This is a genomic window from Stenotrophomonas sp. ZAC14D2_NAIMI4_6 (assembly GCF_003086875.1).
GTDB lineage: Bacteria > Pseudomonadota > Gammaproteobacteria > Xanthomonadales > Xanthomonadaceae > Stenotrophomonas.
In genome coordinates, this window is sequence record NZ_CP025996.1 from 1,187,860 (window position 1) to 1,242,992 (window position 55,133).

The 55,133-nt window shown below is 67.6% G+C and carries 55 protein-coding genes and 1 pseudogene (1 of these 56 running past the window's edge); 21 read left to right on the top strand and 35 right to left on the bottom strand.

Translation table 11 applies throughout. The features are described 5' to 3' along the window. The first annotated feature begins 116 nt into the window (after positions 1-116). The 4 genes from C1933_RS05420 to C1933_RS05435 all read left to right on the top strand — a co-directional run bounded on the left by C1933_RS05420 (position 117) and on the right by C1933_RS05435 (position 3,629). A complete protein-coding gene (locus tag C1933_RS05420) occupies positions 117-584 on the top strand; it encodes a DUF2975 domain-containing protein (protein ID WP_108754748.1) in 468 nt (155 codons plus the stop codon). Between the two features lie 13 nt (positions 585-597). Continuing rightward, a complete protein-coding gene (locus C1933_RS05425; protein WP_108748883.1) occupies positions 598-822 on the top strand; it encodes a helix-turn-helix transcriptional regulator in 225 nt (74 codons plus the stop codon). Between the two features lie 43 nt (positions 823-865). Next, on the top strand, positions 866-2,401 hold the full coding sequence (locus C1933_RS05430) for a TerC family protein (protein WP_108752440.1): 1,536 nt from the start codon (positions 866-868) through the stop codon (positions 2,399-2,401). 64 nt (positions 2,402-2,465) lie between these two features. Next, entirely contained in the window at positions 2,466-3,629 is a 1,164-nt protein-coding gene (locus tag C1933_RS05435) for a metallophosphoesterase (protein ID WP_108754749.1), read from the top strand. 236 nt (positions 3,630-3,865) lie between these two features. Here C1933_RS05435 and C1933_RS05440 read toward each other — a convergent pair whose 3' ends face one another. From C1933_RS05440 to C1933_RS05460, 5 genes are all read right to left on the bottom strand, one after another. Continuing rightward, on the bottom strand, positions 3,866-4,501 hold the full coding sequence (locus C1933_RS05440) for a ferric reductase-like transmembrane domain-containing protein (RefSeq protein ID WP_108752441.1): 636 nt from the start codon (positions 4,499-4,501) through the stop codon (positions 3,866-3,868). A gap of 51 nt (positions 4,502-4,552) precedes the next feature. After that, a complete protein-coding gene (locus C1933_RS05445) occupies positions 4,553-5,287 on the bottom strand; it encodes a putative DNA-binding domain-containing protein (RefSeq protein ID WP_108752442.1) in 735 nt (244 codons plus the stop codon). Continuing rightward, the gene (locus tag C1933_RS05450) at positions 5,280-6,125 is read right to left on the bottom strand and encodes a DUF692 domain-containing protein (RefSeq protein ID WP_108752443.1); all 846 of its coding nucleotides are present in this window, start codon (positions 6,123-6,125) and stop codon (positions 5,280-5,282) included. The genes C1933_RS05445 and C1933_RS05450 overlap by 8 nt, the downstream gene beginning before the upstream one ends. A gap of 55 nt (positions 6,126-6,180) precedes the next feature. Then, entirely contained in the window at positions 6,181-6,657 is a 477-nt protein-coding gene (locus C1933_RS05455) for an EF-hand domain-containing protein (protein ID WP_108752444.1), read from the bottom strand. Positions 6,658-6,751: 94 nt separating this feature from the next. After that, a complete protein-coding gene (locus C1933_RS05460; protein ID WP_108748890.1) occupies positions 6,752-7,396 on the bottom strand; it encodes a DoxX family protein in 645 nt (214 codons plus the stop codon). Positions 7,397-7,738: 342 nt separating this feature from the next. Between C1933_RS05460 and C1933_RS05465 the strand changes: the two genes are divergently transcribed. The 5 genes and pseudogenes from C1933_RS05465 (at position 7,739) to C1933_RS05485 (ending at position 12,545) form a co-directional block, all read left to right on the top strand. Continuing rightward, positions 7,739-8,533: an alpha/beta hydrolase gene (locus C1933_RS05465; protein WP_108752445.1), complete on the top strand. Its 795-nt coding sequence runs from the start codon at positions 7,739-7,741 to the stop codon at positions 8,531-8,533. A 3-nt stretch (positions 8,534-8,536) separates the two neighbouring features. After that, a complete protein-coding gene (locus tag C1933_RS05470) occupies positions 8,537-9,082 on the top strand; it encodes a redoxin family protein (protein WP_108752446.1) in 546 nt (181 codons plus the stop codon). A 55-nt stretch (positions 9,083-9,137) separates the two neighbouring features. Next, positions 9,138-9,878 (top strand): annotated as a pseudogene (locus tag C1933_RS05475) (response regulator transcription factor). Then, the gene (locus tag C1933_RS05480) at positions 9,875-11,188 is read left to right on the top strand and encodes a HAMP domain-containing sensor histidine kinase (RefSeq protein ID WP_108752447.1); all 1,314 of its coding nucleotides are present in this window, start codon (positions 9,875-9,877) and stop codon (positions 11,186-11,188) included. Before C1933_RS05475 ends, C1933_RS05480 begins: the two are co-directional and overlap by 4 nt. Positions 11,189-11,285: 97 nt before the next feature. Further along, a complete protein-coding gene (locus tag C1933_RS05485) occupies positions 11,286-12,545 on the top strand; it encodes an MFS transporter (protein WP_108752448.1) in 1,260 nt (419 codons plus the stop codon). 4 nt (positions 12,546-12,549) lie between these two features. Here the strand turns inward: C1933_RS05485 and C1933_RS05490 are convergent, their stop codons facing one another. Continuing rightward, positions 12,550-13,497, bottom strand: a complete 948-nt coding sequence (locus tag C1933_RS05490; RefSeq protein ID WP_108752449.1) for a nucleoside hydrolase — start codon at positions 13,495-13,497, stop codon at positions 12,550-12,552. Between the two features lie 153 nt (positions 13,498-13,650). Here C1933_RS05490 and C1933_RS05495 point away from each other — a divergent pair, with 153 nt between their 5' ends. Beyond that, positions 13,651-14,106 (top strand): hypothetical protein, encoded by a 456-nt coding sequence (locus tag C1933_RS05495; RefSeq protein WP_108752450.1) that lies wholly within the window; start codon positions 13,651-13,653, stop codon positions 14,104-14,106. Positions 14,107-14,137: 31 nt separating this feature from the next. Then, positions 14,138-14,464: a hypothetical protein gene (locus tag C1933_RS05500; protein WP_108752451.1), complete on the top strand. Its 327-nt coding sequence runs from the start codon at positions 14,138-14,140 to the stop codon at positions 14,462-14,464. 130 nt (positions 14,465-14,594) lie between these two features. On the opposite strand, the gene C1933_RS05505 is transcribed toward C1933_RS05500, so the two are convergent. The 14 genes from C1933_RS05505 to C1933_RS05570 all read right to left on the bottom strand — a co-directional run bounded on the left by C1933_RS05505 (position 14,595) and on the right by C1933_RS05570 (position 29,767). Continuing rightward, the gene (locus C1933_RS05505; RefSeq protein ID WP_108752452.1) at positions 14,595-15,314 is read right to left on the bottom strand and encodes a GntR family transcriptional regulator; all 720 of its coding nucleotides are present in this window, start codon (positions 15,312-15,314) and stop codon (positions 14,595-14,597) included. A gap of 255 nt (positions 15,315-15,569) precedes the next feature. After that, positions 15,570-16,937, bottom strand: a complete 1,368-nt coding sequence (locus C1933_RS05510; protein ID WP_108752453.1) for an SLC13 family permease — start codon at positions 16,935-16,937, stop codon at positions 15,570-15,572. Positions 16,938-17,042: 105 nt separating this feature from the next. Further along, on the bottom strand, positions 17,043-17,963 hold the full coding sequence (gene mdcH / locus C1933_RS05515) for a malonate decarboxylase subunit epsilon (RefSeq protein ID WP_108752454.1): 921 nt from the start codon (positions 17,961-17,963) through the stop codon (positions 17,043-17,045). Then, a complete protein-coding gene (gene mdcB / locus C1933_RS05520) occupies positions 17,960-18,817 on the bottom strand; it encodes a triphosphoribosyl-dephospho-CoA synthase MdcB (protein ID WP_199911418.1) in 858 nt (285 codons plus the stop codon). Before mdcB ends, mdcH begins: the two co-directional genes overlap by 4 nt. Beyond that, a complete protein-coding gene (mdcG, locus tag C1933_RS05525) occupies positions 18,814-19,455 on the bottom strand; it encodes a malonate decarboxylase holo-[acyl-carrier-protein] synthase (protein ID WP_108752455.1) in 642 nt (213 codons plus the stop codon). Before mdcG ends, mdcB begins: the two co-directional genes overlap by 4 nt. Further along, entirely contained in the window at positions 19,448-20,158 is a 711-nt protein-coding gene (gene mdcE / locus C1933_RS05530) for a biotin-independent malonate decarboxylase subunit gamma (protein WP_108752456.1), read from the bottom strand. Before mdcE ends, mdcG begins: the two co-directional genes overlap by 8 nt. Continuing rightward, entirely contained in the window at positions 20,155-21,063 is a 909-nt protein-coding gene (locus C1933_RS05535) for a biotin-independent malonate decarboxylase subunit beta (RefSeq protein ID WP_108752457.1), read from the bottom strand. Before C1933_RS05535 ends, mdcE begins: the two co-directional genes overlap by 4 nt. Beyond that, positions 21,060-21,380: a malonate decarboxylase acyl carrier protein gene (gene mdcC, locus C1933_RS05540; RefSeq protein WP_108752458.1), complete on the bottom strand. Its 321-nt coding sequence runs from the start codon at positions 21,378-21,380 to the stop codon at positions 21,060-21,062. Before mdcC ends, C1933_RS05535 begins: the two co-directional genes overlap by 4 nt. Positions 21,381-21,390: 10 nt before the next feature. Further along, on the bottom strand, positions 21,391-23,034 hold the full coding sequence (gene mdcA / locus C1933_RS05545; RefSeq protein WP_108752459.1) for a malonate decarboxylase subunit alpha: 1,644 nt from the start codon (positions 23,032-23,034) through the stop codon (positions 21,391-21,393). A 174-nt stretch (positions 23,035-23,208) separates the two neighbouring features. Then, complete coding sequence (locus tag C1933_RS05550; RefSeq protein ID WP_108752460.1) at positions 23,209-25,398, bottom strand: TonB-dependent siderophore receptor; 2,190 nt, start codon at positions 25,396-25,398, stop codon at positions 23,209-23,211. A 328-nt stretch (positions 25,399-25,726) separates the two neighbouring features. After that, a complete protein-coding gene (mqo, locus tag C1933_RS05555) occupies positions 25,727-27,424 on the bottom strand; it encodes a malate dehydrogenase (quinone) (RefSeq protein WP_108752461.1) in 1,698 nt (565 codons plus the stop codon). Between the two features lie 172 nt (positions 27,425-27,596). Continuing rightward, complete coding sequence (locus C1933_RS05560) at positions 27,597-28,043, bottom strand: GNAT family N-acetyltransferase (RefSeq protein WP_108752462.1); 447 nt, start codon at positions 28,041-28,043, stop codon at positions 27,597-27,599. 85 nt (positions 28,044-28,128) lie between these two features. Next, positions 28,129-28,713, bottom strand: a complete 585-nt coding sequence (locus tag C1933_RS05565) for a hypothetical protein (RefSeq protein WP_108752463.1) — start codon at positions 28,711-28,713, stop codon at positions 28,129-28,131. 148 nt (positions 28,714-28,861) lie between these two features. After that, positions 28,862-29,767: a LysR family transcriptional regulator ArgP gene (locus C1933_RS05570; RefSeq protein ID WP_108752464.1), complete on the bottom strand. Its 906-nt coding sequence runs from the start codon at positions 29,765-29,767 to the stop codon at positions 28,862-28,864. Positions 29,768-29,905: 138 nt separating this feature from the next. On the opposite strand from C1933_RS05570, the gene C1933_RS05575 reads away from it, so the two are divergent. Then, positions 29,906-30,541, top strand: coding sequence for a LysE family transporter (locus C1933_RS05575; RefSeq protein WP_108748912.1), 636 nt, complete (start codon positions 29,906-29,908; stop codon positions 30,539-30,541). A gap of 172 nt (positions 30,542-30,713) precedes the next feature. Continuing rightward, entirely contained in the window at positions 30,714-32,699 is a 1,986-nt protein-coding gene (locus C1933_RS05580; RefSeq protein ID WP_108752465.1) for a prolyl oligopeptidase family serine peptidase, read from the top strand. 24 nt (positions 32,700-32,723) lie between these two features. Here C1933_RS05580 and C1933_RS05585 read toward each other — a convergent pair whose 3' ends face one another. Next, complete coding sequence (locus C1933_RS05585; protein ID WP_108752466.1) at positions 32,724-34,478, bottom strand: oligopeptide:H+ symporter; 1,755 nt, start codon at positions 34,476-34,478, stop codon at positions 32,724-32,726. A 7-nt stretch (positions 34,479-34,485) separates the two neighbouring features. Further along, the gene (locus C1933_RS05590) at positions 34,486-35,658 is read right to left on the bottom strand and encodes a heparan-alpha-glucosaminide N-acetyltransferase domain-containing protein (RefSeq protein WP_108752467.1); all 1,173 of its coding nucleotides are present in this window, start codon (positions 35,656-35,658) and stop codon (positions 34,486-34,488) included. Between the two features lie 201 nt (positions 35,659-35,859). Here C1933_RS05590 and C1933_RS05595 point away from each other — a divergent pair, with 201 nt between their 5' ends. The 3 genes from C1933_RS05595 to C1933_RS05605 all read left to right on the top strand — a co-directional run bounded on the left by C1933_RS05595 (position 35,860) and on the right by C1933_RS05605 (position 41,511). Then, positions 35,860-37,824, top strand: a complete 1,965-nt coding sequence (locus C1933_RS05595; protein WP_108752468.1) for an oligopeptide transporter, OPT family — start codon at positions 35,860-35,862, stop codon at positions 37,822-37,824. 243 nt (positions 37,825-38,067) lie between these two features. Further along, positions 38,068-40,146: a S9 family peptidase gene (locus tag C1933_RS05600; protein WP_108752469.1), complete on the top strand. Its 2,079-nt coding sequence runs from the start codon at positions 38,068-38,070 to the stop codon at positions 40,144-40,146. A 126-nt stretch (positions 40,147-40,272) separates the two neighbouring features. Beyond that, complete coding sequence (locus tag C1933_RS05605) at positions 40,273-41,511, top strand: DUF819 family protein (protein ID WP_108752470.1); 1,239 nt, start codon at positions 40,273-40,275, stop codon at positions 41,509-41,511. A 210-nt stretch (positions 41,512-41,721) separates the two neighbouring features. Here the strand turns inward: C1933_RS05605 and C1933_RS05610 are convergent, their stop codons facing one another. Genes C1933_RS05610 through C1933_RS05630 form a run of 5 tightly spaced genes read right to left on the bottom strand, consistent with a single transcriptional unit; the run spans position 41,722 to position 44,744 of the window. Further along, positions 41,722-42,201 carry a hypothetical protein gene (locus C1933_RS05610; protein ID WP_108752471.1) on the bottom strand — a complete coding sequence of 160 codons (480 nt, stop codon included), beginning with the start codon at positions 42,199-42,201 and terminating at the stop codon, positions 41,722-41,724. 47 nt (positions 42,202-42,248) lie between these two features. Further along, positions 42,249-42,509 (bottom strand): cell division topological specificity factor MinE, encoded by a 261-nt coding sequence (gene minE, locus C1933_RS05615; protein ID WP_005408532.1) that lies wholly within the window; start codon positions 42,507-42,509, stop codon positions 42,249-42,251. Positions 42,510-42,511: 2 nt separating this feature from the next. Continuing rightward, the gene (minD, locus tag C1933_RS05620; RefSeq protein ID WP_108748921.1) at positions 42,512-43,321 is read right to left on the bottom strand and encodes a septum site-determining protein MinD; all 810 of its coding nucleotides are present in this window, start codon (positions 43,319-43,321) and stop codon (positions 42,512-42,514) included. 35 nt (positions 43,322-43,356) lie between these two features. Continuing rightward, on the bottom strand, positions 43,357-44,145 hold the full coding sequence (gene minC, locus C1933_RS05625; protein WP_108754751.1) for a septum site-determining protein MinC: 789 nt from the start codon (positions 44,143-44,145) through the stop codon (positions 43,357-43,359). A gap of 2 nt (positions 44,146-44,147) precedes the next feature. Continuing rightward, entirely contained in the window at positions 44,148-44,744 is a 597-nt protein-coding gene (locus C1933_RS05630; RefSeq protein WP_108748923.1) for a GNAT family N-acetyltransferase, read from the bottom strand. Positions 44,745-44,894: 150 nt separating this feature from the next. On the opposite strand from C1933_RS05630, the gene C1933_RS05635 reads away from it, so the two are divergent. From C1933_RS05635 to C1933_RS05650, 4 genes are all read left to right on the top strand, one after another. Then, positions 44,895-46,100: a sensor histidine kinase gene (locus C1933_RS05635; RefSeq protein ID WP_108752472.1), complete on the top strand. Its 1,206-nt coding sequence runs from the start codon at positions 44,895-44,897 to the stop codon at positions 46,098-46,100. After that, entirely contained in the window at positions 46,100-46,741 is a 642-nt protein-coding gene (locus C1933_RS05640) for a response regulator transcription factor (RefSeq protein ID WP_108748925.1), read from the top strand. Before C1933_RS05635 ends, C1933_RS05640 begins: the two co-directional genes overlap by 1 nt. Before the next feature lie 233 nt (positions 46,742-46,974). Further along, on the top strand, positions 46,975-48,048 hold the full coding sequence (locus tag C1933_RS05645; RefSeq protein WP_108752473.1) for an SRPBCC family protein: 1,074 nt from the start codon (positions 46,975-46,977) through the stop codon (positions 48,046-48,048). A 105-nt stretch (positions 48,049-48,153) separates the two neighbouring features. After that, positions 48,154-48,525 (top strand): DUF423 domain-containing protein, encoded by a 372-nt coding sequence (locus C1933_RS05650; RefSeq protein WP_108752474.1) that lies wholly within the window; start codon positions 48,154-48,156, stop codon positions 48,523-48,525. Positions 48,526-48,718: 193 nt separating this feature from the next. Here the strand turns inward: C1933_RS05650 and C1933_RS05655 are convergent, their stop codons facing one another. Genes C1933_RS05655 through C1933_RS05670 form a run of 5 tightly spaced genes read right to left on the bottom strand, consistent with a single transcriptional unit; the run spans position 48,719 to position 51,443 of the window. Then, positions 48,719-49,528, bottom strand: a complete 810-nt coding sequence (locus C1933_RS05655) for a M15 family metallopeptidase (protein ID WP_199911419.1) — start codon at positions 49,526-49,528, stop codon at positions 48,719-48,721. Positions 49,529-49,537: 9 nt separating this feature from the next. After that, positions 49,538-50,131, bottom strand: a complete 594-nt coding sequence (locus C1933_RS20215; RefSeq protein ID WP_199911420.1) for a PH domain-containing protein — start codon at positions 50,129-50,131, stop codon at positions 49,538-49,540. Between the two features lie 29 nt (positions 50,132-50,160). After that, a complete protein-coding gene (locus C1933_RS05660; protein ID WP_108748928.1) occupies positions 50,161-50,340 on the bottom strand; it encodes a DUF4177 domain-containing protein in 180 nt (59 codons plus the stop codon). Further along, positions 50,337-50,516: an Arc family DNA binding domain-containing protein gene (locus C1933_RS05665; RefSeq protein WP_100439285.1), complete on the bottom strand. Its 180-nt coding sequence runs from the start codon at positions 50,514-50,516 to the stop codon at positions 50,337-50,339. The genes C1933_RS05660 and C1933_RS05665 overlap by 4 nt, the downstream gene beginning before the upstream one ends. Before the next feature lie 45 nt (positions 50,517-50,561). After that, positions 50,562-51,443: an SPFH domain-containing protein gene (locus C1933_RS05670; RefSeq protein WP_108748929.1), complete on the bottom strand. Its 882-nt coding sequence runs from the start codon at positions 51,441-51,443 to the stop codon at positions 50,562-50,564. Between the two features lie 129 nt (positions 51,444-51,572). On the opposite strand from C1933_RS05670, the gene purT reads away from it, so the two are divergent. Then, positions 51,573-52,760: a formate-dependent phosphoribosylglycinamide formyltransferase gene (gene purT / locus C1933_RS05675; protein WP_108752475.1), complete on the top strand. Its 1,188-nt coding sequence runs from the start codon at positions 51,573-51,575 to the stop codon at positions 52,758-52,760. 45 nt (positions 52,761-52,805) lie between these two features. On the opposite strand, the gene C1933_RS05680 is transcribed toward purT, so the two are convergent. From C1933_RS05680 to C1933_RS05690, 3 genes are all read right to left on the bottom strand, one after another. Continuing rightward, positions 52,806-53,045, bottom strand: a complete 240-nt coding sequence (locus tag C1933_RS05680; RefSeq protein ID WP_108752476.1) for a hypothetical protein — start codon at positions 53,043-53,045, stop codon at positions 52,806-52,808. Between the two features lie 138 nt (positions 53,046-53,183). Further along, entirely contained in the window at positions 53,184-54,398 is a 1,215-nt protein-coding gene (locus C1933_RS05685) for an endonuclease/exonuclease/phosphatase family protein (RefSeq protein WP_108752477.1), read from the bottom strand. Between the two features lie 38 nt (positions 54,399-54,436). Next, a protein-coding gene (locus tag C1933_RS05690) for an arginyltransferase (protein ID WP_108752478.1) crosses the window boundary here: on the bottom strand, positions 54,437-55,133 show its 3' portion. 59 nt of this gene lie beyond the right edge of the window; only the last 697 of its 756 coding nucleotides appear in the window; its start codon lies beyond the right edge, outside the window; its stop codon occupies positions 54,437-54,439.

The following is a 55,133-nucleotide window of genomic DNA, read 5'->3' on the forward strand; positions in this document are numbered from 1 at the left end:
CCCGGGCAGGTGATCTGCCCCACGCCGGAGGCTGCTTGACCGCTCGTTCTGCCCGCGCCCGACCTGCGCGCGGTGTGTTCACCCTGGCCCAGACCGCCGTGCAGGCGGTGCGGGCAATGTGCTGGCTGGGTATCCTGGCCGCGCTGCTGGCGGTGCCGCTGGTCGCCTACGACCGCCGCTGGCTGATGGATACCGTGCACGACGCCACGGCGGCCGCCCTGCATGGCAACGACCTGTTCCTGCATTTCTGCCTGGGCCTGGCCACCATCGTGGCGCTGCTGGTGCTGTGCCTGGTGTTCCTGCGGCACCTGGCGCGGCTGCTGCGTTCTGCCGCGCGTGAGCGCCCGTTCAACCACGCCAACGCGCTGCGCCTGCACCGCATGGCCTGGCTGATGCTGGCCATGGAAACCCTGTCGATCATCATCGGTGCCTACGCCAGCTGGATGGGGCCGGATTTCGCTTGGATGGAAGTGGGCGGTGGCATGTCCATCACCGGCCTGCTGGCGGTGCTGATGCTGTTCGTGCTGGCGCGCGTGTTCGCCGTGGGCGCGGCCATGCGCGATGACCTGGACAGCGTGATCTGATGGGCGCGCACTGATGGCCATCATCATCACCCTGGACCGCATGCTGCAGGCGCGCGGCATGACCCTGTCCGAGCTGGCCGGGCGCATCGACATCACCCTGGCCAACCTGTCCATCCTGAAGACCGGCAAGGCCCGCGCCATCCGCTTTTCCACCCTGGATGCGATCTGCCGCGAGCTGCAGTGCACGCCGGGTGACCTGCTGGGGCACGACCCCAGCCAGGCCCAGCAGGACGACTGAGCGCTGATGTTTCTTCCCTTACTACTGAACAAACGGAACTGAAATGGAATGGTTGGCTGACCCCTCGATCTGGATGGGCCTTGCAACCCTGATCGTGCTGGAAATCGTGCTGGGCATCGACAACCTGGTGTTCATCGCGATCCTGGCCGACAAGCTGCCCCCGCACCAGCGCGACCGCGCACGGGTGATCGGCCTGGCCCTGGCCCTGCTGATGCGCCTGGTGCTGCTGGCGGCGCTGTCGTGGATCATGAAGTTGACCGAGCCGCTGCTGGTGCTGTTCGAGCACAGCTTCTCCGGGCGTGACCTGATCCTGCTGGGCGGTGGCCTGTTCCTGCTGTTCAAGGGCACCATGGAACTGCACGAACGGCTGGAAGGCCGCCAGCACCACGACGATGGCAAGAAGGTCTACGCCAGTTTCGCCATGGTGGTGGCGCAGATCGTGGTGCTCGATGCGGTGTTCTCGCTGGATTCGGTGATCACCGCGGTCGGCATGGTCGACAACCTGGGCGTGATGTACGCCGCGGTGACCATCGCCATGGCGCTGATGCTGCTGGCCAGCAAGCCGCTCACCCGCTTCGTCAACAAGCACCCGACCGTGGTGGTGCTGTGCCTGGGCTTCCTGCTGATGATCGGCTTCAGCCTGGTGGCCGAAGGCCTGGGCTACAGGATTCCCAAGGGCTATCTGTACGCGGCCATCGCGTTCTCGATCCTGGTGGAAGCCTTCAACCAGTGGGTGCGCTTCAACCGTGAGCGCAACGAGCGCCGCCAGCCGTTCCGCCAGCGTACCGCCGACGCCGTGCTGCGCATGCTGGGTGCGCGCCCGGCCAATGGCCACGACGATGGCCACGGCGAGGAAGAACATGCCGACGAGGAGCGCCTGCAGCCGGCCGAGCACGAGATGATCCGCAGCGTGCTGGGCCTGGCCGATCGCCCGGTGTCCAGCGTGATGACCGTGCGCGCCGATGTGCAGTGGATCGACCTGGCCCGTGGCCACGAGGATGTGGTGGCGCGCCTGGTGGCATCGCCGCATACCCGACTGCTGGTGGGCGAGGGCGACCTGGACAGCCTGCGGGGCGTGGTGCAGAGCCGCGACCTGCTGGCCGACCTGCTGCAGGGCCGGCCCTTGCAGCTGGAGGCCAACCTGCGCGCGCCGCAGTACGTGCTGTCCAGCGCCAGTGCATTGCAGGCGCTGGAGCTGATCCGCCAGCACCCGGTGCCGCTGGCGGTGGCGGTGGACGAGTACGGCAGCGTGGAAGGCCTGGTGACCGCCAATGACCTGCTGGCGGCCATTGCCGGCGACTTGGCCGATACCCAAGACGAGCGCTACGGCGTGGTGGCACAGGGCGAGCACGAATGGGAGGCCGATGGCGCGCTGACCCTGGATGACCTGCAGCGGATGACTGGCGTGGCCCTGCCGCGCAGCGCCGACTACATGACCATTTCCGGCCTGGTGCTGGACCAGCTGGGGCGCCTGCCCGACGTGGGCGACAGCGTGGACGTGGCCGGTTTCCGCATCAGCGTGCTGGCCATGGAAACCCGCCGCATCGCCCGCCTGCGCGTGCAGCGTCTGGCGTCGTAACGCGCGGAGATTTCTCCTACCTTTTGCAACCTTGGTCGGTCACCATGGCCGCCCCACGTTCTGGATTCACGTTGTGCTGAGTACTGTTGGTTTGTTGATGGGCCTGTACGTGGCCTGGCGCCTGTTCTGGCCGCTGCGGCTGCCGCTCTGGGCCAAGGCGCTGTTGTCGCTGCTGCTGGTGGCGCTGGCGGTGCAGCTGCGCATTGTTGCCACCTTCTGGGGCACGATGGCCTCGCCGGAAATTCCCAAGCTGGCCATCGCCGTGCTGGCCACCGGTTCCACCGCCGTGCTGCTGCTGGCGCTGGCCCTGCTGGTGATGGATGCGGGCCTGCTGCTGTCGCGCCTGCTGCGCTGGCCGCGCGTGGTGACAGCGCTGCGCGCCCGCATGCTGCGGCCGCTGGCGGCCGGCCTGGCCCTGCTGCTCAGTGGTTACGGTGTCAGCCAGGGCATGGCGGTACCCAAGGTGCGGCAGATCGAAGTGAACATCGCCGGGCTGCCGGAGGCGTTCGACGGCTACCGCGTACTGCAGCTCACCGACATCCACGCCAGCCGCCTGCTGACCGGCGACTGGGTGCGCCGGGTCGTGGCCGAAAGCAATGCGCTGAAGCCGGACCTGATCGTGATCACCGGCGACCTGATCGATGGAACCGTGGCCGCGCGTCGCCATGATTTCCAGCCGCTGGGTGAACTGCAGGCCCCCGACGGGGTGATCGCCATCACCGGCAACCACGAGTACTACGCGCAGTACCGCGAATGGATGCAGGCGTTCCGCGCGCTGCACATGCAGGTGCTGGAAAACAGCCATACCCAGGTGCGTCGTGGCGATGCGGCGATCACCATCGCCGGTGTCACCGATCCGGTCGCGGCCCGCTACGGCCTGCCGCTTCCCGATCTGGACTCCGCCCTGGCCGGTGCCGACCCGGCCGCGCCAGTGATCCTGCTGGACCACCGCCCGCGCAACGCGCGCGAAGCGGCAGAGCGCGGCGTGCAATTGCAGTTGTCCGGGCACACCCATGGCGGCCAGATCATCGGCATGGACCAGCTGGTGAAGCGCGCCAACGGTGGCTACGTGTCGGGTCGCTACGCGGTCAATGACATGACCCTGTACGTCAGCAACGGCGCCGGCCTGTGGGCGGGCTTTCCCGCGCGCATCGGCGTACCCTCGGAAATCACCCTGATCACCCTGCGCAAGGGGGCGGACCCCCTGGCCAAAGGCCAAGGGCTCTGACCCACCGCCAGACAGCCCGGGGTCGGATCCCTTGGCAACGCCAAGGGCTCTGACCCCAAGGACCCGCACACCACGGCACCCATGGCCCACCCCCGCGCCCCGCTGGAACGACTGATCCGCGCCAACGCCGATGAGATCAACCGGCTGCAGCGATCGCCTATCGCGCCGCGCGGTTGAGTACGGGCATTGGGGTCAGATCCCTTTGCCACCGGCAAAGGGCTCTGACCCCCGGTCCGTCACGCCGCCCGCAACGGGCGCGTACGCGCACTGCGCTTCAGTGACTGCCCACGCTTGGCGATGGCACGCACCACGAAGGCAGTGAACAGCAGTGCCGACGGCACGGCGTACCAGAAGTTGGCCGGTACGCGCTTGAAGTACGAGTAGGTGAACACTGCGGCGATGATCCACATGCCGGTGGTGTGCAGGCGTCGCCATGCAGTGGGCCCCATGCGCCGGGCGATGCCGCGGTGCGAGGTGATCGCCAGTGCCAGGATCGCCACGTAGCCCACCGTGCCGGGCAGGTTGGCCAGGGCCGAGCGCGCCGGCCAGAACGCCGGGTTCAGAATGCCGAACGTGGTGATCGCCACGGCATGCAGCAGGTGCGAGAACGCGAACGACAGGCCGATGATGCGGCGCTCGCGCAGCAGGAAGTGGGTGGTTGGCCCGGGCAGCAGACTGGCGAACGATGACGCGGTGAACGCGGCCAGGAACAGCACGAACGAGGTGCGTGCGGTCACCCGGATGGCCGCGCGACTGCCCTCCACCACGTCGGGTTGCACAGCGAATGCGGCCATTGCGAAGGCGATCAGCACCACGGCGATGGCCACGAACAGGCGCCAGCCGTGCAGGAAGGAAGGGGTTGCAGCAGCCATGGTCAGACCTCGATGAAGGAAGAAGGGAAGGGCGGCCGGTGGCCGCAGGGTTCAGGCGCTGCGCGCTGCGACCAGCACGCCGGTCGCGCACAGGTGGGCGAGCAGCGGTGCGGTGGCGGCCTGCAGTTCGCCGGGGTCGACACCGTGCGCATCGGCCAGCGTCTGCAATGCCTCTTCCACGCGTGCGCCGACAGTGCCCAATGCGGTCAGCAGGGCGTAGGCCAGCGGTGCCAGCACCTGCGTGTGCAGGCTGAAATCGGCGTGGCGATGCAGCAACAGCAAGGTGGGCGCCGCCTCGGGCGGCGTGGTCAGCGCCTCGTCCTGGTGCACCGGCCACTGGTAGCCCAGCACACGCACGTGTGTGGACAGTGCCAGCACATGCGTGCCCGTTGCGGCCTGTTCGAGCGCCTGCCCGGGATCGCGTGCCTCGATATGCAGCGCCTGCTGCGTGCTTTCGTAGTGCGCCAGTTCTGCGGCCCAGCCAGGCAGTGCCAGCGTGTCCTGCATTGCCAGCCAGGCGGCGAACTCGCCGGCAATCTGCGGGAACAACGGGGTATGGCAGGCATGGCGGGCGTAGTAATGCTCGACCATGCCGCGCCAGCGTGGCCCGCCCAGGTGCTGCTGCAGGCGCGGCAGGCTGCCGGCCAGCAGGCTGTCCAGGCTGTCGATGCACAGGCGGCGATAGACCGCCAGTCGCCGCGCGTCGATGCCCGCCGGTGCCGGCATCGACGGGTCACGCACATGCCCGGCCCAACGCTGCTGCAGGGTGGCCAGTGTCTCAGCCATGGGCCACCTCGGGCTGCAGCACATCGACCTGGGCCTGGCGGATCTGTTCCACCTCAGCCAGCAGCTCGGCCAGCGGCGGAAAATTGAAATCGCGTTCCAGCAGGGTGGGTCGCACGCCAACACGCGCATACGCCTCGCGCAGCAGCGCCCACACCACGCCTTTCACCGGCGCGCCATGGGTGTCGATCTTGAAGCCGTCGTCTTCGTCGAAGTGCCCCGCTACATGCAACGACGCCACGCGGTGGGCCGGTACACGGGCCAGGAAATCGAAGGCGTCGTAGCCGTTGTTGCAGGCGTTGACGAAGACGTTGTTCACGTCCAGCAGCAGGTCACAGTCCGCTTCGTCCAGTACGGCATTGATGAAGTCGATCTCGCTCATGGCCGCGCCCGGCACGGCGTAGTAGGAAATGTTTTCCACCGCGATGCGCCGCCCCAGCATGTCCTGCACCTGGGCGATGCGGCCGGCGACGTGGTGTACCGCTTCGGCAGTGAACGGCAGCGGCAGCAGGTCGTAGACATGGCCGCCGGCGGCGCAGTAGCTCAGGTGTTCGCTGTACAGCTGCACCTGGTGCAGATCGAGGAAGGCGCGGGTCTGCGCCAGCAGGGTCTGGTCCAACGGGTCCGGCCCACCCAGCGACAACGACAGGCCGTGGCAGGTCAGGCGATGGCGTTCGCTCAGCTGGCGCAGCGCGGCACCGTGGGCGCCGCCCACGCCAATCCAGTTATCCGGCGAGACTTCCAGGAAATCGATGGCATCGGCCGGCATGGCCAGCAGTTCATCGATCAGGCCGCGGCGCAGGCCAAGACCGGCGCTGGCAGGGGGCAGGGGCGTGTGCATGCGCTTACTCCAGGGCAAGGGCGCCGCCGTTGCGGCGGCGCCGGGTGGGGGGCAATCAGTCGTTGACGCGCGAGAACAGACCCTTCGGCATCGGCTTGCCGTGGGCGGTGTAGACGCTGCGCAGGTAGTCGTGTGCTTCCTGTTCGCTGATGTAGCCATCGTGGTTGGTGTCGATGCGATCGAACTCGGCGGCGCGCTCGCCGGCCACGGCGTTGAACTCGGCCCGCGAGACGCGGCCGTCGTGGTCACGGTCGGTGCGGGCAAACGAGGCATCGCCACACTTGCCTTCACCGCACTGGCCTTCGGCCACCTTGGCCTTGCCGGCGGGTTTGCTGGTGCTGGCCTTGTTGGCGCCGCACTTGCCTTCACCGCACTTGCCTTCGGCGGCGGCGCTCATGGATACCGCGCTGATTGCCAACGGTTGGATCGCAGCGGCCTGGCCGGCCAGCAGCAGGCCACCGGCCAGGGCGATGCCAATGGCGCCGATGCGCGGCAGGCGGGAAGCAGAGGTGTCTTTGGTCGAGACGGACATGGTGGTGACTCCTTGGGATTGCACGCAGGGCGTGCGGGATGGACGCCGCATGGCGCGACGGAAAGCGAAAGGGATGCGCAGTGAGTGCGCTGGATCAGGCGCTGCGGCGACGGCGCAGCGCGTAGGCCAGCAGCAGGGCCCCGCCGAGCGCGGCGCCGCCGAAACCGATGCCGGGCAGCAGCGCGGCGACGGGCAGCAGCAGAGCGATCAGGCTGACGCCCCAGCCCAGGCCGTCGTCGCCAACGGTGGCGCGCTGTCGGCCGGCCAGCAGCTGATCCAGGCTGAGTGCGCCGCCACCGTTGAGGATCAGCGGCAGCAACATGGCCAGGAACAGCAGCGGCAGTTTGAAGTTGCCGTAGCCCTGGTCGGTGATCGCATAGCCCTGCCAGAGTTCGCCCAGGCCGTTCCACTGGTCGGGCCAATGCACGGCGGCAATGGCGACGATGGTCAGCACCCAGAAGATGTAGGCCACCGAACGCGTGGCCAGGCCCAGCAGCAACAGCACCGCACCGACCAGCTCAAGCCAGGTGGCCAACTGCCAGTTCAGCGATGCAGGCAGGGTGGAGAACGGGAACGGGAAGCGCCCGTCCAGATCGGCGAACCAGTTCTGCCCACCCAGCTTCTCGCGGCCGGATTCGAAGAATTCCCAGGCCAGCAGTGCACGCAGGGCCAGCGGCGAGAGCCAGCGGCCAACGGCATCCAGGCGGGGGGTATAGCGCGAAGCGGCGGTGCTGATCATGGAAGTGTCCTGCGGGCCAGTGGTCGATGGAGACCATTTCGAGCCACGCAGGTATCGGCAACGTGTGCCGTTGCCCGGGGTTTTGTCAGCCACTGTGGCCGCGGCAGGGGTTTCGTACAGTCCGATACAAAGACGCCGGGTCGAGCGTTCGCCGGGCAGGGCCCGGCGCTACCGGGTGGTAAACGTTCCCCGCACGTACGCGCGAGGATGCCCGGCGGCCGAATGTATCCCACTGTAGGAACCGGCCACCGCCCTACAGTCCGGTACAACTCGGCCCGGCAGCGAAACAGCGCCGATACACCCGCAGGCGGAAATGGCCACTCCCAACCCTGGAGTGCTCCCATGATCCGCACCACCCTGCTTGCCGCCGCCCTGGCCATCGCTGGCGCCGCCACCCCCGCCTTCGCCGCGCAGGCCGAAGCCGGCGCGCCCCCCACCGTCATCCTGGTGCACGGCGCCTTCGCCGATGGCTCCAGCTGGAACAAGGTCATCAGCACGCTGCACGATTGGAAGGTACCGGCGGTGGCGGTGCAGAACCCGCTCACGTCGCTGGCCGACGATGTCGCGGCGACCCGTCGTGCGATCGCCGCGGCGCCCGGCAAGGTGGTGCTGGTCGGCCACAGCTGGGGTGGCACGGTCATCACCGAAGCGGGCAACGATCCCAAGGTGCAGGCGCTGGTCTACGTGGCCGCCTTCGCACCCGATGTCGGCCAATCGTCGGCACAGCAGGGCGAGGGGTTCCCGGTGGGCCCGGGCCTGACCCGTCTGCAGGACCGCGATGGCTACCTGAGCCTGCCGGCCGATGCCATCGCCCAGGACTTCGCGCCGGACGTGATGAAAAAGACCGCAGCGCTGCTGTACAGCACCCAGGTGCCACTGAAGGCCAGCGCCCTTGGCGAAGCCGTCACCGCCGCCGCCTGGCGTGGCAAGCCGAGCTGGTACGTGCTCAGTCGCGACGACCGCATGCTGTCGCCGCAGCTGCAGGCCGCCACCGCCAAGCGCATCGGTGCACAGCTGCAGTCGGTCGGCAGCAGCCACGTGTCGCTGCTCTCGCACCCGGCCCAGGTGGCCGACACCATCCTGGAAGCGGCCGGGGTGAAGCTGGCCGAGCTGCCGCTGGCCGAGCAGGGGGGCTGAGCGATGGCCACGCTGCGCACCTACGCCCTGCCGTTGCTGCTGGCCCTGATCGGTGGCGCGGCACTGCTGCTGGTCTGGCCCAGCCCCGCCGCGGACGCGCAACCGGCCGAGCCCGTTGCCGCGGCCGGTTTCGACGGCGGCGGACCGTGGCACAACAGCCCGCCGCTGCGCCTGGAGCAGTTGCGCGGGCAGGTGGTGCTGGTCGAGTTCTGGACCTATGCCTGCAGCAACTGCCTGAACGTGGCGCCTTACGTGCACCAGTGGCACGCACGCTACGCACCGAAGGGCCTGCGCGTGGTGGGCGTGCACACGCCCGAGTTCGCCTATGAGGGACTGCAGGGCAACGTGCGCCACGCGATCCGTCGCCTGGATATCAGCTGGCCGGTGGTGCAGGACAACCAGTACCGGATCTGGAATGCATGGGGCAACCGCTTCTGGCCGGCGCTGTACCTGGTCGACCGGCAGGGCCGGGTGGTCTACCGGCACTACGGCGAAGGCGACTATGCACGTACCGAAAGCGAGATCCAGCGCCTGCTGGCCAGCCCCTGAGCCGCGCTACCATGGCCGCGCCGCGCGGCCTTTCCCTGTCTTCATCGAGAACGCCATGAACCACGTACCGCATATTCTTGTCGTCGACGATGACAGCGACATCCGGCAGATGCTGGCCGACTACCTACAGCGCAACGGCTTGCGCGTCAGCCAGGCCGACGGCGGCCGGGCCATGCGCGCGCTGATGGATACCCACGCGGTGGACCTGGTGGTGCTGGACGTGATGATGCCCGGCGAAGACGGCCTGAGCCTGTGACGCAACCTGCGTGCGGGCAAGCATCGTGCGGTGCCGGTGGTGCTGCTGACCGCGCGCGATGATGAAACCGATCGCATCATTGGCCTGGAAATGGGCGCCGATGATTACGTGACCAAGCCGTTCTCCTCGCGCGAACTGCTGGCACGCATCAATGCGGTGATCCGCCGCACGCAGATGCTGCCGCCGAACCTGCAGGTGAGTGAAGCGGGGCGCCAGTTGGCCTTCGGCGAATGGCGGCTGGATACCACCGCACGCCATCTGCTGGATGCGCAGGACACCGCGTATCCGCTCAGCGGCGCCGAATTCCGCCTGCTGCGCGTGTTCCTGGACCATGCCAACCGCGTGCTCAGCCGCGACCAGCTGCTCAGCCTCACCCAGGGCCGCGATGCCGAACTGTTCGACCGTTCCATCGACCTGCTGGTCAGCCGCGTGCGCCAGCGCCTGGGCGATGATGCGCGCGAGCCGACCTACATCAAGACGGTGCGCAGCGAAGGCTATGTGTTCAGCGTACCGGTGCAGTTGCTGGGGCCGCAGGAATGAAGGCCGTCGCGCGCCGCCTGCCGTGGCCGCGCACGTTGTCCGCGCGCCTGCTGCTGTTGCTGCTGGGTGGGCTGACCCTGGCGCACGCGCTGTCCTTCGGCCTGTTGTTCTTCGAGCGTTACCAGGCCACCCGCAGCATGATGCTGCGCAACCTGGACGAAGACGTGGCGGTGAGCGTGGCCCTGCTGGAGCACCTGCCGGCCCGTGAGCGCGCGGCCTGGGTACCGCGATTGGAGCGGCGCACGTATCGCTACCTGCTGCGCCCGGCGGCAGCGGGACCGGCGCTGGAAACCGAGCGTGCGCGCCAGGTCACCGCGATCATCGATGACAGCCTGGAACATCGCTATCCGCTGCAGGCGCGCCAGGTTGCGCGCCTGCCGGAGCGCTTCGAAGTGGAGCTGAAGCTGCACGACGGCACGCCGTTGACCATCGAAGTAACCCCTTCGGGCCTGCCGCTGGCGCGCTGGCTGCCGGCGGTGCTGCTGCTGCAGCTGGCCCTGTTGCTGGCGTGCGCGTGGTTGGCGGTGCGCCTGGCCATGAAGCCGCTGGCGCGTCTTTCGCAGGCGGTTGAACAACTGCAGCCGGGCAGTGATGCCGCGCCGCTGGCAGAGGATGGGCCGGCCGAAGTCGGCGCCGCGGCCGCGGCGCTCAATGGCCTGCAGGCACGCATCCGTGGCCATGTCAGCGAGCGCCTGCAGATTCTGGCGGCCATCTCGCACGATCTGCAGACGCCGATCACGCGCATGAAGCTGCGCGTGGAAACACTGCCGGAAGATGCCACCCAACAGCGCCTGCTGGATGACCTGGACCACCTGGGGCAACTGGTGCGCGAAGGCGTGGCCTATGCACGCAGCAGCCATGTGGCCAGCGGCGCGCCGGTGGCGATGGATCTGGGCGCGTTCCTGGCCAGTGTGGTGGGCGACTATGAAGACATGGGCAAGCCGGTTACGGGTGGCGCGCCCGCGGGCCTGACCGTGCAGACCTGGCCGCAGCCGCTGCGGCGGGTGGTCGGCAACCTGGTCGACAACGCAGTGCGCTATGCCGGCAGCGCCGAGATCGAGGCGGGGCGCGATGCGGCGGGCAAGGTGTGGATCGCCGTGTCCGACCGCGGCCCCGGCATTCCCGAGGCCGAACTGCAGGCGGTACTGGCGCCGTTCCATCGCCTGGAACAATCGCGCAACCGCGATACCGGCGGCACCGGGCTGGGGTTGGCCATCGCCGTGCAGCTGGCGCAGTCGCTGGGCGGTTCGCTGCAGCTGCGCAACCGCGACGGTGGCGGCCTGCAGGCTCTGCTTCAGCTGCCGGGGTGAAGAGCAGGGGTCAGATCCCTTTGCCAACGGCAAAGGGCTCTGACCCCGGTGCACTGCGCCGTCACTGCGCGCGTGACACCCTGCCGCCATGAATGAGATGACGGCGGCGCGGCGGCGTTCGATGTGGGTGGCTGGCCTGTCCACCGTGGTGGAGTGGTACGACTTCACCCTGTACCTGTACTTCGCCACCGTGCTGTCACGGGTGTTTTTCGGTGGCGGTGATCAGGCCATGCTGGTCACCCTGGCCGGCTTCGCGGTCTCCTATCTGATGCGTCCGCTGGGCGCCTTGTGCTTCGGCCACCTGGGCGATCGTCTTGGCCGGCGCTGGATGCTGCTGGCCTCGATGGCATTGATGGCCGCGGCGATGCTGGCCACCGCATTGCTGCCCACGGCCGCCACCGCAGGCGCTGCGGCTGGCGTGCTGTTGCTGCTCCTGCGCTGCGTGATGGCGTTCTCGGTGGGCGGCGAATACACCGGCGTGGTGGCCTATCTGCTGGAAAGCGCACCGGCGCGCCGGCGCGGCCTGGTCACCTCGTTGGCGTCGGCCGCCAGTGAGGTCGGCGCGCTGCTGGCGGTGGCGATTTCCGCGGTGACGGTGGCGCTGCTCACGCCGGCGCAGCTGGATGGCTGGGGCTGGCGCATTCCGTTCTTCGTCGGCGCCGCGCTGGCGCTGTTGATCCTGATTGCACGCTCGGGCATGCACGAGTCCCCCGAATTCGAGCGGCAGCGGCGCGAGGGCAGCATTCCGGCCACGCCGCTGCGGCACGTGCTGCGCCACCATCCTGGCGCAGTGGCGCGTACGTTCGCGATTTCCGCGCTCGGGTCGATCACCTACTACGTGGGCATCACCTATGTGCCGGCGTTCCTGCATGCGCAGGGCCACGATGAGGGCGATGCGCTGTGGTTGTCCACGGTTGCGGCGGTGGCCGTGATTGCGATCACGCCGCTGTGCGGTGCGCTGTCCGATCGTTTCGGGCGGCGTCCGCTGCTGCTGGTACTCACCGCGCTGGCGGCGCTGCTGCCGCTGTCGATGTTCGGCGCGATGGCGCAGGCCTCGCCGTTGGGCATTGCGCTGGCGGCGGTGGTGCTGGCCTGCGTGGCCGGCGGAGTGAGCGCGGTGGCCGCACCGGCCACGGCCGAGCAGTTTCCCGGCGAGGGCCGGGTGAGCGGGCTGGCATTGGGGGTGACCATGGCGACGGCGGTGTTCGGCGGGGCGACACCCTGGTTGGCGCAGTGGTGGGTGGAACGCAGCGGCTGGGCGGCGGCGCCGGGCGCGATGATCGCGTTGGTGGCCGTGGTGGTGCTGCCGGTGCTGTGGACCCTGCCCGAGACAACCCCGGGCAGGGCCAGACGCTAGGCGATCAGACCTTCAGGGTCTGCGCGATATCGTCCAGTACGGCCGCCGCATCCACGCCGATGGCGATCGACTGCAGCACGTGGCCATCCCACACGCTGGGGCCGAAGGCCAGGCCTTCCGGCTTGGGAATGGTCATGCCCCGCGCCACGCCGTCGGTGGCCACGCGCACGCTTGCGCGTTCGAACTGGAACAGCTCCGGGCGGGTCAGCGCGATGCAGGCGCAACAGTCGTGCACCACCATGCCCTTGTGCCCGGCCTGCAGGTAGAAGTCCACGTAGTCCTGCGACAACGCGCGCACCAGTTCGGCGTCGGCACCGCCGATGGCGGCCAGCTGGTCCAGGCCATCGCGGTCCATTTCCACGCGGGTGGTGACATCCAGGCCGATGGCGGTCACCGGCCACTGCGCGGTGAACACGATGTCGGCCGCTTCGGCGTCGCCCCAGATGTTGGCTTCAGCCGCCGGGGTGATGTTGCCGTTCACGTGGAAGGCGCCGCCCATCAGCACCACACCGCGCACCAGGCCGGCGATATCCGGTGCCTGCTGCAGGGCCAGGGCCAGGTTGGTCATGCGGCCCACGGCCACCAGGGTCACTTCACCCGGGTGCGCGCGCACCAGGTCGATGATGAGCTGGTGCGCCGGGCGCGCATCGGCGGCCACGTCCAGCGTGGCGGGCACCGGGTGGTTGCCCAGCCCGTTGTGGCCGTGGATGTGCACCGGCCAGGCTTCCGGGGTGGCCTCGGGCTGCAGCGGGCCGCCCGCGCCACGCGCGACCGGGGCGGCAAAGCCCCAGGCCTGCTTCAGGTACAGCGCGTTGTGGGTGGTCGATTCCACCGAGGCGTTGCCGAAGGTGGTGGTCACGCCCACCAGGTCGATCTGCGGATGCTTGTGCAGGTACAGCAGGGCCAGGGCGTCATCCACGCCCGGGTCGGTATCGAAAATGACTTTCAGCATGTTGTTGTTCTTCTTCTTCCGTGTGGTGCAAGGGGGCCGGCGGACCCACAGGGCCGGGCCGGCGCGCCCTACATTGTCCCATCTTCATGACAGGCAGGGCGAACCGGCGCGGCGGTGCTATCGTCAGCGGGCATCCAGGGACGGAGTACCGCCATGAAATCCCCCGCGATCCTGCTGGCTGGCCTGCTGTGCCTGGGCGCGGCCATGCCGGCACTGGCCACCTCGGTGGCGCCCAAGCCGTTGCAGGACATGGTTGCCGAGGCCGACCAGATTGTCCGGGCCACGGTGGTGGCGGTGGAAATGGTCGATGGCAGGGGGCGGCCACTGACCGATCCAGAGGCCCCTACGGGGCCGGGCGTGAGCAATGAAATCCGCCTGGTGCTGCAGGTGCAGGACGTGCTGCGCTCGCCCGGCAAGGTCCCGGGTACGATCCGGGTGCCGCTGTGGACGATGTGGCATGACAGCCTGGGTCGCGCCCGGGGCGCCTATCTGCACAGCGAAGGCATCTTCCTCCTGAAAAGCGAGCGCCATGCGCCGGTGTATCCGATGGACTTCCAGCGGCCGCTGGAGGAGCGCGCGCGGATCCAGGCACTGATGGGTGCACCATGACCGGACCAGTTCCCCCTTACGGAGACACAGCATGCTGGTGGTAACCCTGATCCTGGTCGCCCTGGTAGTGGGCTTGAACCTCGTCGCCACCTTCGTGGTACTGGGGCGCGAAGAGGTGTCGGCGGGTGGGCGGGCGGTGCAGCTGCTGCTGGTCTGGCTGCTGCCGTTGGTGGGGGCGATCCTGTGTATGGCCGCGGCCACGGCCGACGGGTCCAGCAGCCGGGCCGATGGCAGTGGCGGTGGCAGCTACGATTCCTCGGGCAGCTATTCCAGTGACAGCCACAGCAGCCACAGCCATGGCGGATCGGACTGCAGCAGTGACAGCGGTGGCAGCGATGGTGGCAGCTGCAGCGATTGAGGCGCAGGCATTTTGTAGAGTCGAGCCATGCTCGACTGCTTCTGCCGTTCGTAAAGTCGAGCTTGCTCGACTGCTTCACGCAACAGCAGTCGAGCATGGCTCGACTCTACAGAACAGCGGCCAGCCGCGCTCAGCCGCCGCCTTCGGTCGGCAATGGGGCCGGCACGTTCAGCAGCCCGCCGCTGGCCACATAGGCGGCCAGTGCCTGGCCCTGGCTCAGCAGGTGGCGTTCCATGGTGCGCTCGGCCGCGGCTGCGTCGCGGCGGCGGAAGCAGTCCATCAGCTCGCGGTGTTCGGCCAGCGACTGCGCGGTGCGGCCGGGGGCCAGCAACTGGCGCCCGCGGTGCATCTTCAGGATGCGGTGCAGATCGTGGGTGATGCGGATCAGCCACGGGTTGCCGGCGTAGTGCTGCACGGTTTCGTGGATCAGGTAGTTGTTGCGGTAGTACTCGGCGATGTTGCCGTTGGCCGCCGCCGCTTCCATCGCCGCATGCAGGTCTTCCAGCTGTTGCACGCCGGCATCGTCGATGTGCTTCACCGCCTCATGCGCGCAGCGGCCTTCCAGCATCGCCATCACCGGGAACAGCTGGTTCAGGTCTTCCAGGGTCAGCCGGGTGACGCGCGCGCCGCGGCCGGCATCGATCTGCACCAGGCCTTCGGCGGCCAGCAGTTTCAGCGCCTCGCGCAGCGGCGTGCGGCTGATCCCCAGTTCCTCGCACAGCGCCGGTTCGTCGATCCACTCACCGGGCGGCAGCCGGTAATCGTAGATGCGCTCGCGCACATGCTCGGCAACCTCTTCATACAGAGGTGCGCGCTTCTTCGGTGAACGCGGAGCAGGAGCGATGGCCATGGTGGAAAGTGTACTGCCTCCCTGCTTGGAACCTGTAACGCGATACGACCGACCCGGAAAACCACGGGCAAAACCGACGGGGTAGAGTCGACTGTTAGTCGACTGCTTTCCGCACGGATGCCGGCAAAACCCGCGCTGCGCGCGATAGTCGACCAACGGTCGACTCTACCCAGCCGAATCCGCCCGGCCGAACCCATCCCGTCGAACCCATCCGGCAGCAGGGCGCCGGAATGGTCCGGCGCCCCACGCCCTTACTCACATCCAGCCAGGCACCACGAACACCAGCCAGGCCAGCAGCGGGCCAAACACCACCACCAGGCCGCTGTAGACCAGGAAGCGGCGGAACAGGGTTTCGCGTTCTTCCTTCGCGGCCGAGGCCACCACCAGCGCGCCGTTGGTCGAGAACGGGCTGACATCGACGATGGTGGACGAAACCGCCAGCGCGCAGATCACGCCCGCCGCACCCAGATGGCCCTGCATCAGGAACGGCACGGCCAGCGGAATGGTTGCGCCCAGCACCGCGGCCGACGAAGCGAAGGCCGACACGATGCCGCCCACGTAGCAGACCAGCAGCGCGCCCAGCAGCGGAATGCCGATGCTGGAAACTCCATGGCCGATGAAGTCCACCGCGCCAGCATGTTCCAGCACGCCGATATAGGTCACCACGCCGCAGATCAGCAGCACGGTGGACCAGCTGATGCCATCGACCGCGCCCTTCTGGCTCTGCGGCGACAGCAGCGCCAGCGCCACGGCCACGGTGATCGACACCAGGCCGACGTTGAGGTTGTAGATCAGCGCGGCCACGCCCAGGCCCAGCAGGCCGATCAGGGTGAACAGGCGTTCGCGGGTGAAGCCGACGGCTTCCAGCGCTACCGGATCGTTGGACAGCGTGCCCCCGCCGGCGGCCACCAGTGCGCCATGGCCTTCAATGGCGAACTGCCGCGACGAGGCCTGCGGTCCACCGGCCATCGCCAGTTCCGCCGTACCCACACCGCCGGTGGCGGTGATCGAGCCGCGGCGCAGCAGGGCGATGCCGCCGAACGCCACGAAGCAGATGATGGCCATCATGAAGTTGAAGCCCAGGCTGGTCAGGAACACCGCCATTTCGGTCACTTCCAGGCCGGCCTTCTGCACCACGCCGTTGGTGATGCTGCCGTACACGCTGATGGGCGAGAAGCCGCCGGCCTGCGCGCCATGGATCACCAGCAGGCCCATCATCAACGGGTTGATGTTGTACTGCTTGGCAAAGCGCAGCGCGACCGGGCCGATGATCGCCACCGCGGCCGGGCCCAGCGCACCGAAGGCGGTCAGCACGGCGGTGATGACGAACATCACCCACGGAATGGCCACGATATGGCCGCGCACCGCTTTCACTGCCCAATGCACCAGCAGGTCGATGGTGCCGTTCTTCTGCGCGATGGCGAACAGGTAGGTAATGCCGACCAGGGTCAGGAACAGGTCGCCGGGGAAGCCGGCAAGCACTTCCTTGCCGCCCATGTCGACCCAGAGACCGCCGATGATGAAGGCCAGCGCGAAGGCCACGGCGCCCATGTTGATCGGCATGGCGGTGGCGACGATGAACATGATCACCAGGCCGATGATCGTTGCGATTTGTGGACTCATGCGCCCTCCCAGACACGTGACTCGCGGTACAGCTCGGATGGAGACCCGCCATCCCGGGGTAAGGCGTCGTACTGCATGCTGCGTGCTACGTACTGCTCGAACCCGTTACTGCTGCCGGTCCAGCGCGTTGCGGACCCATGCCGCTGCACCGTCCAGGCCCTGGAACTCTTCCACCGCGCGCACCTGGCAGCAGGGGTAGGACGCGGTCACCATGCGCGCCAGCGCCGTGCCCGGGCCCAGCTGCAGGAATACCCGCGCGCCACGCTCGAAGGCCTGGCGCATCACCTGTGCCCATTCGATGGTCTGTGCCAGCTGTGCCGACAAGGTGTGGATCACCGCCGCGCGATCACGCACCGGGCGCGCATCAATGCCGGCCAGCACCGGTAGCGTTGGCGCGCGCACCGCCGCCGCCTCCAGCGCCGTGGCGAACGGTGCGACAGCGGCTGCAAGCAGCGGCGTGTGCGCGGCCACATGCACCGGCAGCACGCGCACCTCTGCACCCTGCGCGCGCGCGGCAGCAGCCAGTGCGTGCAGTGACGCCTGCGTTCCGCCCACGACGAAGTGATCGGCGCCATTGGCGATGGCGATGTGCACGGTGTGTGCATCGCACAGTGCCTGCAGTGTTTGCCGCTGCAAGCCCAGCACCGCCAGCAGGCCGCTGTCGGCCGGGCTGGCAGCGTCCATCAGCTGCGCGCGGCGGGCCGCCAGGTGAAGGCAGGCGCGGGCATCCAGGCTGTCGGCCACCGCATGCGCCGCCAGCTCGCCGATGCTGTAGCCGGCCACCAGCAGCGGTGTCGGCAGCGCATCGCGCAGGCCCTGCCAGTGCGCCAGCGTGGCCGCACACAGCAGCGGCTGCGCCAGTGCGTTGTCGAAGCGTGCCTCATCGGCGGCGGCCGCAACGGCATCGCGGCCCAGCACCGCCTGCGCGGCATCCAGCACATCACCCGCAGCAGGCAGGTCGCGCACGCGATCAAACATCGCCGCGTGCTGCGCGCCTTGTCCGGGGCAGAGCAGGGCCAGGCTCATGCGCCCTCCTGCTGCAGCAGGAACCAGCTGCAGGCCAGCAGATCGGCACTGCCACCGGGGCTCAGGCGACGCGCCACGAAACCCTCGCCGATGCGGTGCAGGCGTGCCTGCCAACCAGCGGCGAACGCACCGCCGCCATCAACAAAACCGCGTGCCTGCTGCTGCGCCCACGCCAGGCCGTCGGCACCGCCGCGGTGCAGCAGGTTCAGGTCATCCACGCGTGCAACCAGCTGCATCAGGGTCTGGCACAGCGCTGCATCGCGCGGCAGGCCCGCGTGCAGGGCGTGGCGCAGGGTGGGCACGGCCAGCTCGCGCAGCAGCGGGTAACCGGCGGCGGCCTGTTCGCGAACGCCCGGCACGCCATGGCGCAGGCGCGCGCGCTGGCCGGGGCTGCCGGCATCCAGCGGCGCAGCGGCAAGATCGCTGGCCCAGTGCTGTACCGCCAGGCAGACCTGCGCAGCGGGCACGGCGTGTCCGTGCTGGCGGTGGCAGCGTGCCGCAGCGGCCACCAGCAGGCCCAGGCTGAAGATGGCACCGCGATGGGTGTTGATGCCGCCGGTGGCATGCAGCATGGCCGCTTCCGCGCCGATGCCGAGCGTGCGCAAGCGTGCAAACGGCGCATCGTCCGCGCCCGCGCGGGCAATGTCGGTGAAGTAGTGGCGCAGCGCGAACAGGCTGCGCAGGAACGTGCCGGCATCCATGTCGTCGTGGCTGCCGGTGCTGAAGGGGGTCACCAGGCCCGGCTTGGGCGCGCACGCCAGTTCGGCGTGCAGGCTGGCGATGGCCAGGCGGCCCAGGCGCGCGCTGTCGATACGGCGCGCAACAGGTGGCGCCACGTGAGCCAATGCGCTCATGCGGCCACTCCGGTGGCAACGAACAGGCGCTCGCGCGGTTCCAGCGCGGCGCCGTGCAGGCGCTTGACCAGCACCTGGCGGCTGCCACCGGCGTACTCGCGCCAGTTCACTGCGCCGCCGTCGGCCAGGCACAGTTCGCCATCCACCCGGCGGCCCTGCGCACGCTCCCACGCCTGCAGGTGATCGACCAGGGTCTCGGCCTGCGCGCTCACATCCACCTGCCACAGCAGATCGATGTCCGAGCCGGCGTGCACGTAGGGCAGGCCGCTCAGGTGCTGCCAGGCGAAGGCGCCAAACACGCGTGCCGGCGCGATCTCTGCCAGCGCCAGCAGGGCGTCCTTCCACTCGGCGGGCACGCCAGCGGCCAGAAGTTCATCCAGCGCCGGCGGTGCCTGCATGCGCTGCACGTCCTGCAGCGGTACCCGCAGCGCCAGCCGCTGCTTGCCCTCGCTGGGCGGCAGCGGCACGCCCAGCCGCAGCCGCGGGTCGGGATCGTCCACCGCACGCCGCGCCACCATCGCCGGCAGCCCCTGCGCGAACCACGCCGCCAGGCGCGGTTCGCACGCGGCCACGTCGGCCCGCCAATCGGCGTGCGCCGACAGCCAGACCAGCGTGTGGCGGGTGGGCCGGTCAGGCATCGCCGCGGGCCACCGCAATGGATACATCGGCGGCCAGTGCACGGCCGCCACGCTGCGCACCCAGCGCTGCGCGACGGTCGCCGTCGGCAGGGGTACGCAGGGCCTGCAGCAGGTGCTGGGCCAGGTCACCGTCCCACAGCGATTCGACGGCGCCCATCGCCACATAGTTGCCCACGCCCGGTGCGAACACCGGCGAGCTCTGGCTGAGCGCCTGCAGCTTTTCCAGCGGCTGCTTGGTCACCCGTGCCATCGCGCGCAGGTCCATCACCCGCACCTGCGCGTCGGGCAGGGCATGGATGTGATCGGCCATCAGGCCAAAGGACAGGAAGCCGCCACTGACCGATTCGCCATAGACCAGGGTCACCAGGCGCGCGCCGCGCCGGCGTGCCAGGTCCAGCGTCTGCGCCAGATGGGCGAAGTAGCCGTTGATGCCCAGCATTTCATCGCGACGGGCCAGGCGCTGGCCAGCGGTATCGGCCAGCATCACGATCGGCCGCTGCGGGTGGGCGGCGGTACTGGCCAGCACCGTGTCGGCCAGCGCCAGCGCGTGGTCAACGCCCACTTCGATGCGGTCAGTGGTGCCGATCACGGTCACCTCGCCATCGTCGGTGGTGGCGCTGCCGGCAAGCACCGAATCGTGCACGGCAACGGCATGGCCGCGCGGGAACAGGGCATCCAGCAGGGTGTTCAGCGCCGGGGTCATGGCAGTCTCCGCTGGGCGGTGGCGGCAAGGAAGTCGGCGGTGTCCAGCAGCGGCAGACGCTCCGGTTCGGCAATGCCCTGCAGGGCCCAGACCTGCAGGCCGTCGTTGCACTCGCCCCAGGCCTGCACGCGTGCCTTCAATGCGGCGTGGCGTGCCTGCAGCGCGCCCAGCGCCGTTTCGGTGTCGGCGCTGACGGTGTCGGCCTGCAGCGCATCCACGGCGGCCTGCGCGAAGGCCTGCAGGGAATCGGGTACCAGCACCTGGGCTTGGTCGATCAGGTAGCGGTGCTTGCCGCCGGTCACCCGCCACACCAGGGCGCGGTCGCGTGCGTCGAACTCTTCCACGCCGCGTACGGTTTCAATCACTTCCGGTCCGGACAGCGACAACCGGCCTTCTTCGGACATGACCACCGTCGTGCAGCAGCGGGCGACGATGCCCATGCCGCCGAACGCGCCGTTGCCGCTGCCGATCAATGCGATCACCGGTACCCCTGCCGCGCGCGCGTCCAGGGTGGCGCGCATGATTTCGGAAATGGCGATCAGCCCGGCGTTGGCCTCATGCAGGCGCACGCCGCCGGTGTCGAGCAGCAACAGCACGCCGTCCGGGAGCGTCTGCGCCGCGCGCCGCAGCAGTCCGGTCAGCTTGGCGCCGTGCACTTCGCCCACGCCGCCGCCCATGAACTCGCCCTGCTGCGCGGCCAGCAGTACGCGCTTGCCCTGCAGCGTGGCTTCGCCCACCACGATGCCATCGTCGAAGGCGGCCGGCTGGTCGAGCTGGGCCAGGTGCGGGCTCATCACCCGCCGGGTGGGGCCCAGGAATTCGTGGAAGGAACCGGCATCGACCAGGCCGGCAATCCGCCCGCGCGCATCGGCTTCGTAATAGCTGTGGCGTTGCAACGGGATCATGGCGTGCCTCCGCCCAGCAGGGTTTCCACTGCCTGGTCCAGGCGCAGGCTGACCACCGCAGGGGTCGCGCCGGCATCGTTGATCGACACCCGCACGTCACGCAGCGGGTGGCGCTGGGCGAAATCGGCGATCACCGCCTGCCAGATGGTGCCAAAGCCCTGCGCTGCGGTGATCACGCGCACGGTCATCGCGCCGTCCTGTGCTGCCGGCTCCAGCAGGATTTCCAGATTGCCCGAGGCCAGTACGCCCACCAGCACCGCATCGTGCGGGAACTGCACCGGCCGGCTGCCGTCGAATCGATAGTCGAGGGTTTCCATGCTCTGTCCCTTACCAGTTGCGGAAGCGCTTGGGCGGGTCGTACAGGCCGCCGGACCAGCGCACCAGATCCTTCACCGAACGCGCCGCCAACAGGTCGCGGCTGGCATCGCGCACGTTGATGCCCAGGTCATCCGGGCGCTGGATCACGCCGCGGTCGCGCAGGTTTTCCACCATTGCGCGGTCGCGGCCCAGGCCCACCGCGGTGTAGCCGGCCACGCCGCGGATCGCCTGTTCGCGTTCCTCCGGCGTGCGGCACAGCAGCAGGTTGGCAATGCCTTCTTCGGTCAGTACGTGGCTGACATCGTCGCCGTAGATCATCACCGGCGGCAGCGGCATGTCTGCGCGCTCGGCCAGTTCCCAGGCATCCAGGCGTTCAACGAAGGCCGGTGCCATGTGTTCGCGGAAGGTTTCCACCATCTGCACCACCAGCTTGCGCCCGCGCGGCATTTCGCCGGGCCGCGCGGCCTGCTGGCCGGCCTTGATCCAGGCATCGCTGGCATGGCGGCGGCCACGTGCATCCGACCCCATGTTCGGCGCACCGCCGAAGCCGGCAATGCGGTCGCGGGTGGCGGTGGAGCTGTTGCCCTGCAGGTCGACCTGCAGGGTCGAACCGATGAACATGTCACACGCGTACAGGCCGGCGGTCTGCGAGAACGCGCGGTTGGAGCGCATCGAGCCGTCGGCACCGGTGAAGAACACATCGCCACGGGCAGCGATGTACTTCTCCATGCCCAGTTCCGAACCGAAGGAGTGCACCGATTTGACGAAGCCCGATTCAATGGCCGGAATCAGTGCCGGGTGCGGGTTCAGTGCCCAGTGCTGGCAGATCTTTCCCTTCAGGCCCAGTGATTCGGCATAGGTGGGCAGCAGCAGTTCGATCGCGGCGGTATCGAAGCCGATGCCGTGGTTGAGGCGGTTCACCCCGTACTCGGCGTAGATGCCCTTGATGGCCATCATCGCCATCAGCACCTGGATTTCGGAAATCTGCGCCGGATCGCGGGTGAACAGCGGTTCGATGTGGTTCGGCCGCGGTGCCTGCACCACGAAGTTGACCCAGTCAGCGGGAATATCGACGCGGGGGAGGGTGTCGACGATTTCGTTGACCTGGGCGATCACGATGCCGCCGCCGAATGCGGTGGCTTCGACGATCACCGGGGTGTCTTCGGTGTTCGGGCCGGTGTACAGGTTGCCGTGGCGGTCGGCGGCCTGCGCGGCCACCAGGGCCACGCGCGGGGTCAGGTCGATGAAGTAGCGGCCGAAAAGTTCCAGGTAGGTGTGGATGGCACCGATCTGGATGCGCCCTTCGGCCACCAGGTTGGCCAGCCGCACCGACTGCGGGCCGGAGAACGAGAAGTCCAGTTTCGAGGCGATGCCGCGCTCGAACACATCCAGGTGCGAGGGCAGGGACAGCACCGACTGCACCATGTGCAGGTCGTGCACCCGCGCCGGGTCCAGGTCGGCCAGCGCCTGGGCCAGGAAATCGGCCTGCTTCTGGTTGTTGCCCTCCAGGCAGACCTTGTCGCCCGGTTCCAGCAGGGCATGCAGCAGGTCGGCGACATCGGCGGCGGCGACCTGGCGGCCCCGTGCCCAGGGCGCGGCCCGTTCCAGGCGGGCCTGGCGGCTGCGTTGCAACGTGTCCCAGCTCGGGTTCATCGACCGGCTTCCGAATGGCGGTGGAAATAATTACGCCATAATTACGGAGCGCGCCGCAACTCGCAGTGCAGCAAAAAAGAAGGGCCCGCACGCAGGCGGGCCCATTCAGGTGGTGGCGCTGCGATGGGGTCAGATCCCTTTCCTGCGGAAAGGGCTCTGACCCCGCTGCCTGCCTTAGAACTTCCAGCGCAGGCTGGCGGCCACGAAGCGCGGTTCGCCGTAGTTGTTGTAGTCCAGGTTGGCCCAGTAGGTCTTGTCCAGCGCGTTGCGCACGCTCAGCGTGGCCGTCCAGTTGTCGCTGATGCGGTAGTTGGCGTTGAACTGCACCAGTGCGTAGGCCGGCTGGTTCACCGTGACCGTGCCACCCAGCGGGTAGGGAATGTTGTAGCCCTGCACCTTGCTCTGCCACTGCACGCCAGCACCCACGCTCAGGCGTTCCAGTGCGCCGCGCAGGCGCAGCTGGGTGTTGATCTGCAGCAGGTCTTCGGCGGGGTTGGCGTACAGCAGGTCGGTGGCCGCGCGGGTCACCTTCACGTGGGTAAAGCCGGCGTTGACGGTCCAGCCCGGCAGGATCTCGCCGTTCACGTCCATTTCCCAGCCACGCGCCTTGGTGCCGTTCACGCCGATATAGGCCGAGCTGCCATCGCTGAGCGAACCGTCCGGCACGCTCATGTCGCGCACCGCGTAGTTGTCCTGCTTGGCCTCGAACACCGCGGCATTGGCGGTCAGGCGGCCGTCGAACCACTGGGTCTTCAGGCCCGCTTCCAGGTTCGAACCCTGCACCGGCGCCAGCAGGTTCTCGTTCTTGTCCTTGTAGTTCTGCGGATTGAAGATTTCGGTGTAGCTGGCATACGCAGAGACATTCGGGGTGATGTCGAAGACCAGGCCCACGTACGGGGTCACTTCATCGCTCACCTTGTAGGCGCCGCTGGTGCCGGTGTAGTTGCCGGCCGCGTTGAATGCGCGGGTACGGGTTTCCCAGCGGCTCAGGCGTGCGCCGGCGATCAGCGAAAGCGGCTCGGCCAGGTGCAGGCGCGCGGCCAGGTACACGCCGCTCTGGGTGGTCTTGGCCACGCGGCGCGCACCGGTGCGGGTGTAGGTCACTTCGGAAATATCGCCGTTCCAGTCGTACACGTTGGGAATGTAGTAGCAGCGTTCGCTGCCGCAGCGTGCCCAGTCGGTCGGGAAGTTCAGCGTGGTGGTGTTGGTGGTCGCTTCCAGGTCGGCCCACTGCGCGCCGAAGGTCAGGTCGTGCTGCTGGTTGAACAGCTCGAACGTGCCGGTCAGGTAGGCATCAATGTTGCGACGGGTGTCTTCGGCATCGCCGGCGGCGGCGCGCAGGAAGATGCCCGAACCGGTGGCCGGGTTCGGGTTGCCGGTACCGTACAGGCGCACGTTCTGCACGTTGCCGCGGGTGTAGGCGGTGTTGATCTTCAGCAGCCAGTCGTCGCCGAAACGCTGTTCCAGGTTGGCGAACACGGTGCTGGTCTCGCGCTGCCAGTAGCTCCACTTCGGCGACAGGTTGGTCGAGCGCGGCAGGTGGGCGAAGTTGCCCTGGCTGTCGAAGAACGGCACGGTGCCCCAGGTGGAACCCACCGGGTTGTTGTCCTGGGTCTGGTAGCCCAGAGTGACCGTGGTGCTGTCGGTCACATCGCCTTCCAGCACGGCCATGCCGGCCATCTTGTTTTCTTTGTAGCGGTCGTAATAGAAATCACGATCGGTGTAGGCGGCGACCACACGGCTGCGGAACCGGCCGTCGCTGGTCAGCGGCGCGTTCACGTCCGCTTCCATGCGGCGGTAGTCCCAGCTGCCGGCACTGACTGCGAACGAGGCATCGAACTCCTTGCCCGGGCGCTTGCGCAGCAGGTTCACCGTGGCCGACGGCACACCGGCGCCACTGAGCAGGCCGTTGGCACCGCGGATCACTTCCACGCGGTCGTAGAAGGCGGTGTCGTATTCCTGGTTGGTCGAGCCGCTGTAGGTGGGAATGCCATCGACCTGGAAGTCGGTGATGGCGAAACCGCGCGCGTAGTACAGCGGGCGCTGGGTGTCATAGAAGGACACGCTGACGCCGGTCACGTTGCGCATCACGTCGTTGATGCTGAACAGCGATTCGTCCTGCAGGCGCTGCAGGCCGATCACGGTGGACGACTGCGGGGTTTCCTGCAGGGTGATCGGCAGGCGCGTGGTGCTGGCCGGGGCGGCCTTGTCGGCACGCACGCTCACCTTGTCCAGGGTCTTGGCGTCGGACGCATCAGCGCCGGCATCGGCGGCGAACGCCGAGGGCGCCGACAGGATCAGGACGGACAGCAGCGCGGCCGACAGCGGCGCGCGGCGGGGCAGGCGGGAAGCGTAGAGGGACATGGAGGGCTCGGGGCGGGAAGGGAAAGGGTGGGCGGCAACAGTCATCCGGCACCCGAGCGGCGGCATCGGGCGGGGTCAGGTCCATCTGCGGGAGGGCGCAGGTGAGTTGCGCGGGGTGCAAATGTAAATCGTTCTTAACAACATTACAATTCGTGACAATGATCGGGCCTTCGGCGGGGTCAGAGCCCTGCGCCTGCGGCGCCGGGGTCCGACCCCAGGGTCAGATCCCTTTGCCCCCGGCAAAGGGCTCTGACCCCTTCCCGGCCGACAAACGCGAACGGCCACCCGAAGGCGGCCGTCCGTTTCTACTGCATGGGAAATGCCTGGCTTACAGCGCCTGCAGTTCCTCGTTGGCGTTGCGATTTTCCTTCGCCGCCGCCGGGGCCGGCGTGGCCGCCGGCACGGCTGCCGGGGCGGCCGCAGCATCGGCCGGCACTTCCAGGTAGGGAAGGTGCAGGGTCTGGCTGGTCAGCGTGCGGATCTCGTTGGTCAGCGCGGCGCTTTCATTCAACTTGCGGCCGTACGACGGCACGATCTCGCGCAGGCGGGCTTCCCAGCCGGCCTTCATCTGTTCGGGGAAGGCCTTGGCCATCAGGTCCAGCATGATCGGCGGCGAGGTCGACGCGCCCGGCGAAGCACCCAGCAGCGCGGCGATGGTGTGGTCCTTGTCGGTCACGATCTCGGTGCCGAACTGCAGCACCGGGCCCTTCAACGGGTCGCGCTTGATGATCTGCACGCGCTGGCCAGCGGTGATCAGCTTCCAGTCGCCCGGCTTGGCGTTGGGGAAGTACTTCACCAGCTCGGCCTGGCGATCGGCGTCGTTCAGGCGTGCCTGGGCCATCAGGTACTGCACCAGGTCCAGGTTGTCCTTGCCCACTTCCAGCATCGGGCCGACGTTGTTGTGGTTCACCGACGAATACAGGTCCCACCACGAGCCGTGCTTCAGGAACTTGGTGCTGTACAGCGCGAACGGGCCAAACAGCACCACCGGCTTGCCATCCAGCTTGCGCGCATCCAGGTGCGGCACCGACATCGGCGGCGAACCGGTTTCGGCCATGCCGTAGGCCTTCACGCCGTGGCGCGAAGTCACGTCCTGGCCCTGGAAGGCCAGGAACTGGCCGCCCACCGGGAAGCCGGCGTAATCCTTCGATTCGGGAATGCCGGACATCTGCAGCAGCTTCAGCGCGGCGCCACCGGCACCGATGAAGACGAAGCGGGCATGGGTGGTGGTTTCGGTGTTGGCCTTCAGGTCCTTCACCGTCACGTTCCAGCTCTTGTCGGCGTTCTGCCGCAGCGCGCTCACTTCATGGTTCAGGTGCAGCGTGAAGTTCGGGCTGCGCTGCAGGCCGGCGGTCAGCTGGCGGGTGATCACGCCAAAGTTGACGTCGGTGCCCAGCGGCATCCAGGTGGCGGCCACCTTCTGCTTCGGGTCGCGGCCTTCCATCAGCAGCGGGGCCCACTGCTTGATCTGCGCCGGATCTTCCGAGTACTGCATGCCGTAGAACAGCGGGTTCTTCACCAGCGCCTGCTGGCGCTTGTGCAGGTAGGCAATGTTGTCATCGCCCCAGACGAAGCTCATGTGCGGGGTCGGGTTGATGAAGTCGCTGGGCTGGCTCAGCCGCCCTTCCTTCACCTGGTGCGACCAGAACTGGCGCGAGACCTCGAAGCTTTCGGCAATGCCGACCGCGCGCTTGGTCTCGATGCTGCCATCGGGCAGTTCCGGGGTGTAGTTCAGTTCGGCGAAGGCCGAATGGCCGGTGCCGGCGTTGTTCCAGCCGTCCGAGCTTTCGTTGGCCACGCCGTCCAGGCGTTCATAGACCTGGATGTTCCAGTCTGGCTGCAGTTCCTGCAGGTAGGTGGCCAGGGTGATGCTCATGATGCCGCCGCCGACCAGGACGACGTCGACGGGTTTGTCGTTGCTCGCCGCCGGCACCGAGCGCTGGGTCAGCGGCCAGTACAGGAACAGCGCGGCTACCAGCAACAGCAGCACGAGCAGGGCGAGAAGGGCCTTGCCAAATTTCTTCATGGGGGTGACTTATGGCGTGGGGAAGGGGTTCAGGATGCGCGCCGGGTAGGGAAAGGGCGTGAAGAAACAACGCCTTGCAGCATCCAAGGGGCGGATTCTAACCCTTTCGGGTCCGGATTTGGTGCAACGCAGCATCCGGCCGCCCCGGCGCGGTAGCGCCGGGCCACGCCCCTCAGACGAGCTCCAGGATTTCGTCCCCGGCCTCGTCCACCTCGCCGGTGGCTCGCCAGCCCAGGTGGCGGTAGAACCCGTACGAGCGCGAGCGGGGATCGGCCGAACAGGCCAGGAACAGCCGGCCGTGCCCGGCAGCGCGCGCGAGTTCGATTACTTCCTGCAGCAATCGCTGGCCGATGCCGCGGCCTTCGTACTCCGGCAGCAGGGCCAGCACCAGCACTTCGCCGCTGTCACGGTCGGCAAAGCCGTAGCCGACCGTAGTGCCGTTGTCCTCGGCGATGCGGCCGATGAAGTCGCCTTGTGCAATGCCCTCGGCCCAGCTCTCGGCGGTGATGCCCAGCTCGGCCAGTTGCGCCGCACTGAAGGCGTTCTCGCGGGTACGCCCGCGCAGATCGATGCAGGCGGCCGCATCATCGGGCCGGGCAGGGCGGTAGTGGATCGTCATGTCTGTTCCTTTGGTAGCGCCGGGCCATGCCTGGCGGAGGCATTGGCCACGAACGGTAGCGCCAGGCCATACCTGGCGGATCCCTTCAATCACTGCCAATGGTGAAGTATTCCGCCGCGAAATAGACAACCTGGTAAACCAGCGCCACCGCGGCCAGCAGCAAGTGCGCGCGCGCGCTGCGCAGGTTCCAGCCCAGCACGCAGACCACCAGCATCAGCGCCGAATGCAGTGGATAGGCCTCGCCCAGCAACTGCCAGCGGCTGCGCCCCTTGATCGCCGTGTCCACCAGATCGAGCAGCGTCAGCACCGCGATCACGCCGAAGATCCAGCGCCGGCGCTGCAGCAGATAGTGCCCGTAGCTGCCGTAGTCGCGCAGGTCGTCGGGAAACAGCAGCGCGCACAGCAGGAACCAGGTGGCGCTGTAGGCGATCACGAACAGATAGGTTTCAAACGTCCAGCGGTGCACTTCGATCAGGCGGAATTCCCACCACCAGAACGTGACCAGCGACACCAGGGTCCACGCCACCCAGCACAAGTGCAAGGCCGAGCAGCCCCGTCGCTGCGGGTGCTCGATGATCTGCGCCAGCCCCTTCAGCAGGGTGGTGATCGACAGGCCCAGGATGATGCCCATCACCACGCGGATATGCAGGAACAGCGGATCGGTCCCCATCGCCCAGCCCCTCAAGGTCGGTTGCCGCGATGCTGGCACAGAAAAAGGCCCCGCAGAATGGGGTCAGAGCCCGTTGCGCAGCAACGGGATCCGACCCCGGGCCGTTCCCGTAGATCCACCCCATGGGTGGATACGCAGCCCTGCCGCCTCAGCGCTTCCGCCGCACCAGTGCGGTCGATGCCTCCAGCACGGCGCGGGTCAGCAGGGCCATGGTCTGTACATCGCCCTTCCAGTGCTGCCAGTACAGCGGCACGTCTTCCCAGGCGCGCTGGCGCACGTAGACCAGGCGGCCGGCATCCAGGTGCCGCTTCACCAGCGGCAGCGGGTTCATGGTCCAGCCCAGGCCGCCCAGGTTGGCCTGCACGAACGCGCGGGTGGAGGGAATCCACCAGGTCGGCGCGGTGCTGGGCAGCTCGTCGCCAGCCATGCGCCGGGCGAACCGGGCCTGCATGTCGTCCTTGCGGTTGAACACCAGCACCGGCGCCTGCGCCAGTGCCTGCGCGGTCACGCCCTTGGCGAAATGCTGCTCGCGGAACTCCGGTGTGCAGGTGGCGGCGTAGCGGATGCTGCCCAGCGCATGGATCTGGCAGCCCTGCACCGGTTCGTCCAGCGTGGTCACCGCGCCCAGCACCGTGCCCTGGCGCAGCAGTTCCACGGTGTGGTCCTGGTCTTCCACGCGCAGGTCCAGGGTGGTGCCGGTGCCCTGGGCAAAGGCGTGCGCAGCCTGCGGAAACCAGGTTTCCAGGCTGTCATGGTTCACCGCCACCGGAATGCTGGCCTGCGGCAGGTCCTCGTCGGCCAGGCCCATGCGGTGCAGCGCGTCGTGCTCCAGCAGGGCGGTCTGTTCGGCCAGCTGCACCAGCAACTGGCCTTCGGCGGTGGCGGTGGCCGGGGTGCCGCGCTTCACCAGCAGGCGGCCGATGCGGTCTTCCAGTGCCTTTACCCGCTGCGAAATGGCCGATGGGGTGACATTGAGCGCCTGTGCGGCGCGGTCGAAGCTGCCTTCGCGGATCACCGCGGCCAGGGCCCGCAGCTGGGCGTGATCGATACGCATCCGATTAAGCTCCGCTAATGTTGGTTTAGTAAGTTTAGCTCGTCTTCTTAATGTTGCGGCGCGACAATGGCGCTCGTACCGGTGCTGTCCGCCTTCGCGAGGCACCGTCCCCCCCAGCAAGACAAGGCAGTGAATCCCATGTTCTCGGTCATCTCCGCCAGCACCGGCCTCGGTGCCTGGTTCTCTGGTGCAGCCACCGGCATCGGCCTGTTCGCCGTGGTCGGTGCGCAGAGCGCCTTCATCCTGCGCCAGGGCATCCTGCGCAAGCACATCGTGCCGGTGGTCGCCACCTGCGCGGCCATCGATGCGTTCTTCATCTTCGCCAGCGTGGCCGGCCTGCGCACCCTCACCACGGCGCTGCCGTGGCTGACCACCGCGGTGCTGTGGACCGGTGTGGCCTTCCTGGCCTGGTACGCCATGAAGTCCGCGCGCCGTGCCTTCGCCGGTGGCGGTGGCATGGGCGAGGCCGACAGTGATGACGGCAGCCGCCGTGCGGTGCTGATGGCGGCAGTCGGTTTCTCGCTGATCAATCCGCACTTCTGGCTGGACATGATGGTGATCGGTTCGATTGCCGAAAACTTCGGCAATGCACGCATGGCCTTCGCCGCCGGCGTGGTGACCGCCAGCTGCCTGTGGCTGACCGCGCAGGGCCTGGGCGCGCGCCTGCTGGCACCGCTGTTCACCAAGCCCAGCACCTGGCGGGTACTGGACGGCACCATCGCCGTGATCCTCAGCATCCTGGCCCTGACCCTGGCGGTGCGCGGGGTCCACTGACCCACCGCGCACGCCCCCCGAACCCACGTCCTGACTCTCTCTCCAAGGTAGTGGCCATGGCGGCACCGGCAACGGTGCCGTCTTTTTTTTGTCGCCGCCAGCACTGGCGGGCAGGAATCGGCCATGCCTAGAATCGGCGATGCGGACAGGGTGTCCGCTTCAAGGGGGAAGGATGCGCAAGTGCTTGCTGGCTGCCCTGGTGGCAGCCGTGCTGTTGCCGGGGAAGGCAATGGCAGTCGATGTGGATGCGTTCGTGCGCCAGGAGGCGTTCGGCGATCTGAAGATTTCACCCAGTGGCCAGTACTACGCCACGACCGTGCCGGGCGAGGATTTCACCGCGCTGGCGATCCTGCGGTCATCGGACAATTCGGTGGTCAGCAGCATGCGGCCACCGAGCAACAACCACGCCACCGATTTCCATTGGGTGAACGACTCCCGCCTGCTGATCGGCGTGGCTGAAAAGTTCGGCAGCCTGGACGAGCCGTCGCCCACCGGCGAACTGCTGTCGATGAACGCCGAAAGCGGCCGTACCGAACTGCTGGTGGGCTACCGGGTAACCAGCAACGGGCCGGGCACGCGCATCCAGCCGAAGAAGGTGGAGGCCATCGCTGCCTTCCTGTCCGACGACCTGCCGGACGACGACCGCAACGTGGTGATCGCGGTGTGGCCCTTCAGCGAAGATCCCTACACCCGCGCCGAGCGCCTGGACGTGCAGAGCGGCAAGCGCGCCACGGTGGCCCGTTCGCCGGTGCGCCGCGCCGATTTCACCACCGATGCGCAGGGCCAGGTGCGCTTTGCCCACGGCGCGGGCACGGACAACGTCAACAAGCTGTACTACCGCGCGGCCAACGGTACCGATTGGGCACTGGTGAACGATGAGAGTGTGTCCGCACGCATCGAAACCGCGATTGGTTTTTCCGAAGACGGGCAGCTGGCCTATCTGAAGAGCGAGCAGTCCAGCGGTCCCGATGCCATCGTCAGCTGGAACCCGCAGACACGTGAGCGCAAGACCGTGCTGCGCGACGAGGTGGTCGACCCGTACCGCATCATCGTCCGCCCCGGTACCCGCATTCCGGTCGGCGCGCTGTACCTGGGCGACACGCCGCGCACACGTTTCTTCGATGAGACCTCGGCCGATGCGCGGCTGTACCGCAGCCTGGAGGCGGCGTTCCCCGGCCAGGCGGTCTTCATCACCTCCAGCACCCGCGATGGCAACAAGGTGCTGGTACGCGTCTGGTCCGGCTCCAACCCCGGCGACTTCTATGTCTACGATATCGCCGCGCGCAAGGCCGATTACCTGATCAGCCGCAGCGACTGGATCAACGTGGAAAAGACCGCGTCGGTCAAGCCGTTCAAGCTGCAGGCCCGCGACGGCCTGCCGCTGCACGGTTACCTGACCGTGCCGCACGGCAGCGACGGGCGTGGTCTGCCGATGGTGGTCATGCCGCATGGCGGGCCGCTTGGCATCTACGACGATGGCAGCTACGACCGCGAAGCGCAGATGCTGGCCGCGGCCGGTTACGCGGTGCTGCAGGTCAATTTCCGTGGCTCGGGCAACTACGGCCGTGCCCACGGTCAGGCGGCCGCCGAGCAGTGGGGCAAGGCCATGCAGGACGACGTGACCGATGCCACCCGCTGGGCAATCAGCCAGGGCGTGGCCAACAAGGACCGCATCTGCATCTACGGCGCCAGCTACGGCGCGTACTCGGCCATGATGGGCGCCGTGCGCGAACCTGGCCTGTACCAGTGCGCGGCCGGCTATGTGGGGGTGTACGACCTGCCCATGATGTTCAACCGCGGCGACGTGCAGGACCGCAAGTCGGGCATGACCTACCTGCGGGAATGGCTGGGCGACCCGACCAAGCTCGGCGCCGTATCGCCGGTCAACCTGGCCGCGCAGATCAAGGTGCCGGTGTTCCTGGCCGCCGGTGGCGAGGACAAGCGCGCGCCGATCCAGCACACCGAGCGCATGGAAGCGGCGCTCAAGCGTGCCGGAACGCCGGTTGAAAGCCTGTACTACAAGACCGAAGGCCACGGCTTCTACACGCTGGAACACAAGCGCGAGTACTACGGAAAACTGCTGGCCTTCCTGTCGCGCAGCCTGGGCGGGGCCACGGCCAGCGCCAGCGTGCCGGCGGACAAGGGCAAGGCGCCCTGAGTCTGGCGGCGCGGGTGCACGGGGTCATTTGACCCCGTGCATCATCCGCTTCAGCAGCGGGGCGGCAACGAAGGCCGCCACCGCACAGCCCAGGCCGATCCACATCAGCAGCCAGAACAGGTGCGCGTAGGCTCCGGCGGCGGCCACCATGTCCAGCGCTTCGCCTTCGGGCACCTCGATCGCCGCCAGCTTGCCGAACAGCGCGGCCAGCGTTTCCGAAAACGCGGTGGCCAGGAACCAGGTGCCCATCATCAGGCTCATCACCCGCGGTACGGCCAGCTGGGTCACTGCCGACAGGCCGACCGGCGACAGGCACATCTCACCGCTGGCCAGCAGGAAGTAGGCCAGCACCAGCCACCACACGCTGGCCATTTCACCGGTGGCGCCCACCTGCTGCGCGGCCAGCGCCAACGGCACGAACGACAGCGCACCGATCACCAGGCCCCAGGCCGATTTCACCGGCTTGCCCGGCTCCCAGCCGCGGCGGTCCATCCAGGTCCACAGCGCGGCGAACGCCGGCGCCAGCAGCACCAGGAACAACCCGCCCAGGTAGGTGAGCGAACCGGCGGTCTGCGGAATCACCAGGCAGTCGCGCACCAGCAGCACCAGCATCAGCGCCACGATGGCAATGAAGAACGCACGCGGTGCGTTGGAACCCGGGCGCCGTTCGGCCAGGCGCGCGCTGACCACGAAGCCCAGCGGCGCCAGCAGCAGCGACACGATCGACCACGGCAGCGGGGTGCCATCGGTGATCACCAGCGCCGGCACGATGTCCTTGGTCAGCAGCCGGTCGGTGAAGGTGACCCACGACCCGTACGACTGCTCGTACATCGTGAAGAACACCAGCGCCATGAAGATCAGCACCATCAGCGCGATCATCTGCTGGCGCTGCACCGGCGTGCATTTGCTGCCGGTGAACCAGGCGAACCAGACCAGCACGCCGCCCAGCACCACCAGCATCAGCATCAGCGCCAGGCTGATTTCACCGCCCAGCGCGAAGGCGCCGTTGCCGGCGGCCCACATCAGCCAAGCGACTGGCAGCACGCCGATCACCGCGCACAGGTAGATCAGCCACTCGCGCGGCAGGCCCAGCACCTTCTGCTTCAATGCCGCCGGCTGCGGCGGCTCGGCGTGGCCGTGCAGGTACTTCTGCCCCCACAGGAACATGGCCAGGCCGGCCAGCATGCCGATGCCGGCCGCGCCGAAGCCGTATTTCCAGCCGTAAGCCTCGCCCAGGAAACCGCAGACCAGCGACGAGAACAGCGCGCCCAGGTTGATGCCGGCATAGAACAGCGAGAAGCCCGAATCGCGGCGCGGGTCGTCCTTGGGGTAGAGCTTGCCGACGATGGTGGAAATGTTCGGCTTCAGGAAGCCCACGCCCATGATGATCAGCGCCAGCGACAGATAGGTCACCGCCAGTGCCGAGGTGTCGCGCACCACTTCGCCGTTCACCCGGTACGCCGCGTGGCCTTCGAAGGCCATGCCCAGGTGGCCCAGTACCAGCAGGATGCCGCCGAACAGCACCGCGCGGCGCATGCCCAGCCAGCGGTCGGCCAGCATGCCGCCGAATACCGGAATGCAGTACACCAGGCCACCGTAGGCGCCCAGCAGGTCCAGCCCGGCCTTGTCACCGAACAGGTGGTACTTGGTCAGGTACAGCAACAGCAGCGCCTTCATGCCATAGAAGGAGAAGCGCTCCCACATTTCGGTGAAGAAGCAGACGTAGACGCCCTTGGGGTGGCCCAGGAAGTCGTCGGAAGCAATCGCGGTGGAATTCATCGGCGGATTATAGGCGCGTGCCGCAGGCACGCGCCGGGTAGCGCAGCCACGCCAGATCGCGCCGGCGCGCCTTGAACCGCCCGAACGCGCGCGTGGCCGGGTACAGCGCCACCGCCAGCGCACAGGCCACCAGCAGCAGGCCGGCCACCGAATCCAGCGCGTACAGGCTGCCGTGGGTTGGCCCCCAGATCGCCAGCGCGGCCAGGTACATCAGCTTCAGCACATACAGGTGCAGCAGGTAGAAGAACATCGGCGCGGCGCCAATGTCGGCCAGCGGCTGCAGGGCGCGGGCCAGCGGCGCCCACTCATACAGGCGCAGCAACAGCAGGCCGATGCCCAGGGTCAGCAGCAGGAACTGCAGCGACGGCGGGTACTTGGTCACGTTGAACACACTCATCCAGGTGCGCAGCGCGCTGTCCTGGTACTGCCACGGCGCTTCGCCATAGCCGTTGGCCAGGCGCAGCAGGGCGAACGCCGCCAGCGCACCCAGCCCGGCCCACAGCAGCCAACGCTGGCGCTGCGCCGGGTCGCGGTCGCGGGCGAACCAGGGCCCCATCAGATAGCCCAGGGCGATCACCCCGATCCACGGCAGCAGCGGGTAGGAGGTGCGCAGGCGCATCACCCCGGCGTCGATCCAGTCGCGCTGGTGCAGCACCTTCCACAGCACCGCCAGCACGCCATTGCCTTCCACCCGCACCCCATCGAACAGGTTGTGGCCGGCCACCAGCAGCACGCCCAGCACCAGCAGGGCAGGGCGCGGCAGCCACAGCAGGCCGGCCAGCGCGATCATGCTCAGCCCGATCGCCCAGATCACCTGCAGGTACAGCGTGTCCGGCGGGAACTGGAAGGTCCAGGCGAAGCTCACCAGGGTCAGTTCCAGCACCACCAGGAACAGGCCGCGCTTGAGCAGGAAGGCGGCCGTGGCGCGGCGCGGGTCGGCCTGGCGCTGGCCGTACAGCCAGGCCGACAGGCCGGTCAGCAGCACGAATACCGGGGCGCACAGGTGGGCCAGCAGGCGGCAGGCGAACAGGGCCGGCGAGACCGTGGCGGCATCCATCGGATCGCTCACTTGGTACTGCAGGAAAAAGGTCTCTCGCACGTGGTCCAGCAGCATCAGCAGCATCACGGTGCCGCGCAGCTGGTCGATGGAGGCCAGGCGGGGGGAGGGGGAAGAGGCCATGCGGGGAAAGGGAACAAACGAATTGGATAGGATATAACATATCGTTTGCGTCAGTCCCAACGGGGTTTTGCCGGTTCGGCCCGTTGGCGGGGCCGATGGTCGTGGCGGACGCTCCAGCAGGCGCCCCCATCCTTTGGCACGCTGGACTTGCCGCCCCCTGAACGCTAGCGTGCAAGGGATTTTTTGCCAGCAGGGGCTTTCATGAACCACGACGCTGCGCCCAAGCAGCTCACCTTCCGCGCAGTGGCCCTGGCCATCGTGCTGGCGGTGGTGCTGTCAGCGGCCAACGCCTACCTCGGTCTGTTCGCAGGCCTGACCATCGCCACCGCCATTCCCGCCGCGGTCATTTCCATGGGCGTGCTGCGCCTGCTGGGCGGTGGTTCCATCCTCGAAAACAACATCGTGCAGACCGGCGCCTCGGCCGGTTCGTCCATCGCCGCTGGTGTCATCTTCACCATCCCGGCGCTGGTCATCATGGGCTACTGGCCCGACTTCAAGTACTGGTGGGTGCTGGGCATCGCCGGTCTGGGTGGCCTGCTGGGCGTGTTGTTCTCGGTGCCGCTGCGGCGTTCGATGATCGTCGAAGACCCGCTGCCCTTCCCGGAAGGCAAGGCCGCGGCCGAAGTGCTCAAGGCCGGTGAGAACCCCGGCCCGGGCCTGAAGATCCTGGGCCTGTCGGCCGTGATCGGCGCCTTCGTCAAGCTGGCCGCCGAAAGCGGCCTGCGCCTGATCCCCGATGCCTGGTCGACCTCGGCCTACGTCGGCAGCTCCAAGATCACTGCCTTCATCGGCACCAACCTGTCGCCGGCCCTGCTGGGCGTGGGTTACATCGTCGGCCTGAATGTCGGCATCGTGGTGGTGTCCGGCTCGATCCTGACCTGGCACATCGCCATTCCGATCTACCAGGCGTTCTTCATGAACACCGATCCGGCCCTGGCCGCGTCGGTTGCCACCGCCTCGTCCACCGAGGCCGCGTTCGCCATCTGGGGCGCGAAGATGCGTTACCTGGGCGTCGGCGCAATGCTGATCGGCGGCATCTGGACCCTGATCTCGCTGCGCAAGTCGCTGCTGAACGGCGTCAAGAGTGGCTTCGCCGCCGCGCGCAAGAGTGGCGGCCCGGTGCTGGCCCATACCGAACGCGACCTGCCGATGAAGTGGATGCTGGTCGCCCTGGTGGCCTTCGTGCTGCCGCTGCTGGCCCTGTACCAGGCCATCGTCGGCCAGTGGCACGTGTCCATTCCGATGACCATCATCATGATCGTCGCCGGCTTCCTGTTCGTGTCGGTGTCGGCCTACCTGGCCGGCCTGATCGGTTCGTCCAACAACCCGGTCTCGGGCATCACCATCTCCACCATCCTGTTCGCCTCGGCGGTGCTGGTGGTGCTGCTGGGCGCCGATGGCCTGAAGCCGGTCGGCGCCGGTGGTGCGCCGCTGGGTGCGGTGGCCGCCATCATGATCGGCGCGGTGGTGTGCTGTGCCGCCGCGGTGGGCGGTGACAACCTGCAGGATCTGAAGGCCGGCTACATCGTCGGTGCCACCCCGTGGAAGCAGCAGCTGATGCTGGGCATCGGTGCGTTCTCGTGCGCGCTGATCATGGCCCCGGTGCTGAACCTGCTGGCCACCGCCTACGGCATCGGCGTGAAGTCCGAGCTACACCCGAACGCGCTGGCCGCCCCGCAGGCGAACCTGATGGCGTCGGTGGCCAAGGGCCTGTTCGGTGGCGAACTGCCGTGGACCTTCATCGGCATCGGTGCCGTGGTCGGTGCGGTCATCATCGCCTTCGACAGCTGGCTGAAGTCGCGCAATTCGCGCTTCCGCGTGCCGGTGCTGGCCGCCGCCATCGGTATCTACCTGCCGCTGGAACTGATGGTGCCGATCTTCCTGGGCGGCCTGATCGCCTATCTGGTCGAGCGCTTCCACAAGGTGCGTGGCGATGATGAAGAAGGCCGCGACCGCGTGCACAAGCCGGGCGTGCTGTTCGCCGCCGGCCTGATCACCGGTGAGGCGCTGATGGGTATCGCCATCGCCGTGCCGATCGTGGTCAGCAGCCGTGCCGACGTGCTGGCCCTGCCGTTCCACCTGCCGGCCGCGCAGTGGTTCGGCCTGGCCGTGCTGTTCCTGGTGGGTCTGCTGATCTACCGCACCGGCAAGCGCGCACAGGCGTAACGCCCAAGGGGTCGGATCCCTTCCCGTAGGGAAGGGCTCTGACCCCGGCTGGCAGGGTCTGGGGTCAGAGCCGATTCCCGCGGAATCGGATCCGACCCCGGTGCCCCCCGCAGACCCCGCTACGGCGGGGTTTGCTGTTTCTGGCGGCGGGATCGGCGCTGGCCCGCAGCCATGACCGATGGCCTTGGCAGCCCCGCCCGCGCGGGCCTACCATCGGTTTTTTGCCGTCCTGCGGAGACCCCGATGAAACTGCGTCATGCCCTGCTGCCACTGAGCCTGCTGGCCGCCCTGCCCAGCGTTGCCGCTGCCCGTGGCCTGGAAGTCCGCGACATGGTGGCCATGGATCGCGTCTCCGCCCCGGTCCTGACCGCCGATGGCAGCACCGTGGTGTTCGCCAAGCGCAGCACCGACGCCGCGCTGAAGTCCAGCACCGCCCTGTTCGCACGCAACCTGCGCACGCGTGATGCAGCCCCGCCGAAGCAGATCACTCCGGCTGGCTGGAACGTCAATTCGGCTTCGCTGTCGGCTGATGGCCAGACCGTCTATTTCCTCAGCGCCAAGAACGGCAGCCAGCAGCTGTACGCGCAGCCGATCAGCGGCGGCACCCCGCGCCAGCTGACCGACTTCCCGGTGGACGTGGACAGCTACCACGTCTCGCCGCAGGACGACCGCGTGCTGTTCAGCGCTGGCGTGTTCCAGGCCTGCGCCTCCGACCTGGCCTGCACCGAAAAGAAGCTGAAGGACGTGGCCGGCGCCAAGGCCAGCGGCAAGGTCTTCGATTCGCTGTTCGTGCGCCATTGGGACACCTGGAACGACGGCCGCCGCAACACCCTGTTCGTGGCCCCGCTGCCGGTTGCCAAGGGTGGCCCGGTGAAGGGCGCCTCGGCGCTGAGCGCCACCATCGATGGCGACGCACCGTCCAAGCCGTTCGGCGGCAATGATGATTTCACCTGGTCGCCCGATGGCGGCAGCGTGGTCGCCAGCATCCGCGTGGCCGGCAAGCAGGAACCGTGGTCGACCAACTTCGACCTGTACCGCTTCGATGCCGCCGGCAAGCAGGCGCCGGTGAACCTGACCGCGTCGAACCCGGCCTGGGATGCCGGCCCGGTGTTCAGCGCCGACGGCAAGACCCTGTTCTACCGCGCCATGAAGCGCCCGGGCTTCGAAGCCGACCGCTTCGGCCTGATGGCGATGGACCTGGCCAGCGGCAAGACCCGCGAAATCGCCCCGCAGTGGGACCGCTCGGCCGGTGAGATCACCCTGTCCGCCGATGGCGCCAGCATCTACACCACCACCGACGACCTGGGCGAACACCCGCTGTTCCAGATCGACGTGGCCAGCGGCAAGGCCACCAAGGTCATCGGCGATGGCACCGTGTCTTCGGTCAGCGTGGCCGGCAACAGCGTGGCCATCACCCGCAACAGCCTGAAGAGCAACGACCAGGTGCTGGTCGGCCTGCTGCCGGCGGCCGGCGAAGCCATGGGCCCGCTGCGCGCGCTGACCCCGGCTGCCGGTGAAGTGCTGAAGGACGTCAGCTTCGGCGACTACGAACAGTTCGAGTTCAAGGGCTGGAACAACGACACCGTGCACGGCTACGTGGTCAAGCCGCACAACTACCAGGAAGGCAAGTCCTACCCGGTTGCGTTCCTGATCCACGGCGGCCCGCAGGGCAGCTTCGGCAACGGCTGGAGCTACCGCTGGAACCCGCAGACCTACACCGGCCAGGGCTACGCGGTGGTCATGATCGACTTCCACGGTTCCACCGGTTACGGCCAGGCCTTCACCGATGCGATCAGCCAGCACTGGGGCGACCGCCCGCTGGAAGATCTGCAGAAGGGCTGGGACGCGGCGCTGAAGAAGTATTCCTTCCTCAACGGTGACAAGGCCTGTGCGCTGGGCGCCAGCTACGGCGGCTTCATGGTCAACTGGATCGCCGGCAACTGGAACGGCCCGTTCAAGTGCCTGGTGAACCACGACGGTGTGTTCGACCAGCGCATGATGGGCTATGCCACCGAAGAACTGTGGTTCACCGAATGGGAGCAGGGCGGTACCCCGTACCAGAAGGCGGCCAACTACGAGAAGTTCAACCCGGTCAACCACGTGGCTGACTGGAAGAAGCCGATCCTGGTCATCCACGGCCAGCAGGACTTCCGCATTCCGGTCGAACAGGGCCTGGCCGCGTTCACCGCCGCCCAGCGCCAGGGCATCGAATCGAAGTTCCTGTACTTCCCGGACGAGAACCACTGGGTGCTGAAGCCGGCCAACAGCATCCTGTGGCATGACACCGTCAACGCCTGGCTGAAGCAGCACATCGGCGAGTAAGCGTTACCGGCGCCGCCCTCGTGGCGGCGCCCGGCTTCCTGTAGAGCCGAGCCATGCTCGGCTGCTCTGTGCCTCCTTTTCCGCCAACCGCAGCCGAGCATGGCTCGGCTCTACATGAGCGCGTGCATGCCTTCGACTGCCATGATCCAGAACGACATCGTCGTCTTCGGTTTGATCGCCGCCACCCTCGGCGCCGTGTTCTGGACCGCCTCGCGCGAGCAGGGCCTGTGGAAGCGCTTCTACACCTTCGTGCCGGCCCTGCTGCTGTGCTATCTGCTGCCGGGCATCTACAACACCGTCGGCCTGATCGACGGGCAGAACACCAAGCTCTACAACCCGGTGGCGCGCGACATCCTGCTGCCGGCCGCGCTGATCCTGCTTACCCTGGCGGTGGACATCAAGGGCATCCTGCGGCTGGGCCCGAAGCTGGTGCTGATGTACCTGGGCGCCTCGGCCAGCATCATGCTCGGCGCGGTGGTGGCCTTCCTGGTGATGCGTGCGATCCATCCGGACACCGTGGCCGGCGATACCTGGGCCGGCATGGCCGCATTGGCGGGCAGCTGGATTGGCGGCGGCGCCAACATGCTGGCGATGCGTGAGGTGTTCGACGTCAACGCCACCACCTTCGGCCAGTTCGCGGTGGTCGATGTAGGCGTGGGTTATGTGTGGATGGCCGCGCTGATCTTCCTGGCCGGGCGCGCGGCGAAGATCGATGCGCGCAGTGGCGCCGATACCTCGGCCATCGATGAACTGAAGGAGCGCATCGCACGCTTCCAGGCCGAGCACGAGCGCATTCCCAGCCTGACCGACCTGATGCTGATCGTGGCGGTGGCGTTCGGTGGCGTGGGCCTGGCCCATGCCATCGGCGCGCCGTTGGCGGCCTGGTTCAAGGCCAACGTCAGCTGGGCCGCACAGTTCAGCCTTGATGCGCCGTTCGTGTGGGTGGTGGTGCTGTCCACCACGCTGGGCCTGGGGCTCAGCTTCACCCGTGCGCGCACGCTGGAAGGCGCTGGCGCCTCGCGTCTGGGCTCGCTGCTGCTGTACTTCCTGATTGCCTGCATCGGCATGCAGATGGATCTGCTGGCGCTGCTGGACCGCCCGTGGCTGTTCCTGCTGGGGCTGATCTGGATCGCCGTGCACATCGGCCTGCTGTGGTGCCTGGGCAAGCTGCTGAAGGTGCCGTTCTTCTACTTCGCCATCGGTTCGCAGTCGAACATCGGCGGCCCGGCCTCGGCACCGGTGGTGGCGGCCGCGTTCCATCCGGCACTGGCGCCGGTGGGCGTGCTGCTGGGCACGATGGGTTATGCCACCGGCACCTATCTGGCCTATGTGGTCGGCATCACCCTGCGCGCGCTGGCCACGTAGTAGATCCACGCCATGCGTGGAGGGTGCGGACCAAGGTCCGCACCTACCAACGGCGGGCACCCTCCGGTGACTTAGGCCACCGGCAAGCCGCGTTCGATCAACCACGCTTTCGCGTCTTCGGCGTCCTGCTCGAACCGCGCCGAGTGAAAAGAGGGGCGCCGCAAGGTTCGGCGCGTCGCCACGCGCCCATGGCCGACCGCACCTGCGGCTTTACGCCTGCAGCAACCCGCGTTCGATCAACCACGCCCGTGCGTCCTCGGCATCCTGCTCGAACCACGCCTTGGTCGACCCCAACCGGTACGTATACCCCCACGCATCCATGTCGGCCATCAGCTGCGCGCTGCCCACGCCGGGCAGCTGCCCGGCCAGCACGATCTGCAGGTAGCAGGTGGCATCTTCCTCGGGTACCGAATCGGTGGCGTCGGTGTGCACCTGCGCACGCCGTTCCGGCGGCAGCACGATCAGGTGGCAGGCCTCGTGCAGCATCGAGTGCACCGGCGTGTCGTCGCGCACATACACGTTGCTGGCGATGATGCCGGCCTCGGGTTCACCCCAGTAGCTGCCAGGAATGGCTTCGCCGGCGGGCACGTGGTGCAGCCGCAGGCCATGCGCGGACAGCAGCTGCTGCGCATCGGCGAAGGCGATGTCGCCAACGCGGGTCACGTTCGGTTCGGGTGTAGTGTCGGTCATGCGGGGTCACACAGCCCCGCCCATGCAGGCACGGGCGGGGCAGGGGGTCAGGGCTTGTCCGGGCCTTCAGGCAGCGCCACGGAAATATCCAGCACGTCGTGCTGGCCATCCTTCACCAGGTCGACCTTCACCGCATCGACGTCGATGTTCACGTACTTCTTGATCACTTCCAGCAGCTCGCGCTGCAGCAGCGGCAGGTAGTCCGGGCCACCGCGGTGGCTGCGTTCCTGCGCGATGATGATCTGCAGGCGGTTCTTGGCGGTTTCGGCGGTGGTCTTCTTCGCTTTGAGGAAATCAAACAGGCCCATGCTTACCCTCCGAACAGCTTGCTGAAGAAGCCCTTCTTCTCGACGCTGGTGAAGCGCATCGGGCGTTCTTCGCCCAGGATGCGCGCGACGGCATCGTCGTAGGCCTGGCCGGCGGCGGATTCGACATCCAGGATCACCGGTTCACCCTTGTTGGATGCGTTGAGCACGTCGCCCGATTCGGGGATCACGCCAATGGCCTTCAGCCCCAGCACTTCTTCCACGTCGGCAATGCTGAGCATTTCGCCGCTTTCCACGCGCACCGGGGTGTAGCGGGTCAGCAGCAGGAAGGCCGGCACGTTCTGGCCCGATTCGGCCTTGTGGGTCTTCGAATCCAGCAGGCCGATGATGCGGTCGGAGTCGCGCACCGAGGACACTTCCGGGTTCACCACCACCACCGCGCGGTCGGCGAAGTACATGGCCAGGAACGCGCCCTTTTCGATGCCCGCCGGCGAGTCGCAGATGATGTAGTCGAAGCCGTCGGCGGCCAGGTCCTTCAGCACCTTGCCCACGCCTTCCTGGGTCAGCGCATCCTTGTCGCGGGTCTGCGAAGCGGCCAGCACGTACAGGTTGTCAAAGCGCTTGTCCTTGATCAGGGCCTGCTTCAGGGTGGCTTCGCCGTGCACGACGTTCACGAAGTCGTACACCACGCGGCGTTCGCAACCCATGATCAGGTCGAGGTTGCGCAGGCCGACGTCGAAGTCGATCACGGCCACCTTCTTGCCGCGCCGTGCCAGGCCGCAGGCCAGGCTCGCGCTGGAAGTGGTCTTGCCGACGCCGCCCTTGCCGGAGGTGACTACGATGATTTCAGCCAAAGGACTTCTCCTGATGATTCTGTTTGGGTGCTGCGTCAGTCCAGCGCAGCGATCTTGATCTGGTCCTGTTCCAGCCACACCTGCACGGCCTTGCCGCGCAGGTTGTCCGGCACATCGTCCAGTACCTTGTAATGGCCCGCAATGGCGACCAGTTCTGCATGGAAATCGCGGCAGAAGATGCGTGCCGCGGTGTTGCCCTGGGCCCCTGCCAGCGCGCGGCCGCGCAGGGTACCGTAGATATGGATGCTGCCGTCGGCGATCACCTCGGCGCCTGCGCCAACGGTGGCCATCACGGTCAGGTCGCAGTTTTCCGCGTACAGCTGCTGGCCCGAACGCACGTTGCCCAGCTGCATGCGGCCCGGCTGCGGCGCGGCGGCGTCGGCGGCCTTGCCCACCGGCGCGGCCGGGGCGGGCTTGGCTTCGGCCTTGGCGGTGCGGCGTGGTTCGGTCGGCGGCGGCGGCGGGGCCGGCTCGGCCTCGGCGCGTTCGTACTGCGCGCGGAACTTGGCCAGCAGCGGCAGGCCCAGCTGCTGCGACAGCAGATCGATGGCCGTGGTGCCGTAGGCCAGCGCCACCGGCAGCACGCCGGCGCTGCGCAGGCCATCCACCAGCGCCTGCGCGGTGGCCACGTCCGGCACCTGGCTCAGGCCGCCGAAATCGAGGATGACCGCGGCGCGGCCGAACAGCTTCGGCGCACGGGTCACCCGCTCCTGCATTTCCTGCACGAGGCGTTCGACATCAAGGGTACGGATGCGCAGGTTGGCAATGCCCACCTGGCCGATCTTCAGTTCACCGGCCTGTTCGTAATCAAAATTCACCGCCACGCTCAGGTCCCCGTCGGCCGCTGTGCCTGCGCCGGCAGCTGCCGGTCGCGCGCCCACGCTACATCGGGCAGCTTGCCGCCGTAGGTGTCCTGCACCCAGGGGTAGCTGCACAGTTCCTTGGCCAGCATGCTGGCGCGCACATCCACGTGCGGCATGGTGTTCTGGCCCAGCTCGCGGAAGCCGAAGCTGCCGTGGAAGAGCAGGGCGGCATCGGCGCCGTGGTCCAGGAACACTTCGCAGGTCATCTGCGGGTAGCGCAGTTCGGCAAAGCTCTGCGCATCGGCATAGAACGCACGGCCGACGCCACCGCCGCGGCGGCGGCTGGCGACCACGATGCGGTCGATATAGAAGAAGGGGGTGTCCAGCTGCTGCTTGAACCAGGCGAAATTGCTGCTGTCGTGCTGGCTGTCGCTGCCGAAGCCGATCAGGAAGCCGGCCAGGTTGCCGTCGCGCTCGGCGACGCGGAAATATTCAGCGGTTTCGTAGAACAGGTGCAGCCGGGCCGCATCCAGCGGAAGGATGGCCAGGCCAGCATTGTTGTTCAACGCCAGGACGGAATCGAGCTCGTGCTCGCGCACGTCGCGGATGACAATCGACATTGTGACTCCGTGGGGTAACGCGGTTGGTCCTGCGAACGGACCCTGCGCACGATTATTGCATGCCCGGGGTGGGCTGCGGCATGAACAGGGGGCAGGGGCAAGCATGACTTTATGCCCTTGGGGCAGGCCGCGCACAGGCTACGATGGGCCATGCTGGCCCGACTGAACCACAATGCGATGCTGCGCTACTCCGGGTTGTTCACCTGGGGCACCGTTGGCCTATGGCTGGCGATCTACCTGATCGATCCGGTCTCGCTTACCCTGGAAAGCCTCGATGGCGAAGCCGGCTACCGGGTCATTCCGTGGGCCTCGGCCTACCTGGCCTTCGGCGTGGTGTACTGGGGCCTGACCCGCGACCTGGGCGAAAGTGGGCCCGGCTTCTTCGACCATGCCGCGCTGATCCTGCTCACCGCCTGCGCCATCGGCGTCAGCTATTTCTCTGGCACCGCGCTGGGCAGCATCCTGCTGATGGTGGTGGCCGGGCTGCTGCCCTGGCTGCTGGGCCCGCGCATCGGCGTGGTCTGGCTGGTGGCCAGCAACCTGGCCGTGCTGCCGGTCTATATCAAGCCGCTGGGCTTCCCACCGGTCATCGCCGTGCTGCAGGCGATGGGGTACATGGGCTTTTCCAGCTTCGTGTTCGTCATCGCGCTGGTGGCGCGGCGCCAGGCCGAAGCGCGCGACGAGCAGCGCCGCCTGAATGCCGAACTGCGCGCCACCCGCGCCCTGCTGGCCGAAAGCGCGCGGGTGAACGAGCGCACGCGCATTTCCCGCGAACTGCACGACGTGCTGGGCCACCAGCTGACCGCGCTCACCCTGAACCTGGAAGTGGCCGGCCACCTGGCCGAAGGCAAGGCGCTGGAACACGTGAAGCGCTCGCACACCCTGGCCAAGCTGCTGCTGGGCAACGTGCGCGAAGTGGTCAGCCAGCTGCGCGAGACCGGTGCGATCGACCTGGCCGCGGCACTGCGCCCGCTGACCGAGAACGTGCCCTCGCTGGACATCCAGCTGGAGGTGGAGGAGCCGCTGAACGTGGAGGACCCGCAGCGGGCCCACGTGCTGCTGCGCTGCACCCAGGAAATCATCACCAACACGGTGCGCCACGCCCATGCCCGCCACCTGTGGATCCGGGTCTACCGCGAAGTGCCGGGACAGGTGGTGGTGGAGGCCCGCGACGACGGCGTCGGGGCGGAAATGGTCAATGCAGGCAATGGCTTGCGCGGCATGCGCGAGCGCCTGCAACAATGTGGGGGCCAGCTGCAGGTGGAGACCCGCCCTGGCGACGGCTTCCGCCTGCGCGCCACGGTACCGGCCACGGTGCTGGCCGCACTTACCCAGGTTCCTGAAGGAGTACGGTGATGATTCGCGTCTGCCTGGTCGATGACCAAACCCTGGTGCGGCAGGGAATCCGCTCCCTGCTGGCGCTCGACGATGGCATTGAAGTGGTGGCCGAGGCGGCCGACGGCCGGCAGGCGGTCGAGCTGGTGCCGCAGGTGCGCCCGGACGTGGTGCTGATGGACATGCGCATGCCGGTGATGTCCGGCCTGGAAGCCCTGCAGGTGCTGTCGCGGCAGGAACAGCTGCCGCCGACCATCATCCTGACCACCTTCGACGATGACCAGCTGGTGCTGGCCGGGCTGAAGGCCGGCGCCAAGGGCTATCTGCTGAAGGATGTGACCCTGGAACAGCTGGTGGGGGCCATTCGTACCGTGGCCGACGGCGGCTCGCTGGTGCAGCCGGCGGTGACCCAGCGCCTGCTGTCCGGGCTGGAGCACATGCGCAACGATTTCGTCAGCCTGGACCGGCCGGACCCGCTCACCGACCGTGAGACGGAGATCCTGCGGCTGATGGCCAGCGGTTTCTCCAACAAGGAAATCGCCAATTCGCTGGGCGTGGCCGAGGGCACCATCAAGAACCACGTCTCGAACATCCTGTCCAAGCTGGGCGTGCGCGACCGCACCCGCGCGGTGCTGAAGGCGTTCGAACTCCAGTTGGTTTGATTAAAATCCTTTCAGGACAAGGGCTTGGGTCGTGTTTTCAGGCCCGGGGCAGGGTGCCCCCCTACTTGCCGGGGCCCCAGATGCGTTACCCTTCAAAATCTTTGTCCATACAAATACGCAGCCGGCACGGAAACCGGTGCGCCAATCCGATAAACAATGCCTGCGAAGCCTGCTAGGATTGGCGCTTCGCTTCAATCAACCCGGCCGTGGGATCGGCCCCGGAGACTCTCTGAATGACCCGTATTATCGAGTTCCTGATCGCCTTGGGGATCGTGGCTGGCCTGTTCGTCATCATTGGCGTATGTCTGCCGGGCGAGCGTCACATCACCGAAAGCATCGAGACCAACCGCAAGATGACGATCGTGTACGACACGGTCAACAGCCTGCGCCGCTTCAAGGACTGGAACCCGCTGGTACTGCGCGATCCCGCCGTTGACCTGAAGCTGTCCGGCCCGGCCTCGGGCGTGGGTGCCACCCTCGATTTCGCCTCCAAGGACCTGGGTAACGGTTCCTGGAAGATCACCGAATCGGAAGAAAACAAGCGCGTTGTGATCGCCGTCGAAGACCCGACCAAGGGCCACGACAAGGTCACCACCTTCACCCTGGAGCCGACCGGCAAGGGCGGTCGTAACGTCAAGATCACCCAGGACTACTCGGTGAAGTACGGCTTCGACCTGTTCGGCCGTTACGCCGGCCTGTATGTCAGCCGCCAGATCGGCGACGACATCAAGATGGGTCTGTCGCGCATGGCCAACATGCTGGCCACCGTGCCGAACGTTGACTACCGCACCGCCGAAGCCCCGCTGACCGATCTGGCCATCGTGGACGTGCCGGCCGAAGACCTGCTGGTCGTCAATGCCGGTAACGTCGATCGCGGCCAGGACACCATCACCAAGTCCATCAAGGACAACCAGGAATGGATCAAGCGCGTGATGGAGGCCAATGGCCTTGAAGCCGCCGGCCCGTTCCGCATCATCACCACCGATTTCGGTGCTGAGAAGTACGCCTTCGACATCGCCCAGCCGGTGAAGAAGAAGGGCGCTGAAGGCGCGGCTGCCGAAGAACTGTCCGTCAAGATCGACGGCGGCGCTCCGGTGAAGTACGTCCGCGTTGCCCCGCACCGTTCGGCCCACGCGGCCTACACCGGCCACATGGCTGGCCTGGACATCGCCCGCAACGCACTGCGTGCCTGGGCCGTGACCAACGGTTCGGAAGTGATCGACCGTCCGTACGAGTCCTGGAAGGATGGCGTGGACAAGTCGTTCACCCCGGAAGGTACCTACGACATCTACTGGGCCGTCAAGTAAGCCTCGGCTGACCCATGTAGTGTTGGACACGAAAACGCGCCGCTTCCTGCGGCGCGTTTTTTTTCATCTGTGCCCCGTGGTCGGGGCCCTGCGCAAGGAAAGACCATGTTCACTGCCGAACGTCGTGCGCGTAAACCTTCACTGCTGGCCTGCCTGGGCGCATTGCTTGCGGCAGCATCAATCGGCCTGTCGGCCTATGCCGCCCACGGCTTGGCCGATCCGCTGGCGCAGCAGCACCTGAACATGGCGGCGCTGTACGCCTTCGCCCACGGCGCGGTGCTGCTGGCACTGGGCCCGCGTGCGCAGGGCGCGATCGCGCACCTGGGCCTGTACCTGCTGCTGCTGGGCGTGCTGCTGTTTTCCGGCAGCCTGGTGGGCGGCGCGCTGTGGCAGTGGCCGACCCGGCTGGCGCCAGTGGGCGGCACCACCTTGATGGCCGCCTGGGTGCTGCTGGCGATCAACGCGCTGCGCCGCTGAGGTAGCACCGCAGCGCGCATCTGTAGAGTCGAGCCATGCTCGACTTCGAAGAGCACATTTGTAGAGTCGAGCCATGCTCGACTTGGAGAGCGCATTTGTAGAGTCGAGCCATGCTCGACTTCGAAGAGCGCATTTGTAGAGTCGAGCCTTGCTCGACTTCGGCAAAACCAGCCGAGCATGGCTCGGCTCTACCTCAGTCGTTGGCCGGTGCCCAGCACCAGTGCCACGGCTCGTAGACGATCCCATGCGGGTTGTCGCGCGGATAGCTCAACCGGAACCCGTGGCCACCGGCGTGCGCCTGCAGCCAGGCAAACGCCTCGGTGGCTTCAAAGGTTTCTTCCGCCGGCGCATCGCCCGGCGTGCCGATATCCAGCGCATCGCCGCGGTGGTGTTCGCTGAAGCCCGGCGCGGCATTGACCTTCAGGATCTCGGCCACGCTCAGCCCGCGCGCGCGCTTGCGTTCGAAAATACCCAGCTGGTACGCGTGGCTGCGGAAGCCGGAAATCGCATCCAGGGCCACGCCGTCGCGCGCGGCGTGCAGGCGCATGCGGCGCCAGCCCTGCGCGGCGGCGCGGCGCAGCCACAGCGGGCGGCCGAAACGGTCGCGTCCGGCGAAGTGCAGCAGGCAGGGCTCGGCTTCCAGCGGCAATCCGCTGTCCTGCGCATAGGCATCCGCATCCAGGCCCAGCTGCTGCAGGCGCTGTTGCAGGCCTGCCAGCGGCAGCCAGTGGTCTTCCAGCGTTGCGGCGAAGGGGCGGGCGCGGGCCTGTTCCAGCAGCGCCAGGGCCGCTTCCACGCCAGGCTCGCGCGGCAGCCGCGCTACCAGTGAGTGCACACCGTGGTCCAGCACCACGGCCAGGTAGCGGCCATCCTGCTTGCGCCGCAGCACCCATTGCGCGCGGGCCAGCAGGCGCGCATCCAGGTTGCTGCGCGCGCGCAGCAGGGCAGCCGGCCACAGTTCCAAGGCCTCGGTGTTGATCAGCAGGGGGGCGCGACGGTGCATGCCCGCAGCTTACTGCCGTGGCGCGGTGGCGGCCACCTTCTGCAGCGCGTCCAGCAGCGCCTGCGGCCGCTCCAGGCTGAGCAGCAGGGTGCTGCCGCCGCGCACCGGAATCACCAGTGTGCGCTGGCGGTCGGTGACCAGGGCAAACCCCTTGTTGCCGCCCTGCAGGCGGAAGTGGCCCGAATAGAAGCCCGGCATTGAATAGCCATTGGTCTTGTAGCGCAGGCGGTAGCGGCGGTCGCGGCCCAGGTCCACCACCTCGGCCTGCTCCAGCTGCAGCTGCGCCACCGGGGTGCGGCGCCGGTACAGCGTGGAGCGCACGTCCAGCACATTGCCATCGATCACCACCCGGCGGCGGAAGAACGCCATGCCCAGGCCTACGCCGATCAGCACCAGCACGGCCAGGCTCCATGCCGCGCTGCCCCACAGGCGGAAGAACGGCGGCGCCAGGGTGATCTCCATCCACGGCGCAGCGGCCGGCGCGTGCTTCAGTTCGGCCCACACGCACAGCGCGAACACGACCAGCAGCGGCAGCAGGATCCACAGCACGCGCAGTGGCGAACTCCCGGCAATATCGAACGAACGCGGGTCGCTGCCATTCATTGCGGTGCTCCCTTGCGCGGCGCGCATGGTCAGATTTCCTTCTTGAAGACCAGCATGGCCGGGCGCATCGGCGCGGGAATGATCACGTTCACCAGTTCCCAGCCCAGCAGCCCCTGCCGGGTCAGTTCGTTCTGGATGTCCTCGGCCTTCAGCACGCCCATCAGCGATGTCTTCACTTCAATGGTCTGGTAGCTCCAGCGCTTGCTCATTCCTTGTCCTCGGGTGATGGCGTGGGTTTTGGCAGGCGCCCTGCCTTGCGCAGGGCGTCGCGCAGCACGTATTCGATCTGGGCATTCAAGCTGCGCAGCTCGTCGTCAGCCCAGCGTTGCGCCGCAGCCAGCACGTCGGCGTTGATGCGCAGCGGATAGGCTTTCTTCTCACTCATGCGAACTCCTGGCGGGGCGCGGTGGCGCCCCGTTGCGAGGGTGGCTCAGTACAGCGAACCGGCGTTGACGATCGGCTGGGTGCCGCGGTCCGAGCACAGCACGGTCAGCAGGTTGCTGACCATGTGCGCCTTGCGTTCCTCGTCCAGCTGCACCACGCCGTTCTTCTGCAGTTCGGCCAGGGCCATTTCCACCATGCCCACCGCACCGGCCACGATGCGCGTGCGCGCAGCGATCACCGCATTGGCCTGCTGGCGCTGCAGCATGGCCTGGGCGATTTCGGCGGCGTAGGCCAGGTGGCTGATGCGTGCATCCAGCACCTGCACGCCGGCGTCGGCCAGGCGTTCGGCCAGTTCGTTCTTCAGGTGCTGGGAAATCTCGCTGGCGTGGCTGCGCAGGGCCAGCTGGCCGTCCTCGTGCTGGTCGTAGGGATAGCTGGTGGCCATCGCGCGCAGCGCCGATTCGGACTGGATATGCACGAAGCTTTCGTAGTCATCCACGTTGTAGACCGCTTCGGAGGCATCGACCACCTGCCAGACGATCACCGCGGCGATCTCGATCGGGCTGCCATCAAGCTCGTTCACCTTCAGCTTGCCGCTTTCGAAGTTGCGCACGCGCTGGCTGACCCGGCGCTTGGAATAGAAGGGGTTGTTCCAGCGCAGGCCGTTGTCCTTCACCGTGCCCACGTACTTGCCGAACAGGCTCAGCACCGCCGCCTGGTTGGGCTGCACCGTGTACAGGCCGGCCAGCACCAGCACCGCGGCGACGACCAACAGCAGGCCGCCCAGCATCATCAGCAGGTTCGGTGCGCCGGTGCTGGCTTTGGCTGCCACCCCCAGCACGAACAGCGCGCCACCGGCCAGCGCGGCCAGCAGCGAGACGGCCAGCGTGCCCAGACCGTTGAGGGAGGAAAGCGACTTCTCTTTCATGGCAGTACGTCCTTGAGGGTTCGATTGAACGATATCAAATTGATATCACATCGCAAGTGCCGTTCGTCGGCCGACCCGGCCGGACCGGCTAGAATGCCCACCCGCCTTCACATCGCTGCTGGAACCCCCATGGCCAAGCTTGGAACCCCGCTGTCTCCCTCCGCCACCCGTGTGCTGCTGCTGGGCTCGGGCGAACTTGGCAAGGAAGTGGCCATTGAACTGCAGCGCCTGGGCGTGGAAGTGATTGCCGCCGACCGCTATGCCGACGCGCCGGCCATGCAGGTGGCGCACCGTTCGCACGTGATCGACATGCTCGACGCCATGGCCCTGCGCGCGCTGATCGCCCAGGAACAGCCGCACCTGGTGGTGCCGGAAATCGAGGCGATCCACACCGAAACCCTGGTGCAGCTGGAACAGGAGCAGGGCCTGCGGGTGATTCCGACCGCGCGCGCCGCGCGCCTGACCATGGACCGCGAAGGCATCCGCCGCCTGGCCGCCGAAACCCTGAGCCTGCCGACCTCGCCGTACCGCTTCGTGGATACTGAAGCCGAATACCGCGCCGCCGTGGCCGCCATCGGCCTGCCGTGCGTGGTCAAGCCGGTCATGTCCTCTTCGGGCAAGGGCCAGAGCACCCTGCGCAGCGAGGCCGACATCGCCCCGGCCTGGGACTATGCGCAGACCGGCGGCCGTGCCGGTGCCGGCCGCTGCATCGTCGAAGGCTTCATCGACTTCGATTACGAGATCACCCTGCTGACCGTGCGCCACGCCGGCGGCACCTCGTTCTGCGCGCCGATCGGCCACCTGCAGAAGGACGGTGACTACCGCGAAAGCTGGCAGCCGCAGCCGATGACGGACAAGGCCCTGGCGCGTGCCGAGGAGATCTCGCGCGCGATCACCGACGATCTGGGCGGCTGGGGCCTGTTCGGCGTGGAGCTGTTCGTGAAGGGTGACGAGGTGTGGTTCAGCGAAGTGTCGCCGCGCCCGCACGATACCGGTCTGGTCACCCTGGTATCGCAGGAACTGAGTGAGTTCGCGCTGCATGCGCGCGCGATCCTGGGCCTGCCGATTCCGGTCATCCGCCAGAGCGGCCCGTCGGCCTCGTGCGCGCTGCTGGCCCATGGCGAAGGCGTGCCGTACTTCAACAACGTGGCCGCCGCGCTGCAGGTGCCCGATACCGCCGTGCGCCTGTTCGGCAAGCCCAGCGTGCATGGCCATCGCCGCGTGGGCGTGACCCTGGCGCGTGCGGAAAGCATTGATGAAGCACGTGCCATCGCGCGCGATGCCGCCGAAGCCATCGGCGTGGAACTGCGCCCGTAAGAAGGTAGCGCCGGGCCATGCCCGGCGGCTTGCAGCGTGCTGCCGTCAGCGTCGACGCCACGGCAGCACGGTTACGTGGATCATGGCCACCGGCCACAGCACCGAGCCATACATCCACCACGTGCCGAAGCGGTCGGCATAGCCCTTCCAGCAGGCCACCGCTGCCGGCAGCAGGCCGATCAGCACCATGGGCAGGAAGTCCAGCGCCTTGCCTTGCCTGGTGACGAACAGCAGTGCGATCACCACCGCAACGCCAGCGATGATCAGCAGGTTCTTCTTCAACATCAGCAGTCCTTGCCTGGGTCTTTGGCGACTCTAGCAAAGGGCTTCGGCAGCCGGTAGCGCCGGGCCATGCCCGGCGGCTTCCCACGCGGCGCGATGCGAACCGAAAAGGCCGCCGGGCATGGCCCGGCGCTACCGGGGTTACTTCACGTCCACCCACACCAGGTGGTGGTCGCTGCCGTCGGCAATCTTCGCTTCGGGGCTTTCATTGGCCGGCCAGAACACGCCGCTGCCCACGTATTGGAAACCGGTGGAAGGCAGCACATAGTCCAGGCGCATGGTGCCCGACTTCGGGCCGAAATCGCCGGTGGCGTGGAACGGTGCGCCCTTGCGCACGATGCCCTTGGCCGCATAGGCCAGGCTGGTCTGTTCGGCACCCACGCTGCGCGGGGTGGGGTAGCGCAATACGCGCGGGTTCTCGATCAGGTTGACGATGGCATCGTGGCGGCCATCGCCATCGACCGGGTCGTTGTTCAGATCGCCGAAGATCACAAAGCGCGCGTCCTGGGCCAGACCGCCGCACTTGCCCTGGTCATCGCACAGCCAGGGCTTGTCGCCAGCCGACAGGTACTCCTGCCACAGCCGCAGTTCGTCGTGGTTGCGCGCGGCATTGCGCTTTTCCGGGCCGTCGAACACCGGCGGGGTCGGGTGCGAAACCAGCGCATGCACCACGCCGGCCGGGGTCTGCACCGGCACATCCCAATGCGACTTCGAAGACAGGCGCAGCTGCGACCACACCGCATCGCTGTAGAAGCTCTTGCCGGTGCGCGGGTCGACCGGACGGATCGCGCCGGGCATCGTGCTCCACTTCAGCAGCTGGAAGCTGCGCACCTTGGCCTCGTCGATCGGGTAGCGCGACAGCACCAGCATGCCGTACTGGCCCGGGTGCAGGCCGTAGCCCCAGGCATCGTTGCCGCGGCTGCGGCCTTCGCCGCCCACCGTGCCATTGCCGTCCAGGTCCAGGCCGCTGGGCACGCCGGTGTTGACCGGGGCCAGGTAGCGGTAGGCGAAGTGCAGCGGCTTGCCGCCGTCGGGCTGGGCCACTTCCAGGTAGCGCTGCTGGAACAGATCGGCGGCGCGGTGCGCATCGTCGAAGTCGAATTCGTTCAGCAGCACCAGGTCCGGCCGCACCTGCTGCAGCACGGCGGCGATCTTGCGGGCGTGTTCGCTGTCGCCTTCCAGTTCCTTGATCAGGCCGCCGGCATCGTCCGAATACAGCGAGGTGTTGTAGGTGGCCAGGCGCAGCGTTGCAGACGGCGTTTCGGTCATCGCGGGGGGCTTGGCGAAGGCGGGGGCGCTGGCGCCGCAGAGCAGGGCCAGGGCGAGGATCAGGGGATGGCGGCGGGTCATGTTCATGGGCCGTATTGTGCACCCGGCCCGGTGTCAGCGGTTTGTCAGCGGCCGTCCAGTTCCTTGTCGAAATCGTGCCAGCGGCGGCCGTCGTAGGCCTCCAGCGGGCGGAACCGGCGCTTGTAGTCCATCTTCTGGTGCTCGCGTATCCAGTAGCCCAGGTACACATGCGGCAGGCCTTCGCGGCGGGCCCATTCAATCTGCTGCAGGATGGCGAAGGTGCCCAGCCCGCGCGCGGCATGGGCCGGGTCGAAGAAGGTGTAGACCGCCGACAGCCCGTGCTCGGTCACATCGGTCACCGCCACGCCCAGCAGCTGGCTGGGCTGGCCGTCGTGGCCGGGCAGGCGCATTTCCATGAAGCGGGTATGCGACCAGGTGCCGATCAGGAACTGCTCGAACTCGTGCGGGCCATGGTCATCCATACCGCCATTGGCATGCCGGTGTACCAGGTAGCGGTGGTACAGATCGAACAGGTCCTGGCGCGGCATGGCCGCGGTGATGCGCACTTCCAGATCGGCATTGCGCGCCGCGCAGCGGCGTTGGCTGCGGTCGGCGGCGAAGCGGGCCACCGGAATGCGCACGGCCACGCAGGCGTGGCACTGGGCGCAGTGCGGGCGGTAGACCAGATCGCCACTGCGGCGGAAGCCCCAGCTCAGCGCCAGCGGGTACAGCCCGCCCAGGCGGCGGTCCTGCGGATCGAGCACCAGATCGCGCGCCACCCGGTCTGGCCAGTACCCACAC

Coding starts and splice junctions, on each gene's coding strand:
- C1933_RS05565 (WP_108752463.1), bottom strand. CDS start 28,713: ATGGGGACCGATCCGCTGTTCCTGCATATCCGCGTGGTGATGGGCATC.
- C1933_RS05445 (WP_108752442.1), bottom strand. CDS start 5,287: ATGGCTGAGACACTGGCCACCCTGCAGCAGCGTTGGGCCGGGCATGTG.
- C1933_RS20215 (WP_199911420.1), bottom strand. CDS start 50,131: ATGAATGGCAGCGACCCGCGTTCGTTCGATATTGCCGGGAGTTCGCCA.
- C1933_RS05510 (WP_108752453.1), bottom strand. CDS start 16,937: ATGAGTCCACAAATCGCAACGATCATCGGCCTGGTGATCATGTTCATC.
- C1933_RS05500 (WP_108752451.1), top strand. CDS start 14,138: ATGCTGGTGGTAACCCTGATCCTGGTCGCCCTGGTAGTGGGCTTGAAC.
- C1933_RS05480 (WP_108752447.1), top strand. CDS start 9,875: ATGAAGGCCGTCGCGCGCCGCCTGCCGTGGCCGCGCACGTTGTCCGCG.
- C1933_RS05470 (WP_108752446.1), top strand. CDS start 8,537: ATGGCCACGCTGCGCACCTACGCCCTGCCGTTGCTGCTGGCCCTGATC.
- C1933_RS05585 (WP_108752466.1), bottom strand. CDS start 34,478: ATGAATTCCACCGCGATTGCTTCCGACGACTTCCTGGGCCACCCCAAG.
- mdcE (WP_108752456.1), bottom strand. CDS start 20,158: ATGACCCCGGCGCTGAACACCCTGCTGGATGCCCTGTTCCCGCGCGGC.
- C1933_RS05440 (WP_108752441.1), bottom strand. CDS start 4,501: ATGGCTGCTGCAACCCCTTCCTTCCTGCACGGCTGGCGCCTGTTCGTG.
- C1933_RS05535 (WP_108752457.1), bottom strand. CDS start 21,063: ATGATCCCGTTGCAACGCCACAGCTATTACGAAGCCGATGCGCGCGGG.
- C1933_RS05505 (WP_108752452.1), bottom strand. CDS start 15,314: ATGGCCATCGCTCCTGCTCCGCGTTCACCGAAGAAGCGCGCACCTCTG.
- mqo (WP_108752461.1), bottom strand. CDS start 27,424: ATGAAGAAATTTGGCAAGGCCCTTCTCGCCCTGCTCGTGCTGCTGTTG.
- C1933_RS05420 (WP_108754748.1), top strand. CDS start 117: ATGTGCTGGCTGGGTATCCTGGCCGCGCTGCTGGCGGTGCCGCTGGTC.
- C1933_RS05680 (WP_108752476.1), bottom strand. CDS start 53,045: ATGTTGAAGAAGAACCTGCTGATCATCGCTGGCGTTGCGGTGGTGATC.
- C1933_RS05670 (WP_108748929.1), bottom strand. CDS start 51,443: ATGAAAGAGAAGTCGCTTTCCTCCCTCAACGGTCTGGGCACGCTGGCC.
- C1933_RS05490 (WP_108752449.1), bottom strand. CDS start 13,497: ATGCTGAAAGTCATTTTCGATACCGACCCGGGCGTGGATGACGCCCTG.
- C1933_RS05580 (WP_108752465.1), top strand. CDS start 30,714: ATGCGCAAGTGCTTGCTGGCTGCCCTGGTGGCAGCCGTGCTGTTGCCG.
- C1933_RS05570 (WP_108752464.1), bottom strand. CDS start 29,767: ATGCGTATCGATCACGCCCAGCTGCGGGCCCTGGCCGCGGTGATCCGC.
- C1933_RS05485 (WP_108752448.1), top strand. CDS start 11,286: ATGACGGCGGCGCGGCGGCGTTCGATGTGGGTGGCTGGCCTGTCCACC.
- C1933_RS05630 (WP_108748923.1), bottom strand. CDS start 44,744: ATGTCGATTGTCATCCGCGACGTGCGCGAGCACGAGCTCGATTCCGTC.
- C1933_RS05460 (WP_108748890.1), bottom strand. CDS start 7,396: ATGATCAGCACCGCCGCTTCGCGCTATACCCCCCGCCTGGATGCCGTT.
- C1933_RS05640 (WP_108748925.1), top strand. CDS start 46,100: ATGATTCGCGTCTGCCTGGTCGATGACCAAACCCTGGTGCGGCAGGGA.
- mdcB (WP_199911418.1), bottom strand. CDS start 18,817: ATGAGCGCATTGGCTCACGTGGCGCCACCTGTTGCGCGCCGTATCGAC.
- C1933_RS05495 (WP_108752450.1), top strand. CDS start 13,651: ATGAAATCCCCCGCGATCCTGCTGGCTGGCCTGCTGTGCCTGGGCGCG.
- C1933_RS05635 (WP_108752472.1), top strand. CDS start 44,895: ATGCTGGCCCGACTGAACCACAATGCGATGCTGCGCTACTCCGGGTTG.
- C1933_RS05590 (WP_108752467.1), bottom strand. CDS start 35,658: ATGGCCTCTTCCCCCTCCCCCCGCCTGGCCTCCATCGACCAGCTGCGC.
- purT (WP_108752475.1), top strand. CDS start 51,573: ATGGCCAAGCTTGGAACCCCGCTGTCTCCCTCCGCCACCCGTGTGCTG.
- C1933_RS05610 (WP_108752471.1), bottom strand. CDS start 42,201: ATGACCGACACTACACCCGAACCGAACGTGACCCGCGTTGGCGACATC.
- C1933_RS05605 (WP_108752470.1), top strand. CDS start 40,273: ATGCCTTCGACTGCCATGATCCAGAACGACATCGTCGTCTTCGGTTTG.
- C1933_RS05660 (WP_108748928.1), bottom strand. CDS start 50,340: ATGAGCAAGCGCTGGAGCTACCAGACCATTGAAGTGAAGACATCGCTG.
- C1933_RS05465 (WP_108752445.1), top strand. CDS start 7,739: ATGATCCGCACCACCCTGCTTGCCGCCGCCCTGGCCATCGCTGGCGCC.
- mdcH (WP_108752454.1), bottom strand. CDS start 17,963: ATGAGCCTGGCCCTGCTCTGCCCCGGACAAGGCGCGCAGCACGCGGCG.
- mdcG (WP_108752455.1), bottom strand. CDS start 19,455: ATGCCTGACCGGCCCACCCGCCACACGCTGGTCTGGCTGTCGGCGCAC.
- C1933_RS05595 (WP_108752468.1), top strand. CDS start 35,860: ATGAACCACGACGCTGCGCCCAAGCAGCTCACCTTCCGCGCAGTGGCC.
- mdcC (WP_108752458.1), bottom strand. CDS start 21,380: ATGGAAACCCTCGACTATCGATTCGACGGCAGCCGGCCGGTGCAGTTC.
- C1933_RS05575 (WP_108748912.1), top strand. CDS start 29,906: ATGTTCTCGGTCATCTCCGCCAGCACCGGCCTCGGTGCCTGGTTCTCT.
- mdcA (WP_108752459.1), bottom strand. CDS start 23,034: ATGAACCCGAGCTGGGACACGTTGCAACGCAGCCGCCAGGCCCGCCTG.
- minE (WP_005408532.1), bottom strand. CDS start 42,509: ATGGGCCTGTTTGATTTCCTCAAAGCGAAGAAGACCACCGCCGAAACC.
- C1933_RS05425 (WP_108748883.1), top strand. CDS start 598: ATGGCCATCATCATCACCCTGGACCGCATGCTGCAGGCGCGCGGCATG.
- C1933_RS05550 (WP_108752460.1), bottom strand. CDS start 25,398: ATGTCCCTCTACGCTTCCCGCCTGCCCCGCCGCGCGCCGCTGTCGGCC.
- C1933_RS05430 (WP_108752440.1), top strand. CDS start 866: ATGGAATGGTTGGCTGACCCCTCGATCTGGATGGGCCTTGCAACCCTG.
- C1933_RS05600 (WP_108752469.1), top strand. CDS start 38,068: ATGAAACTGCGTCATGCCCTGCTGCCACTGAGCCTGCTGGCCGCCCTG.
- C1933_RS05655 (WP_199911419.1), bottom strand. CDS start 49,528: ATGCACCGTCGCGCCCCCCTGCTGATCAACACCGAGGCCTTGGAACTG.
- C1933_RS05645 (WP_108752473.1), top strand. CDS start 46,975: ATGACCCGTATTATCGAGTTCCTGATCGCCTTGGGGATCGTGGCTGGC.
- C1933_RS05450 (WP_108752443.1), bottom strand. CDS start 6,125: ATGCACACGCCCCTGCCCCCTGCCAGCGCCGGTCTTGGCCTGCGCCGC.
- C1933_RS05665 (WP_100439285.1), bottom strand. CDS start 50,516: ATGAGTGAGAAGAAAGCCTATCCGCTGCGCATCAACGCCGACGTGCTG.
- C1933_RS05685 (WP_108752477.1), bottom strand. CDS start 54,398: ATGAACATGACCCGCCGCCATCCCCTGATCCTCGCCCTGGCCCTGCTC.
- C1933_RS05560 (WP_108752462.1), bottom strand. CDS start 28,043: ATGACGATCCACTACCGCCCTGCCCGGCCCGATGATGCGGCCGCCTGC.
- C1933_RS05650 (WP_108752474.1), top strand. CDS start 48,154: ATGTTCACTGCCGAACGTCGTGCGCGTAAACCTTCACTGCTGGCCTGC.
- C1933_RS05455 (WP_108752444.1), bottom strand. CDS start 6,657: ATGTCCGTCTCGACCAAAGACACCTCTGCTTCCCGCCTGCCGCGCATC.